The following is a 57,671-nucleotide window of genomic DNA, read 5'->3' on the forward strand; positions in this document are numbered from 1 at the left end:
GGGCCCACCCGGTGGTTTTTTACCCCGCCCCGGGGCGGGGGCAGGCCGCGGGGCGCGCCCTGCAGGTGGGGGGGGGGCCCCCCGGGGGGGCCCCCCCCCACCTGGTGGCGCCCCGGCCTACCGGGCCGGGGCGGCCTGGACCTCCTGCAGCGCGGACACCAGGGCGTCGACGTCCTGCACGGTGTTGTAGAGGGCCAGCGAGGCCCGTACCGCGCTCTGCAGGCCGAACGCGGCGAGGGCCGGCTGCGCGCAGTGGTGCCCGGCGCGCACCGCGATGCCCTCCTGGTCGAGCGCCCCGGCGAGGGCGGTCGGGTCGGTGCCCGGGAGCAGGAAGGTCAGCACGCCGATCTTCCCCGGCGCGTCGCCGATCAGCTGCAGCCCGGGCACGGTCGCCAGCGCGCCCATGGCGTACGCGGTGAGCTGCTCCTCGTACGCGGCCGCGGCCGGACGGTCCAGCCCGGACAGGTACCGCAGGGCCGCCCGCAGCCCGGCGACCCCGGCGATGTGGCCGGTGCCCGCCTCCAGCCGGTGCGGGACGGGGGCGTAGGTGGTCTCCTCGAAGCCCACCGAGTCGATCATGTTGCCGCCGCCCTGCCACGGGGGCATGGCCTCCAGCAGCTCGCGCTTGCCGAAGAGCACGCCGATACCGGTCGGGGCGAAGACCTTGTGCCCCGAGAAGGCGTAGAAGTCGGCGTCCAACGCGGCGACGTCCACCGGGAAGTGGCTCACCGCCTGCGCGCCGTCCACCAGGACCCGGGCGCCGTACCGGTGCGCCAGCGCGGTCATCTCGGCCACCGGTGGGACCGTCCCCAGCACGTTCGAGGCGTGGGTGAGCGCGACGAGCTTCGTCCGCGAGCCGAGCAGGTCCCGGTAGGCGTCCTGGTCCAGTCGGCCGTCGGGGAGCAGCGGGATCGGCCGGATCCGCGCCCGGCGCTCCTTGGCGATCAGCTGCCAGGGCACCAGGTTGGAGTGGTGCTCGGCCGCCGAGACCAGGATCTCGTCGCCCACGCCGAGGTTGGCGCGGCCCCAGGACTGCGCCACCAGGTTGACGGCCTCGGTGGTGCCCCGGACGAAGACGATCTCGCCGGCGTCCTGCGTGCCGAGCAGCTTGGCGGCCTCCTCGCGGCCCTCCTCGTAGACCTGGGTGGCCTGCCTGGCGAGGGTGTGCGCACCGCGGTGGACGTTGGAGGTGCCGGTCGAGTAGTGCTCGGCGACCGCCTCGACCACCTGGCGCGGTTTGAGCGTGGTGGCGCCGTTGTCGAGCCAGACCAGCGGGCGGCCGTTCACCTCCCGGTGCAGCTGGGGGAAGTCCCGCCGGACGGCCTCGACGTCGAACCCGCCCGCGGAAGCGTGTGGTGGGGCTGCCGGTGGGGCGGCAGCTGGTGTGGAGAGCGGGGCGGCGGGCGCGGTCCCGGCCGCCGCGTCCGGCTGCGGGGGGATCCAGTACCGGGGACCGCCCGCCGCGTGGGCGAGCGCTTCGGGCACCGGGACCTGTCCCGCCACCGGGCCGGTCGAGTACCGGGCGCCGGGCGGTGGTTGGGCGCCGGGCGGGGGTTGGGCCACCCCGGCGACCCCGGTGCCGCGCCCGAATCCGTCAGGAGTAGTCATGGTAGTTCGACACCTCGACGTTCTGGAGCACGGCGATGGCGTCGTCCACCAGCGCGGCGGCCGAGAAGTAACTGGTCACCAGGTACGAGGTGATGGCCTGCCGGTCGACGCCCATCGCCCGCACCGAGAGGCCCGGCTCGACCTCGTCCGGGACCTTCGACGGGCGCAGGCCCACCACGCCCTGGCGGTCCTCGCCGACCCGCATCAGCAGCACGTTGGTGGTGCCGGGCGCCGAGTTCGCCGAGCCCTTCAGGTCGAGCTTGTCGGAGGGCAGCAGGGGCACGCCGCGCCAGGTCAGGAACGGGCTGCCGAAGAGCTCCACGATCTGCGGCGGCACCCCGCGCCGGGTGCACTCGCGACCGAACGCGGCGATCGCCTTCGGGTGGGCGAGGAAGAAGGCCGGCTGCTTCCAGACCCGGGCGAGCAGCTCGTCCATGTCGTCCGGGGTCGGCGCGCCGTTGCGGGTGCGCACGCGCTGGCCCGGCACGACGTTGTTGAGCAGCCCGTACTCGGGGTGGTTGAGCATCTCCCACTCCTGGCGCTCGCGGAGCGCCTCGGTGGTCAGCCGCAGCTGCGCCTGGACCTGGTCGATCGAGGAGTTGTAGACGTCGGAGACCCGGGTGTGCACCTTGAGGACGGTCTGCGCGATGCTCAACTCGTACTCGCGGGGGCCCTCCTCGTAGTCCACGAAGGTCTCCGGCAGGTAGGGCTCGCCGCTGTGGCCCGAGGTGAGGTCGATCGGGTGCTCGCGGTCGGCGGGCTGCCGGCCGTCGACGTGGAAGGCGTCCAGCTGGGCGCGCAGCGACGGCTCGCGGTCGGCGAGTTCGACGAGCATCCGGCGGTCGAGGGAGAGCACGGTACACGTGCTGACCGCCCTGACCCGGTAGGGCATCGGGGTGCCGCCGGCCCACGCGGTGGCATCGAAGTAGTCGCCGTCGCCGAGGACGGCGAGCAGGGCGTCCGCGCCGTACTCCCCGGTGGCGCGCTTCTCGGCGCGACCGGACGCGAGGATGTGCAGCTGCTCGCCGGGGGCGTCGGCGTCGACGATCATCTCGCCGGGCGCCACCTCGCGCACGACGAAGCCGTCGGCGAGCGCGGTGAGCAGCGGGCTGTCGACCTGGCTGAGGAAGGGCAGTTCGCGCAGGTCCTCGGCGACCACCCGGGAGGTGCTGTCGCCGTCGACGTAGGTGCCGATCAGCCCGTCGCCGAGGATGAACCCCCGGCGCCGGTTGACCCGGTAGACGCCGGCCTCCAGGTCCACCCAGGGCAGGGCGCGCAGCAGGTAGCGGGGGGTGATCCCGAGCATCTGCGGCGCGGTCTTGGTGGTGGTGGCGAGGTTCCTGGCGGCGGAGGTGCTGAGACTCTGCCGGTTCTGCTGACTCTGCTGGACGGACTCGGTCGTCATGGCTGGTCCCTGTTCTGGTCGGGAGAACTGAGTGGACGTCAAATCCACTACGGGGGAGGGGAGATCGGCCTTCACCGATTCACCGGCGACGATTGTTCCGGCCGTTTCGAGGCGGCGTGAGCATGTTCGAAGAGGGGCCATTGGTTCCTGTGCAGAACATCGGTGGTGGGCCCTCATCAAACTCACTCGAACGAATGAACCTATCCATAAGCTGCTGTGAGATGTTCGAAAGTCGGGCTTGGGAAGCGACGGGTCCGGGGCGATTCTGCCGGGCGGGTCGACCACTGTGCGGGGACCGTCCGGACCCTGCCCGGTCATCTGGTCCGCTCGTTGACCTGGGACCAGGGCTCCGACCTGTCCGTCCACGGCCCGGAACACCTGACCGCCGTCGCCGCCGAAGTCAACGGCCGCCCACGCAAAACGCTCGGCTGGGAAACCCCAGCCGAGCGTCTGGCTAAACTCCTCGCAGCCTGAACAACCAACCACGTGTTGCCGCGACCACTGGAAACCGACCTCTCGCTGGGACAGGGCGGGGCCTTTTTCGCGCTATCAGTCGCTCGACGGTGCTATCTGTAGGCGCATTCCCTCATAGACCTCTCTGAGGTCCCGCGCATCGGAAATCTTTCGCACTTCTACTGCTTCGACGACTTCGAGGGCGCGCCAATGGTTAGACGGCGCGACTCGACCGGACAGCATGGCGCGCTGTGCCGAATCACATGCTTCGTCCAATCGATTAGTGGCCACCAGCGAGAGTGCCAGGTCGATATTGGCCGATGCCACCCGGCGAGGCCATTTGCTCACGTCCGCCGAGGGCGAGAGCCGCGAAATTACTTCTCGCGCAAATGCTTCGGCCGCCGGGTCGCCGAGCCATGCAAGTGTGGTCGCCGCGTAGGCGAGTGACTTGGCTGGATCGTATTGGAAATGATGTTCCGGCCGGATCGGAGTGCCCATCGCCGCGGAAAGCTCCTGCACTCGATCTATTGCGGCATAGGTCTCGGTGGAATAGCCCAGGCGTGCAAACGCTCGCCCTTGCTGTGCCAGGGACTGGATTTCGACCGAGCTTCCGGTAGGCGCCAACTGATGGGAGGTCGCACTGAGTTCCACTGCCCTGGAGTAGTCGCCGTCACTGAGAACCCGCCAGGTCAGTTTCAAAGCACCAAGCCTGAATTTCTGAATTATCAGAATGCTGGGCCAGAGTCATCGCCGTTCGCAGCCTCGCCGTTGCTGCGTCTTGCTGATTAAGGTCAATGTGCAGCGTTGCGCCGAGGAGAGAGAACCAGCCACCTATCACGAGTAGCTGCCGGTGCTCGGTGAGAGTCTTTTTTGCATCCATGAGCCTGGCTATATAGAGTCCATATCTCCGCACCTGTCCCAAGAGTTCCTGGGGGGCTACGGTTGGATATTTGGTCGCCAGATCATGAAAAGTCAGCTCAAGCCGTTCAAGCGTTTCCTTGCCTACGTCGCTGGCGGAGACTCTGCGTGCAAGCTCCAACGCTTCGATCTCATCGTCATATTCCAGCGTAACGACGGCGACATTTTCGTCTCGTGAGGGCTTCGGGGCCGCTGGGGCTCGCAGGAGCGAGCCGAGCTCAATCAGCGTTACTCGCAAGACCTTGGCCAGGGCCGGGCGCTGCCAGTCCTGGGGGTCTACCTTTCCGCTCTCCCATCGCGCCACGGTTGAGCGATCCACACCCAGATCCCGGGCCAAGGACTCCTGAGTGAATCCAAGGTCCTTTCGCCTTTCGACAAGGGCCCTGCGCCGCTCTGCCATGCCGCCTCCCGGTGCTTCCGCTTCGGGCCTCGGCCCCGAGGGGCAGCGGCTCACCTTGGAGTAGTCGCTCCGCGGTAAGGTCCGCCCCGGGTGCGGGCCGTCGACTTCAACCGACGATCCAATGCCTTCCCGCACCCCGCCTCGCCTCGCTGGTGAACTCCGGCAGGGCGGGGCCTACTGCCCCCCGCGCTCGCTCGGGTGGGTCACGAAGCTGCCCATGCCGGTACGGGTGATTACCAGGCGGTCAGCCCGGAGCGCAGCAACCGCCTTCCGAACCGTCTTTCGGTCTACGCCGAATTCCTCGGTCAACTCGACCTCGGACAGTTTGTCGTCCGGGTGAAACTCACCGGACTTGACCCGCTCGGCGACGGTCTCGGCGATCTGTTCCCACTTTGAGCGGGTTGGGCTGAACTCGAACACCTCCTGACCGGAGTAATTGTCAAATCCTGTGGATCAGTCGGGTAGTTGTCCGTCGTGATGCCGGGTGGATTCCTTGGATTCCTTGTAGATGCATCCAGGACGCGGCCATCTTGCGCGGATTGCGGATGCGGCTACTCGGAGTTGCCTCTGGTCTGGGCGGGAAGCCACCGCTCGACTTCCGACCAGGCAGGAGGTCCTCCCATCACCCAGTCAAGAGGCCCCTGCGAGCTGTCGAGAGAGCGCCTTGCGGCGTTCACGAATGCGATCTGGCCATGACTTAGAGCTTCATGGACCAGCTGGTACTCGCGGGCGATCTTCGGCTCACGGACGATCAAGACGCATAGTTCTCCGAGTGCTTCGAGGATCGGCCGGACGGCCGCGCTGACCTCCTGGGGGGCGACGAGGCTGAGGGCTACCAGCGCTCCGTTGAACGAGTCCCAGTCGACAGTGTTGGGCCGATTGGCCGTGTACGCCTCCCGGAGGTCGATCTCGGCTTTGGCGTATTCCCGCAGAAACGTGGCGTAGGCCGCCGACCGTGTGTCCAGAACCCTCTGCCGGTCCTGACTCCGCCGCCCCACAAACCCGCCGATCACGATGCCGAGCACCGTGGTGGCCGCACCCAGACCAGTTGTCGCCAAGGTGTCCCAGTCGACCGCCACCCCACACCCTCCTCGATCAACGCCCCCACCCGCAGCTAACCCTACGGGCCTGCCTCCGTTCACCGCCTCGGGATTACTGACCTCGCATAGCCTGCGAGGGCTCGGCCACCTCAGCATTCGAGGACGCCAGCGCCCCGGTGGGTGTTCAGGCTGCGGCGACTTCGTCGCGTTCGACCAGGAGTCCACGCTCGAATCGGGCGCCGGAGCGGACCAGGGCGACGAGGGAGGCTCCAGTGATCGCGCGCCATCGGTCCTGGGCGGACTCGACGAGCTTGAACACCATCGCGAGGGCCGCGGCGGGGCTGTCGGCTCCGCGGGTGACCTTGGTCCGCAGTTTGACCGTGGAGAACGTGGACTCGATGGGGTTCGTGGTCCGCAGGTGGATCCAGTGCTCGGCGGGGAAGTCGTAGAACGCCAGCAGTTCCTCCCGGTCCTCGGTGATCTTCGCGACGGCCTTGGGCCACTTGGCGCCACAAGTCTTCGCGAACGCCTCGATCGCCTTCTCGGCGTGCGCGCGGTCCTCGGCGTTGTAGATCTCCTGCATCGCCTTCGTCGCGCCCGGCTGGGCGGACTTCGGCAGGGTGTTCGTGACATTTCGCGCCTTGTGGACCCAGCAGCGCTGGTGTCGGGCGGCCGGGAACACCTCAGCCAGGGCCTTCCACAACCCCATCGCGCCGTCGCCGATGACCAGCTCGGGGTCGCGCATGCCCCGGCGGCGGCAGTCGCGCAGCAGGTCCGCCCAGGACTCGGTGGACTCCCGCAGCCCCTCGGCCAGCGCGATCAGCTCCTTGGTGCCGTCCAGTCGCACCCCGAGCAGCACCAACACGCAGGAGTGGGCCTGCCCGAGCCGCACCTTGGGGTGAACGCCGTCGGCCTACACGTAGACGAAGTCGCGGTCCGCGAGGTCGCGCTGCTGGAAGGCAGCGTGGTCGTCGTTCCACTGCTTCGTCAGTCGGGTCACCGTGGCCGGCGACAGCCCGGCCGCCGAGCCGAGGAACTGCTCCAGCTCGGGCACGAAGTCCCCCGAGGATAGGCCGTGCAGGTAGAGCAGCGGCAGGACCTCGGAGATCTTCGGGGACTTGCGGCACCACGGGGCCAGGATCTTCGAGGAGAAGCGCTTGCGCTCGCCGGTCTCGTCGTCTACGCGGCGGTCGTTCACCCGGGGCGCGGTGACCTCGACGGACCCTGCCGCGGTCACGACGGTGCGGGGCCGGTGGTGGCCGTTTCGGGCCACCTGGCGGTACCCGAACTCGTCCCGCTAGGCCGCCAACTCGGCTATGTACTGGTTGACTTCCGCCTCCAGCGCGGCGGCGAGCATCCGGCGGGCGCCCTCGCGGACGATCTCGTCGATCAGGGAACCAGTCTCGGTGGAACCGTCGGCATTCACTACGCTGAGCATGGGCGTGCCTTCCCGACCCGCGCTGCAATGCGGGCCTACTCGGTGACCATCACAGGATCAGTCGGGAAGGTACGCCCTCCGCGTCCCCGCCGGGGCTGATCCACAAGTCTTGAGCATTGCGCCCTGACCGTAGCCGTAGGGGCCTACCTACCAGACATAGCCAGGGATGGCCATGGATAGGTATGACAGGTTGAGTGCCGTCGTCAACGAAATGTGCTCTTCGATCACGCGGGCGGCTCCTGCCGCAGTGGGCGGGCCCGTCCGGTGGTGGTTCGGACGGGCCCGCCCGGGTCAGTTGACGTGGACCGCGGGGTTGCCGGGCAGGGTGGTGTCGGTGACGGGGCCGTAGGTGGCGGAGAAGTAGCCGTCGGCGGGGCAGAGGGACGAGCCGCCGCTCCTGGCGAAGTGCTCGGTGCGGAAGGCCAGGCTGTGGGCGGCGTTGTCGGCGTTGCCGGTGAACGCGCCGCTGAGCTGGTAGGTACAGGTGATGGTGTCGAACCAGCTGTTGAGTACGGCGGTGGCCTGGATCGGCCCGGCGGCTGCGCCGGTGAGGGTGACGGGGAGGCCGGGGCCGTCGTCGACGGCGAGGCCGTAGGGGAGGTTGCCGACGGTCAGGCTGCGGACCGAGGTGACGCCGGTGATGTTGCTGGTGCACGAGCCGAAGGTGAGCCCGGTCAGGGACTCGGTCGCCGTGCCGGGCGCCGCCGGGTTGCCCAGCACCTTGGCCGAGAGCTGGGAGGCGGCGCAGGTGACGCCGGTCGTGCTGGTCGCGGTCGAGTAGAAGGTGGCACGGGTGTTCGCGGCGAGCGGTGCGGCGAGCGCGTCGCCCGCCGCGACGGGGGCGCCGCCCGCGCTGCCGGCGGTCAGTACCGGGGTGGCGACGGGCCCCGGCGCCGCGGACGCGGGGACGGCGCCCAGTGCGAGGGCGGCGAGGGTGATGGCGGCGGAGGCGACGGCGGTGAGGCGGTTCAGACGCATGGGAAAGCCTCTTCCTCGGTGAGGGGGGATCGAGAAGGCGAACTTCCACTGCTCCCGGGGGTGGGGGATCGGGGAGCTGACTACGTTGTAGAACCGTGTCCGTGTACCGTCAATACACAGGGCGGAACTTGCTGACTTTTCGTCAGCAGGGCGACGGGGGTGGCGGGGTGTCCGTCCCCGCCGTGCGCGATGCCGTCGCCGGCCCGTCGTCGGTCTGCCGCCGGCTCACCGGGAGGTGACGGCCTGCTCCAGCAGTCCGCGGAGGACGCCCTGCTCCTGCGGGGTGAGGCCGGACAGCGGGGAGCCCAGGGCGAGCAGTTCGAGCAGGCGCTCGCGCAGGGCGGCGCCCTCGGCGGTGAGGACGAGGTGCTTGGCGCGGCGGTCGGTGGGGTGCGGGTGGCGCTCGACCAGGCTCTGCTTCTCCAGCTTGTCGACGACGAAGGTGGTGTTGGAGGGCTCGCAGCTCATGCGCTCGGAGAGCTCCCGCATGGTCATCGGCTCGCTCATCTCCCGCAGTGCGGTCGCCTGGGGCGCGGTGAGGCCCAGGGAGGCGGCGCGCTCGCGGACGTGCTCGGCGATCCGCTGGGCCAGTCCGTTCACCAGACCGCACAGCTGTCGCTCGGCGATGGCCTGCGGCTCGGGGGACGTCGTCATGCCATCACTCTAGCAAATCCGTCAAGACAAAATAATTGCAGCTTGAATGATTCGAACTTGATGCTTATGGTTGGCGTCGTCGCCGGGGGAAGCGCCCGGCGGCGACCGGATGACGACTCACAGGAGAGATCTCATGGCTGACTTGACGGTGGTTCAGGACGGACGACTGCGCCGGCCGGCGGGAATCCGCTCGATACGGCTGGGCGAAACGAAGGTGTCGTACGTGCCGGACGGCGATGTCCGGATGCGGCCGCTGCCGCTGCTCCAGGACACCACCGACGAGGTGTGGGCCGCGCATCCGGAGTACCTGGACGCCACGGGGCACCTGGTGGGGAGCGTCGGCGGTCTGCTGGTCGAGCACGGCGGCCGCGCGCTGCTGATCGACGCGGGCTTCGGCCCGCAGAGGCTGGCGGCCGAGGAGGGACCCCTCGGCGTGATCCACGGCGGTGCGCTCCTGCAGAGCCTGGCCGAACTCGGCCGCCGCCCCGAGGACATCGAGGCCGTGGCCTTCACCCACCTCCACTCCGACCACCTCGGCTGGGCCTGCGATCCCGCCCCCGGCAGCGACCGGCCCGCGTTCGCGCACGCCGACTACCTGGTCGCCGAGCCGGAGTGGGAGCGGCGCGACATCCTGGTGGACCAGGGCATGACCGCGCAGGTCGCGGCCCTCGAACCGCGCGTACGCACGATCACGGACGGCCAGGAGGTCTTCCCCGGTGTGCACGTGCGGATCACCCCCGGCCACACCGTCGGGCACGCCGAGTACGTCATCACCGGGGGCGGACGGCGGCTGATCGCCTTCGGCGACGCCGTCCACTCGCCGATCCAGATCGACCACCCCGAGTGGTCCTCGGCCTTCGACCGCGACCTCGTCCGGACCGCCGAGCACCGCCGCCGCCTCGTCGCCGAGCTGGCGGAGCCCGGCACGATCGGCTTCGGCGTCCACTTCGCCGACGTGGTGTTCGGACACGTCCGGCAGGACGGCGACGGCCCGGCCTGGAAGCCCCTGGACGCCTGACCCCCGGGCCGTGCCGGGCGGCTGTGCCGTGCCACGCGGGCTGCGCCCGGCACGACACCGCCCGGCACGACACCGCCCGGCACGAAGCCGCCCGGCACGAAACCGCCCGGCTGTCCTCAGTCCATCAGCTCGGGCGCGAAGTAGTCGCGCAGCCGAGCGATCCTCCCGTCGCGGATGCGGAAGATCTGCACCAGCGAGACGGTCACGTCGTCCGCGTCCCCGTCCCCGTCGAAGACCGTGTCGATCTCGGCGATGAACACGTCGGGGTCCGAGGTGGTGTGCAGCACGAATCCGGTCTTCTCGAGGTTCGGCGGGCGGGCGCCCTCCGCCGGTCGCGCGTAGTACGCCGCCATCGCCTTGCGGATCTCCTCCCGGCCCACCAGCCTCCGGGGGAAGGCGGCACCGTCGGACAGGAGCGGCATCTCGATGACACCGTCCTCGGTGAAGTTCTCGGCCAGCGCGTCGGCGTTCCGGGACAGGGAACCGGCGTGGACGTAGCTCTGGAAGATCTCCTGCGGCGTTCGGGACACGGCGGCCTCCCTGGACTCGGACACGGGAAACCACCCAATCACGGCGGCGACCGCGGGGAGGCGGCTTCCGGGACAACGCCTCGCCCGGCCGTGCCCCGGGCGGCGGCCAGACGGGTCCGGTCGGCGTGGCCTCGCGACGGCCGGGGAAGGTGGGCAGGATGGGAGGGACGGGGGCCGCCCGCGGTCGATGCGAGGTGCAGACAGCCGATGCCCGAGGACGCCCCGCCGCCCGCGCCGCCACCCCGCGGCCCGGTCGAGGCGCTGCGCCGGGCCGCCGGCGGGCTGCGCGGCGGAAGCGGGACGGCGGCCGTCACCGCCCGGCGGGCCCTGCGGGTCACGCTGGCCGCCTCCACCGGGTTCCTCGTCTGCCTCTACGGCCTCGACCAGCCGGTCGCCGCGCTCTACGCACTGTTCTCCTCGGTCGCGATGGCGGCGCTGTCGCGCATCCCCGGGACCGGCCGGCAGCGGGCCGAGGTGCTGGCCCGGGTGCTGCCGGCCGCCTGGGTGCTGGTGGCCGCCGGCACCGCCCTCGCGGTCCGGACCTGGACGGCCGTCGCGGGCATGCTGGTGGTCGGCTTCGTCCTGGCCTTCGCCGCCGTGGCCGGACCGCGCCTCGGCGGCGCCGCCCCCGGTCTGCAACTGATGTACATCCTCCCGTGCTTCCCCCCGTACGCGCCGGACGACCTGGCGGCCCGGCTGGCCGGGACGGCGGTCGGGTTCGTGCTGCTCATCGCCGCCGAGGCGGCGCTGCTGCCCGACCCGCGGGCCCGGCCGTACCGGCTGCTCACCGCGGACGCCGCCGCCACCGCCGCCCGGACGGCGGCCGAGCTGGCCCGCACCCCGGGCCCGGTGTCCGGCGCGCTGGCGCGGACGGCGGCCGGGGCCGGTGACTCGCTGCGCGCCAGGAGGGTCCCCGCGGCGGAGCGCCCGGCCGGTCCGGGCCTGCGGGACCGCGCCCAGGCCCACGCCGGCTGGGCGGCCCGCGCCCTGCTCGCGCGGCTCACCGCCGCGCCCCGGCTGCCGGCCGGAGCCGGACCGGTACCGGCGGCCGAGGCCCGGCTGCTGGCGGAGGTCGGCCGGAGCGCCGGGCGGACGGCACGCCTGCTGGCCACCGGCGAGGAGCCGGCCCCGCAGCGCCTGGAGGGCCTGCTCCGGGAGTTCCGAAGCGCGCCGGCGGACCTGTCGGCCGGAGACGCCGGGGCCGTCGGCGGCGCGGACGGCGTGACCGCCGCGCTGCGCCGTCGCGCGGCCCTCGCGGAGGCCGGCGAGGCGGCGGTGGTGCTGTCGACGGCGGCCCGCCTCGCCGTGGGCGGCCGGGAGGCGGTGCGGGCCGGGTGGGTCCGGGGGACGGCCTTCGACTACGCGGGGCTGAGCGCCGGCCGGCTGTACTGGCGCCGGATCGTCGGGCATGTCAGCCCCCGGTCGGTGTACTTCCAGAACGCGCTGCGGATCAGCCTGGCCCTGGCGGTGGCCCGGGCGGTCGCGGGCGTGGTCTCGCTCCCGCACGGCTTCTGGGCGATGCTGGCCGCGCTCAGCCTGACCCGGACCACGGTCGTGCAGACCGGGCGGACCATCCGCCTCGCGCTCACCGGGACCCTGGTCGGGGCCTTCGCGGCCGCGGTGCTGCTGGAGGCGGTCGGCCGCCACGGCGTGGTGTACGCGGCGCTGCTGCCGCCCCTGATGGCGCTGACCTTCTTCTTCGGGCCGCTGCTCGGGGTCGGCTGGGCGCAGGCGCTGTTCACGGTGGTGGTGGCCACGGTCTTCGCCCAGCTGGCCCCGGCCGACTGGCAGCTCGCGGAGATCCGTCTACTCGACGTCCTCACCGGCAGCCTGATCGGCCTGGTGTGCGGCCTGTTCGCCTGGCCGCACGGGGCGCGGACGGCGCTGCGGCGGGACGCGGCGATGCTGCTCGACGCCATCGCGGGGACGGTGTCGGCCACCACCGAGGCCCTCGCGTGGCCCGCTGCCTCCGCGTCGTACGGCGAACCGCGCCCGCCCGGAGCGGCGGCCCCGAGCGCGGCGCTGGCCCGCGCCCTGCCGGTCGTGGAGTCGGCGTACGCGCAGTTCCAGGAGGAGCCGCAACCGGCGGCCGACCTGCCCGGGGAGGACTGGCAGGCGGCCCTGATCGCCGGCCACCACGCCAGACGTGGCAGCGCCCGCCTGCTGGACCGGCCGCCGCCGCCCCGGCTGGACCCGGTCGAGCGGGCGTGGCTGCTGCGGTCCGGCGAGCGACTGGCCGGGGCGTACACGGCGATGGCGGCGTGGCTGGCGGACGGCCGCGGGCCGCGGCCGGTGCCGCAGCCGGTGCCGGTGCGGACGCCGCCGGGGACGTCACCACCGGGAGCGGGCGCCGCCGCGTGGTTCGGCCGCCCGGAGCCGCCGCCCGGGCGCCGGCCGGTCCTGTACGACGTGGCGGCCTGGCTCGAAGGCCTGGCCCACGACCTCGCGCGCCTGGACCCGGCCCCCGACCCGGGCCCGGACCCGGATTCTGGCCCTGGCACCGGCCCTGGCACCGGCCCTGGCACCGGCCCGGATTCGGGCCCCGACCCGGCCGGGCCGCCGCCGTCGCCGCTGCCGACGACCTGAGCGTTCGGGCGATCCGCCGGACGGATGACATCCCGCCACCGCCACGCGGCGTTGCGCCACGCCGGGGCACCACCCGGGCAGGGTCGACGGGTGGACCGGGCGGAGCCCGGCGGGCCCGGTCGGACGGCCGGGGCACCGCGCGTGGAGCCCGGTCCGACCACCAGGCGCGCGGCCCCGGGTGCCGGGACGCCCGAAGGACGGAAGGACGGAACGGATGGCAAGCCAGCAGCCCGATCGCACCCCGGAGGGCGCCGCGCCCGTCGCGGCCAGCCAGTCGCTGACGCTCGCGGCCATGCTGTTCGCGGTCTCGATGACCTTCATCGACCAGACGATCGTCTCGATCGCCGCGCCCGACATCATTCGCGAGCTGGGCCTGTCGGCCGTCGGCATGCAGTGGGTGGTCAACGCCTACCTGCTGTCGCTCGCCGCGTTCTTCGCCCTCGGCGGCCGGCTCGCGGACGTCCTCGGCCACAAGCGGATGATGCTGGTCGGGACGCTCACCTTCGTGATCTCCTCCGCGCTGTGCGGCGCGGTGCCGTCCGGCGGGGCCGCCGAGGCCTGGCTGATCTGCTTCCGGGCGGTGCAGGGCCTCGGTGCGGCACTGATGTTCCCGGCGGCGCTCGCGGTGGTGGTGGAGGTGTTCCCGGTCGAGCGGCGCGGCCGGGCGCTGGCGCTGTTCTTCGGGGTGGCCGGCGGCCTGACGGCGCTCGGCCCGATCCTCGGCGGCTGGCTGACCACGTGGACCTGGCGGGCGATCTTCTGGGTCAACGTGCCGGTGGCGGTCGTCGCGGTGGTGCTGACGGTGCTGGCCCGGATCCGCAACACCCCCCGCCGCGAGCCGGTCGACTGGACGGGCGCGGTCCTGGTGGCCGTCGGCATGGGACTGAGCGTGCTCGGCCTGCAGCAGGCGGCGGCCTGGGGCTGGGGCAGCTGGGCGACCTGGCTGTGCATCATCGGCGGGCTGGCGGTGCTGGCGGTGTTCGTCATGGTCGAGCTGCGCACCGAGCACCCGCTGATCAAGATGCGGGTCTTCGCCGACCGCGCCTTCGCGGTGGACAACGCCGTGCTGTTCTTCGCCATGATCGCCTTCGTCCCGGTGTTCTTCTTCGCCTCCGTCTACGCCCAGGTGGCACTGGACCAGTCGCCCAACGAGGCGGCCCTCTACCTGCTGGTCTTCTTCCTCGGCTTCGCCCCCGGCTCGCAGCTCGGCGGGCGGATGCTGGACCGGCGCGGGGCGCGCCCGCCGATGGTGCTGGGCACGGCGCTGTCCGCGGTCGGCTTCGCGCTCTGGGCCTCGAAGATCACCGACCTGTCGCTCAACGCCCAGTGGCCGTACATCGTGATGGCGGGCGCGGGGATCGGGCTCCTGCTGACGCCCGCCTCGACGGACGCCGTCAACCGCTCGATCAACGCCTCCTACGGCGAGGTCACCGGGATCACCCAGACCGTGCGCAACTACTCGGCGAGCCTGGGCCTGGCCGTGCTGGGCACCGTCCTGCTGCACAACACGACCAGGAACGTGCAGAACACCCTGATCGCCAACGGCGTCCCCGAGGACGCCGCGCCCGGCGTCGCCGACACCGTCACCCAGGGCATCACCGGCCACGGCGCGGGCGGCCAGACCCCCACCGGCATCGGGTCCAACCTGCTGGACGCGATCCGGCAGGACTTCGCGGAGGCGAACGGGCCCGTGCTGTACGGCATGGCGGCGGCCCTCGCGGTCGCCTTCCTGTGCGCCCTGCGGCACCCCGGGACGCGGGTCACCGCGGAGGCCGCCCCGGCCGCGGACACCACCAGCCGCCAGGTCGACGGGCCGGCCTGACCGGTCCGGGGCGCTGCCCGCCCGCCCCGCTGTTCCGGCGCTGCCCGGCGACCGCGGGTGCGCCGCCCCCGAGCGGGGTGGCGCACCCGCGGAGGGCCCGGGGTCAGGGGGTGGTGCGGCGGAGCAGGTAGGTGTCCATGATCCAGCCCTTGCGGGCGCGGGCCTCGTCCCGGAGGTCGCGGATGCGGGGGGCGGCCTCGGAGAGGGGGCCGGCGGTGAGGATCTCGTCGGGGGTCCCGAGGTAGGCGCCGTAGAGGATCTCCACGCCGTCGGGGTCGATCCCGGCGAAGGCGGCCTGGCCGTCGAGCATCACCACCACGTCGTCGACGCCCTCGGGCAGGCCCTCGGCGAGACGGCGGCCGGTGGTGATCTGCAGGGGGCGGCCGACCCGGGTCAGGGTGGTGCGGTGGCGGGCGGCGAGTGCGGAGACGCTGCTGATGCCCGGGATGACCTCGTACCCGAAGGACGTGTCGCCGCGCGCCAGCACCTCGTCCACCACGGCGATCACGCTGTCGTAGAGGCTCGGGTCGCCCCAGACCAGGAAGGCGCCGGTCTCGTCGGGGCCGAGGTGCTCGGCGATCAGCTGCTCGACCAGGTCCGCCCGGCGGTGGCGCCAGTCGTCCACGGCCGCCGTGTAGGCGGGGGTGGTGCGGTCCCGCTCGGCGTCGGGGACCCCGACCACCCGGTGGCCGGGGCGGCCGTGCTCGGTCAGGATCTGCCGGCGGAGCCGGATCATGTCCTGGCGTTCCTCGGTCTTGTCGAGGATGAAGAAGACGTCGGTGCGGGCGAGGGCCTTGGCCGCCTGCAGGGTCAGGTGGTCGGGGTCGCCGGCCCCGATGCCGATGACGAGGATGTGCTGCATGGCAGTGATTGTGCCGTCTGTCCGGATCACGTGTCGCAGCGCCCCTCAGCCGGGCGGCAGGGCGCGCCGGCCGGGGCCGGTGTAGGCGCCGAGCGGGCGGATCAGCACGTTGGTCCCGAGCTGCTCGGTGATGTGGGCGGTCCAGCCGGTGATCCGGCTCGGCACGCCGGTGCCCCGGCCCTCCGCGACGGAGGCCGGGGCACCGGTGGATCAGGGCCGGGCTACCCGGCCCGGTGGGGGTGGAAGCCGCGTCCGGTCTTGCGGCCGAGCAGCCCCGCCTCGACCATCCGGGACAGCAGCGGCGGCGGCGCGTAGAGCGGCTCCTTGTACTCCTCGTACAGGGACTGCGCGATCGCCAGCACGGTGTCCAGTCCGATCAGGTCGGCGAGTTGCAGCGGTCCCATCGGGTGGGCGCAGCCGTGGACCATGCCGTCGTCGATGTCGGCGGCGGTGGCGTGGCCGGCCTCGGCCATCCGGATTGCCGACAGCAGGTACGGCACCAGCAGGGCGTTGACGACGAACCCCGCCCGGTCGCGGGAGCGGATGACGTGCTTGCCGAGGGTGTCCCCGGCGAAGCCCTCCACCCGGTCGAGGACGGCCGGGTCGGTGTGCAGCGAGGACACCAGCTCCACCAGCGGCATGACCGGCGCGGGGTTGAAGAAGTGCAGGCCCAGCACGTGCGAGGCGCGCGAGGTGGCGATGGCGAGGCGGGTGACGGGGATCGCGGAGGTGTTGGTGGCGAGGACGGCCTGCTCGTCGGCGAGGACCTTGTCCAGGGTGGCGAGCACGTCCGTCTTGACCCGCTCGTCCTCGACCACCGCCTCCACCACCAGCTGACGGTCGGCCAGCGCCTCCAGGTCGTCGGCGAACAGCAGGTGGGCCCACGCGTCCTCGCGCCCGCCCGGGCTGAGCCGGTCCCGGTCGACCGCGTGGTGCAGCGAGCGGTCGATCCGGGCGCGGGCCGCGCGCAGCGCGTCCGGGCTCCGCTCGCAGACGACGGTGTCCAGCCCGGCGCGGGCGAAGACCTCGGCGATGCCGGAGCCCATCTGCCCCGCGCCGACCACCGCCACCCGACGGATCTCGTTCATGGCACTCTTCTCCTTGCTGGGGGTCGGCCGGGGCCGGATCTCCGGCGTGCGGCTCAGGCCGCTGTGGTGCGGACGCGGACCAGGTGGCGGGCGTAGGCGTCGACGGTGAGGAAGGCCGGGAGCCGGTCGCCGAGCGCGGTCTCCTCCAGGATGCGGACGGCGGCGTCGACGGTCTGCGGGTCGTTGCCCTGCTGCTGCAGGACCGTGCGCTCCTGGGTGATCAGCGCCCGGACCAGCTCGGGGGTGACGGCGTCGCCGCCGACCAGGCGGGAACGGTGGTGCAGCCACTGCCAGATCTGGCAGCGGGCGATCTCCGCGGTGGCGACGTCCTCCATCAGCCCGAAGACGGCGACCGCCCCGGAGCCGTTCAGCCAGGCGACCAGGTAGCGCAGCGCTACGGCGATGTTGGAGCGCAGACCGGTCGGGGTCGGGTTGCCGAAGGTGCGGTGGACGGCGAGCAGGTCGGCGGCGGTCACCGCGACATCCTCGCGGGTCCGGTCGAGCTGGTGCGGACGCGAGCCGAGCGCCTGGTCGAAGACCTCGCGGCAGGTGGCGACCAGGCCGGGGTGGGCGACCCAGGAGCCGTCGAAGCCGTCGCCGGCCTCGCGCTCCTTGTCCAGGCGGACCTTGGCGAGGGCCGCGGCGGTGGCCTCCGGGTCCTTGCCGGGGACGGCCGCGGCCATCCCGCCGATGGCGTGGGCGCCGCGCCGGTGGCAGGTGCGCACCAGCAGCTCGGTGTAGGCGCGCAGGAACGGCTGCGTCATGGTGACCTGCGCGCGGTCCGGCAGCACGTAGTTGCGCCCGTGCGCGGCGAAGTTCTTGATCAGGCTGAAGAGGTAGTCCCAGCGGCCGGCGTTGAGCCCGGCGGCGTGCTCGCGCAGCTCGTAGAGGATCTCGTCCATCTCGAACGCGGCGGTGACGGTCTCGATCAGCACCGTCGCCCGGACGGTGCCGTGCGCAATGCCCAACTCGCCCTGGGCGAAGGTGAAGACGTCGTTCCACAGGCGCGCTTCGAGGTGGTTCTCCAGCTTGGGCAGGTAGAAGTACGGTCCGCCGCCCCGCTCGATCTGCCGCCGCCCGCAGTGGAACAGGTAGAGGCCGAAGTCGACCAGGGCGGCGGCCATCGGGCGGCCGTCGACCAGCAGGTGCTGCTCGGGCAGGTGCCAGCCGCGCGGGCGGACCACGATGGTGGCGGGGGAGTCGCCGACCCGGTAGCGCCGTCCCTGCGGGGTGGTCTCGTCGATCCGGCCCTCGATCGCGTCGAGCAGGTTGAGCTGGCCGGAGACGATGTTGTGCCAGGTGGGGGAGGTGGCGTCCTCGAAGTCGGCGAGCCAGACCCGGGCACCGGAGTTGAGCGCGTTGACGGTCATCCGGCGCTCCGGCGGGCCGGTGATCTCCACCCGGCGGTCGTGCAGGCCGGGGCCGGCGCCGGCCACCCGCCAGCTGTCGTCCGCCCGGACGGCGCGGGTCTCCGGGAGGAAGTCCAGGGTGCCGGTGGCGGCGAGGACGGCGGCCCGGCGCTCGCGTTCGGCGAGGAGCCCGGTGCGGCGGCCCTCGAAGGCGGCGTCCAGACGGGCGAGGAAGTCCAGGGCCTCGGGGGTCAGGATCTCCTCGAAGCGGTCCTCGTGGCCGCCGAGGACGGTGATGCGGCTGGTCGGGGTCATCTGCGGTCTCCAGGAGGCGGGGCCCGGGGCTGAGGGCTTGTCTGACAATTCGCGTCGCATCAGCGCGCGGCGTTGGGCGCCCGGCTGGGCGTGCCGCCGAATCGGCCTCGTACTGGCCGTACTTGGACGATTCGGCGGTGCGTCCAGCCGGGATGCCCGGCGTCGTGCGCGCGGCGGGAATTGTCAGACAAGCCCTCGGTCCCTCAACGAGGCCCCGGGCGGGTGGGTCGGCGGCCGGGAGCTTCCCTCGCTCCGGTGGGTCGGCCGCCGGGGGGTGGCTCAGTGGAACTGCTCGGCCTCGGTGGAGCCGGTCAGGGCGAGCGTCTCGGCGTTCGGGTTGAGCGCGGTGGAGACCTGGTCGAAGTAGCCGGTGCCGACCTCGCGCTGGTGCTTCACCGCGGTGTAGCCGTCCGGCACGGCGGCGAACTCGGCCTCCTGGAGGTCGACGTAGGCGGTCATGCCGTGCTCGGCGTAGCCCCGGGCGAGCTGGAACATCGAGTGGTTGAGGGCGTGGAAGCCGGCCAGGGTGATGAACTGGAAGCGGTAGCCCATCGCGCCGAGCTCCCGCTGGAACTTGGCGATCTGGTCGTCGTCCAGCGCGGCCTTCCAGTTGAAGGACGGCGAGCAGTTGTAGGCGAGCATCTTGTCCGGGTACCGCGCCTTGACGGCCTCGGCGAACTCCCGGGCCTGGGCGAGGTCCGGGGTGCCGGTCTCGACCCAGATCAGGTCGGCGTACGGGGCGAAGGCCAGACCGCGGGAGATCACCGGGGCCATCCCGGGCTCGACGCGGTAGAAGCCCTCGGCGGTGCGCTCGCCGGTGCAGAACCGGGCGTCGCGCTCGTCCACGTCGGTGGTCAGCAGGTTGGCGGCGAGCGCGTCGGTGCGGGCCACGACCAGCGTGGGCACGTCGGCGAGGTCGGCCGCCAGCCGGGCGGCGTTGAGGGTGCGGATGTGCTGGGCGGTGGGCACGAGCACCTTGCCGCCGAGGTGGCCGCACTTCTTCTCGGAGGCGAGCTGGTCCTCGTAGTGGATGCCCGCCGCGCCGGCCGCGATCATGCCCTTGGTGAGCTCGAAGGCGTTCAGCGGGCCGCCGAACCCGGCCTCGGCGTCGGCGACGATCGGCACCAGCCAGTCCGGGCCGCCGTCCGTCCCCTCGGCGGCGTCGATCTCGTCGGCGCGCAGCAGCGCGTTGTTGATCCGCCGCACCACCTGGGGAACCGAGTTGGCCGGGTACAGGCTCTGGTCGGGGTAGGTCTGCCCGGCCTGGTTGGCGTCGGCGGCCACCTGCCAGCCCGACAGGTAGATCGCCTTCAGCCCGGCCTTGACCATCTGCACGGCCTGACCGCCGGTCAGCGCGCCGAGGGCGTGGACGTAGTCCTGCTCGTGCAGCTGCCGCCACAGCCGCTCGGCACCCCGGCGGGCCAGCGTGTGCTCCTCGCGGACGGTGCCGGACAGCCGCACCACGTCCGCGGCGGTGTAGGTCCGCTCGATGCCCGCCCAACGGGGGTCGGACGCCCACCGGGCGGCCAGCTCCGCCGCCTGCTGCTCCTGCTGCTGCCGAACCGACTGGGTCATGATCCGCTCCCGGGGTGCTCGTCGCTCGTTGCTCGTTGCGAAGGGTGTGATGATGCTCACCTCGTGAGGTGAAGGTGCGGCCGGGGCGCCGGGCGGGCGGCTCGGGCCGCCGGGACGTCGGTGCCCCCATGGCCCCGTCGAAAGGCCGAACACGCCTGACCGACGGGGTTGTTCGTGGTGCGCCTTCCGGCCGCAGCACCGACTCTGGCACCTTCGGCGACCGGCGTCGCCGGTGGATGGCGGCTAACTTCTGCGAAGCCGATCCTGCGAATCCGCGAAGGTTGCGAAGATCCGGGCCCGTGCGGCCCGGCTATGCTGCCCGGCACCCGAACGGTCAGCGGCGAACGGAGACGGCTCGATGGGCAGGACCTTCGCCGGCGCGCGGTTGCGCCGGCTCCGCGAGGACCGCGGCCTCAGTCAGGCGGCGCTGGCCCGGCTGATCGAGCTCTCGCCCAGCTACCTCAACCAACTGGAGCACGACGCCCGCCCGTTGACCGTCCCGGTGCTGCTGCGGCTGACCGAGGCCTTCGGTGTGGACGCCGGCTACTTCGCCCCGCCGGACACCGCCCGGCTCACCGCCGAGCTGCGCGACTCCCTCGGCGAGGAGCTCGCCGCCGGCCGCGTCACCCCCGGCGACCTGGACGACCTCGCCGCCCGGCTGCCCGCCGTGGCCCGGCTGCTGATGGACCTCGGCCGCAGCCGGCGCGCCGTCGCCGAGCAGCTCGCCGTCCTCGCCGGCGACCGGGGGCCGGCGGTCGACACCGCCCGTACCCCGCACGAACAGGTCCGCGAGTTCTTCTACCGGCGCCGGAACTACGTCCATGAACTCGACCTGGCGGCGGAGGAGTCGGCCGCCGCGATCGGCCTGCGGCGGGGAGGGGTCCGGGCGGTGCTCGCCGAGCGGCTCGCCTCCGTGCACGGGGTCCAGCTGGCCACCGAGGGCGAGCACCTGCACGCGTACGACCCGCACACCCGGGTGCTGCGGCTCTCGGACCGGCTGCGCCCCGGGCAGCAGGCCTTCCGGATGGCCACCCAGCTGGCGTACCTGGAGCACGACGCGCTGCTGTCCGAACTCGCCGCCGAGGAGAGCCCGCAGGGGTCCACCGCGTGGTCGCTGACCCGGATCGGGCTGGCCAACTACTTCGCCGCCGCCCTCGTCCTGCCGTACCGCGTCTTCCACGCCGAGGCCGAGGCGGTCCGCTACGACATCGAGCGGCTCGCCGACCACTTCGGCGTCGGGTACGAGACGGTCTGCCACCGGCTGAGCACGCTGCAGCGGCCCCGGCTGCGCGGGGTGCCGTTCTCCTTCGTCCGGGTCGACCGGGCGGGGAACGTCTCCAAGCGGCAGTCCGCGACCGACTTCCACTTCTCCCGCACCGGCGGCACCTGCCCGCTCTGGAACGTCTACGAGGCCTTCGCCGCGCCGGGCCGGGTGCACGTCCAGGTGGCCGCGATGCCCGACGGGCGGCGCTACCTGTGGACGGCCCGCGCCGCGACCCGCTCGCCCGGGGGCTGGGGCCGGCCGGGCAAGACCTTCGCCATCGGGCTCGGCTGCGAACTGCGGCACGCCGCGCGGCTGGTGTACTCCACCGGCCTCGACCTCGGGGACGAGGGCGCGGCCACCCCGATCGGCCTCGGCTGCAAGGTGTGCGAGCGGCCCGCCTGCCCCCAGCGCGCCGCGCCCGCGATCGGCCGGCCGCTGGCCGTGGACGAGCACACCAGCACCTTCGTCCCGTACCCCGTCCGCGCCGATCCGGCGGGGTAGCGCCAGCCCCGCCCACCGGCGGCCCGGGCCCGCCGGGGCTCGCTGGGGCCCGCCGGGGCGGGTGCGGACCGGCCCCGCGCGGCCGGGACGCTCACGGCCGGCCGCGGGCGGTGTGCGGCAGTGTTAACCACTGATGATCAGCCCGCGTGACGCGGCGGTAACCCGCGCTTCCTAGGCTTCCGACGGTGGGGATCCCCCCACGGCCGCCCGGGTAGGCCGCAGGGCCCGCGGGCGGCGGCGAGGACTTCTACCAGCGGGAGCCCCTGTGACGGCGTCGGGCCCGAAAGCCACCGGTACCGTGAAGACGGTCTGCTCGTACTGCGGTGTCGGCTGCGGGATGCTCCTCGACGTCACGACGGACGACGCCACCGGGCGGCGCACCGTGGCCAGGGCGTCCGGTGACCGGACGCACCCGGCCAACCTCGGCCGGCTCTGCACCAAGGGCGCCACCAGCGGCGACCTGCTCGCCGTCGCCGGCCGGCTGGAGACGGCCCTGGTCCGGGCGGAGCGCGGCGCCGAGCCGGTCGCGACGGACGTGGACGCGGCGATCGCCTCGACCGCGCGGCGGCTGCGCGGCATCCTGGACGAGCACGGCCCGGACGCGCTGGCCTTCTACGTGTCGGGCCAGCTGAGCCTGGAGGCGCAGTACCTGGTCAACAAGCTGGCCAAGGGCTTCGTCGGCACCTCCCGGATCGAGTCCAACTCCCGCCTGTGCATGGCCGGCGCCGGGACGGGCTACAAGCTCTCGCTGGGCGCCGACGGCCCGCCCGGCTCGTACCAGGACTTCGAGCACGCGGACGTCTTCCTGGTCATCGGCGCCAACATGGCGGACTGCCACCCGATCCTCTTCCTGCGTCTGATGGACCGGGTCAAGGCCGGTGCCAAGCTCATCGTCGTCGACCCGCGCCGCACCGCGACCGCCGACAAGGCCGACCTCTTCCTGCAGGTCGCACCCGGTACGGACCTCGCCCTGCTCAACGGACTGCTGCACCTGCTGGTGGAAAACGGGCACACCGACCCGGACTTCATCCGCGAGTTCACCGAGGGCTGGGAGGCGATGCCCGACCTCCTCGCCGACTACCCGCCCGCCCGGGTCGCCGAGATCACCGGCATCCCGGAGGCCGACCTCCGGCAGGCGGCGCGGCTCATCGGGGAGGCCGGGGAGTGGATGAGCTGCTGGACGATGGGCCTCAACCAGTCCGTCCACGGCACCTGGAACACCAACGCGCTGGTCAACCTGCACCTCGCGACGGGCGCCGTCTGCCGCCCCGGCAGCGGTCCCTTCTCCCTCACCGGCCAGCCGAATGCCATGGGCGGGCGCGAGATGGGGTACATGGGGCCGGGCCTGCCCGGACAGCGCTCGGCGCTCGACCCGGCCGACCGCGCGTTCACCGAGGAGCTGTGGGGCCTCGCCCCGGGCACCCTGCGCGCGGAGGGCGGAACGGGCACGATCGACATGTTCGCGCAGATGGCGGAGGGCGCGATCAAGGCCTGCTGGATCATCTGCACCAACCCGGTCGCGACGGTCGCCAACCGCAAGACCGTCATCGCCGGTCTGGAGGCCGCCGAACTGGTCATCACCCAGGACGTCTTCGCCGCCACCGAGACCAACGCCTACGCCGACGTGGTGCTGCCCGCCGCGCTGTGGGCCGAGGCCGAGGGCGTGATGATCAACTCCGAGCGCAACCTCACCCTCGCCCGGCCGGCCGCGGACCCGGTGGGCCAGGCCCTGCCGGACTGGCAGATCATCGCGCGGGTGGCCTGCGCGATGGGCTTCGCCGAGGGCTTCACCTACCGCGACGCCGAGGAGGTCTTCGAGGAGATCAAGCGGGCGTGGAACCCGAGGACGGGCTACGACCTGCGGGGCGTGACGTACGAGCGCCTGCGGGAGACCTCGGTGCAGTGGCCCAGCGCCTCCGTGGACGGGCCGGACCGCAACCCGATCCGCTACCTCAACGACGGCGTCAGCCAGACCCTGCTGGAGCGGCCCGACGGCACCCGCCCCCGGCTGGCCTTCCCCACGGCGAGCGGGCGCGCCTCGTTCTTCCCCCGTCCGCATCTGCCCGCCGCCGAACTGCCCGACGACGACTTCCCGTTCGTGCTCAACACCGGCCGCCTGCAGCACCAGTGGCACACCCTGACCAAGACCGGGAAGGTCGCCAAGCTGACCAGGCTCAACCCCGGGCCCTTCGTCGAGATCCACCCGCAGGACGCCGAGGCGCAGGGCATCGCCGCGGGGGACCACCTGGAGATCGCCTCCCGGCGCGGCCGGGCGGTGCTCCCGGCGGTCGTCACCGACCGGGTGCGGCCGGGGAACTGCTTCGCGCCGTTCCACTGGAACGACCTCTTCGGCGAGTACCTCAGCATCAACGCCGTCACCAACGACGCCGTGGACCCGATCTCCCTCCAACCCGGGTTCAAGGTCTGCGCGGTGTCGCTGCGGGTGGTGCCGGCCCCGGAGCGCGCGGAGGCCGTCGCCGCGCCCGCGCCCGCCCCGCCGGTGCACCGGACGCAGCCGGTGGCCGCCCCGGCGCAGGGTGCGGAGCCCGCCGCCCTGAGCGGTCTGTTCGGCCTCGGGGACCTCGCCCCGCCCGCCTTCGCCACCGGGGAGCGGCAGTTCCTGGCCGGGTTCCTGGCCGGACTGGACGCCGCCCCGCCGCAGTCGGCCACCGTGCCGGTGCTGCCGGCCCACGCCCCCATCGACCCGGACCGGGCCCGGTGGGTCAACGGGGTGCTGGCCGGCCGCTACTCCCGGATCGGCTCCGAGGCCCCGGAGCCGCGCCGTGCCGAGCAGCCGTCGCCGCGCACCGCCGAGGGGCCGGAGCGCGAGGTGCTCGTCCTGTGGGCCTCGCAGACCGGCACCGCGGAGGAGGCCGCCGCCGCCGCCGTCGGCCGACTGGCCGAGGCCGGCTGGCGGCCGAGACTCCTCGGCATGGACGAGGCCGGCCCGGCCGTGCTGGCGGCGGGCGTCCCGGTCCTGTTCGTCACCAGCACCTTCGGCGACGGCGAGGCGCCGGACAACGGCGCCGGCTTCTGGGCGGCCCTGTGTGCCGCGGAGCCCGCCCCGGCCGGCGGCCTGCGCTACTCCGTCCTGGCCCTGGGCGACTCGGGCTTCGACGACTTCTGCGGCCACGGCCGCCGCCTGGACCAGCGCCTCGGCGAGCTGGGCGGTACCCGGCTGGCCCCCCGCGCCGACTGCGAACCGGACTTCGCCGAGGCCGCCGGGAGGTGGCTCGACGAGGTCCTCCAGGGCCTGGCCGAGCACCCGGCGCAGCCGGAACAGCCGGAACAGCCGGACCGCACCGAGCACCCGGACCGCACGGAGCTCCCGGAGCGCAGGCCGGCGCCCGCGGCGCGAGGAGCGTCCGTAGCCCGGCCCGCCCGGGCGGACGGCTCCGGCTACTCGAAGGCCGCACCCTTCGCCACGCTGCTGGTCGGCAACCGGCTGCTCAGCCTGCCGGGCTCCGCCAAGGAGGTCCGGCAGTACGCCTTCGACACCCGTGGCGGCGACCACGGCGACCTCGACTACGAGGCCGGTGACGCACTCGGCGTCTGGCCCGCCAACCACGCGGAGCTCGTCGCGGAGTGGCTCGCCGTCACCGGCCTCGACCCCCGGGAGGAGGTGCAGCTGGCCGACGCGGCGGACATCCCGCTCGGCGAGGCGCTGCGGACCAGGCTGGAGATCGCCCGGATCACCCCCGACCTGCTGCGCTTCGTGGCCGAGCGCACCGGGGACGGCGGCCTGAGACGGCTGCTGCGGGCGGACAACAAGGGCGAGCTGGCGAAGTGGAGCTGGGGCCGCCAGGCCGTCGACATCGTCGGCGGCTACCCCGTCCGGGCCACCGCCCAGGAGTGGGCCGGCGTCCTGAAGCGCCTGCAGCCCCGGCTGTACTCGATATCGTCCAGCCCGCTGGTCCACCCCGACGAGGTGCGCCTGACGGTGTCCGTCGTCCGCTACAGCAACGACCTGGGCAGGAGCCGCAAGGGGGTGTGCTCCAGCTACCTCGCCGACGCGGCCGACGACGGACCCGTCCCGGTGTTCGTCCAGCGCTCGGCGCACTTCCGCCCGCCCGCCGACCCCGCCGCGCCGATGATCATGGTGGGCCCGGGCACCGGGGTGGCACCGTTCATCGGCTTTCTGGAGGAGCGGCAGGCCCGCGGCCACCGGGGCCCGAACTGGCTGTTCTTCGGCGAGCAGCGCGAGGCGACCGACTTCTACTACCGCGAGGAGCTCGCGGCGTTCCGGGCCGCGGGCCACCTGGACCGCCTCGACCTCGCCTTCTCCCGCGACCAGCGGGCCAAGGTCTACGTGCAGGACCGGATGCGCGAACACGGCCCCCGGCTGTGGGACTGGCTGCAGAACGGCGCCCACCTCTACGTCTGCGGGGACGCCGGCCGGATGGCGAAGGACGTCGACCGGGCGCTGCGCGACATCGTCTGCGCGCACGGCGGCCTGGACGAGGACGAGGCCGCCGCCTACGTCGCGCGGCTCGCGACGGACAAGCGCTACGTCCGTGACGTCTACTGATCCACCGCACCCGCTCGGCCCCCCGCAACTGCGAGGCTACCGACGGTGATCTCCTGGCATGTGCAAGCCTGTGGGTCGATGCACCCGCTGGCTGATCATCCAGTCCGCAGCACGGCCGCTGGTGTGAGGAACCACTCGTTTCGGCTGCCGGGCGTTGCTTCAATCGCCGTAGTCGAACGGTCGAGAACGGTGGAGCGGCGTGGATCTGAACACGGTGGCGGAGATGTGCGACGCACGCCGTCGCGATACCTGGCGGCCGGGTGACGCCTGGCTGGGCGGCGGCACCTACCTGTTCTCCGAGCCCCAGCCGCACATCCGCCGGCTGGTCGACCTGAGCCGGATGGGCTGGGAGCCGCTGACGGTGACCCCCGACGGCGGCCTGGAGATCGCCGCGACCTGCACGATCGCCGAGCTCTCCCGCCTCCCCAAACCGGCCGGCTGGACGGCGGCGCCGCTGTTCGAGCAGTGCTGCCGGGCGTTCCTCGCCTCCTGGAAGATCTGGAACATGGCCACCGTCGGCGGCAACCTGTGCAACGGGCTGCCCGCCGGGCCGATGATCTCGCTGACCGCCGCGCTCGACGGCGTCTGCCGCCTGCTGTCCCGGACGGGCGCCGCCCGCGAGGTCCCGGTCGCGGACTTCGTCATCGGCGCCGGGGTCAAGGTGCTCGAACCCGGCGAGCTGCTCCGCTCGATCACCCTGCCCGCCCGCGCGCTCGCCGCCCGCACGGCCTTCCGGCAGGCCTCGCTCTACGGCCTGGGCCGGTCCGGCGCCCTGGTGATCGGGACGCTCGACCCGGTCGACGGGATGCTCACCATCACCGTCACGGCCTCCACCGTGCGGCCGATCCGGCTGCGGTTCGCGCTGCCGCCCAACGCGGAGGCCCTGCGCGAGGCGATCGAGTACGCGATCGACCCGGAGGAGTACTACGACGACATCCACGGACTGCCGGCCTGGCGAAGGCACATGACCTTCCGCTTCGCCGAGGAGATCCGCCGCGAACTGACCGAGGAGGGCGGACGATGAGCTTCCGGATCCGCGTCAACGACCAGGACTTCGACGCCGAACCCCGCCCGGGCCAGTGCCTGCGCACCTATCTGCGCGACCGCGGCTGGTTCGGCGTGAAGAAGGGCTGCGACGCCGGCGACTGCGGTGCCTGCACCGTGCAGGTCGACGGCCGGCCCGTGCACAGCTGCATCTACCCCGCGCTGCGCGCCGAGGGCCGCGCGGTGACCACCGTCGAGGGCCTGGCCAAGGACGGCGAACTGCACCCGATGCAGCAGCGGTTCCTGGACGCCCAGGGCTTCCAGTGCGGGTTCTGCACCGCGGGGTTCCTGATGACCGCCTCGGCCCTCGACGAGGAGCAGCTCACCGACCTGCCCCGCTCCCTGAAGGGCAACCTGTGCCGCTGCACCGGCTACCGGGCGATCGAGGACGCCGTCCGCGGGGTCAGGCACACCGAACGGCCGTGCGCCGGGCAGGCCGTCGGCCGCAGCCTCGGCGCGCCGGCCGGACCGCAGGTGGTCACCGGCACCGCCCGCTACACCTTCGACGTCGAGGTGGAGGGGCTGCTGCACATGAAGCTGCTGCGCTCCCCGCACCCGCACGCCCGGATCGTCTCCATCGACACCTCGCGCGCCGCCCGGGTGCCCGGCGTGCACCTCGTGCTGACCCACCACGACGCGCCGGACCGGCTGTACTCCTCCGCCCGGCACGAGCACCCCACCGAGGACCCGGACGACACCCGGGTGCTGGACGACGTGGTCCGGTTCGCCGGGCAGCGGGTGGCGGCCGTGGTCGCCGAGAGCGAGGGGGCGGCCGAGGAGGCCTGCCGGCGGATCGAGGTGGAGTACGAGGTGCTGCCCTTCGTCCTCGACCCCGAGCTGGCGATGGCCCCCGGCGCGCCGGTGCTCCACCCCAAGGGCCCCGAGTCGCGGATCGCCCGGCCGCTGGACAACGTCTGCGGCGAGGTGCACGGCGAGATCGGCAGCGTCGAGCAGGGCTTCGCCGAGGCCGACCTGGTGTACGAGGAGACCTTCCGGACCCAGCGGGTGCAGCACGCCAGCCTGGAGACGCACGGCTGCGTCGCCTGGTTCGAGGAGAACGAGGAGACCGGCGAGGAGCGGATCGCGGTCCGCTCCTCCACCCAGGTGCCCTTCCTCACGCGGCGGGCGCTGTGCGCGCTGTACGACCTGCCGCAGGAGAAGGTCCGGGTGGTCGCCGGCCGGGTCGGCGGCGGGTTCGGCGGCAAGCAGGAGATGCTGACCGAGGACATCGTGGTGCTGGCCGCGCTGCGCCTGCACCGCCCGGTGAAGCTGGAGTTCACCCGCGCCGAGCAGTTCTACGGCGCCACCACCCGGCACCCGTTCACGATCACCGTGCAGGTCGGCGCCCGGCGGGACGGCGTCCTGACGGCCCTGCGGTTCCGGGTGGTCTCCAACACCGGCGCGTACGGCAACCACGGCCCGGCGGTGATGTTCCACAGCGTCGGCGAGTCGATGGGCGTCTACCGGGTGCCGAACAAGAAGGTCGACGCGTACTCCGTCTACACCAACTGCGTGCCGGCCGGGGCGTTCCGCGGCTACGGGCTGGGCCAGGTCACCTTCGCGGTGGAGTCCGCGATGGACGAGCTGGCCCGGCGGCTGGGCATCGATCCGCTGGAGTTCCGGGAGCGCAACGTCATCGGCCCCGGCGAGCACATGCTGAGCCCCGGCGGCGAGGAGGAGGACCTGCACATCGCCAGCTACGGCCTCGACCAGTGCCTCCAGGTGGTCCGCCGGGCCCTCGCCGAGGACCGCAGCGCCGAACTCGCCCCCGAGGGCTGGCTGGTCGGCCAGGGCTTCGCCATGTCGATGATCGCGACCGGCCCGCCCGGCGGCCACTTCGCCGACGCCGCCGTGAAGCTGCTGGAGGACGGCAGCTACGACATCGCGGTCGGCACGGCCGAGTTCGGCAACGGCACCACCACCGTGCACAAGCAGATCACCGCGGGGGCGCTCGGGACCACGGTCGACCGGATCGCCATCCGGCAGTCCGACACCGACGTCGTGGGGCACGACACCGGCGCCTTCGGCTCCGCGGGCACGGTGGTGGCCGGCAAGGCCGTCATGAAGGCCGCCAACGCCCTGGCCGAACAGCTGCTCTCGTTCGCCGCCGAGTACGCCAGGACACCGCGCAGCCTGGTGCGGCTGACCGCGGACGCGGTGGACTGCGACGGCCGGGCGGTGGCGCTCAAGGAGCTCTTCGAGGCCGCACGGGGCCGCGGCGTCGAGCTGGCGGGCATCGGCCACTGGGGCGGCTCGCCGCGCTCGGTGGCCTTCAACGCGCAGTGGTTCCGGCTGGCCGTCGACCCGGACACCGGCGAGATCCGGATCCTGCGCAGTGTCCACGGCGCCGACGCGGGCAAGGTGATGAACCCCCTGCAGTGCCGCGGGCAGGTCGAGGGCGGTGTCGCCCAGGCCCTCGGGGCGACCCTCTTCGAACAGGTCCTGGTGGACGACGCGGGCCAGGTCACCACCGCCGCGTTCCGCCGCTACCGGCTGCCGGCCTATGCCGACGTGCCGCGCACCGAGGTGCACTTCATGGAGACCTCCGACGCGATCGGCCCGCTGGGCGCGAAGTCGATGAGCGAGAGCCCGTTCAACCCGGTGCCCCCGGCCTTCGCCAACGCGCTGCGCGACGCCACCGGCATCCGTTTCACGGAAGCGCCGTTCCTGCGCGACAAGGTCTGGCAGGCCATCGCGGAGCACCGCGCCGGGGCGCGGGCGGAGCGCGGGTAGCGGCGCCGCGGCCCCGCTGAACCCGCCGGCGGGTCGGATCCGGACGACCGGACCCGACCCGCCGGCGTGGCCGCTCGGCGGCTGCTCGGCGACCACCTGGCGACCGTCCGGGGGTTGGTCGGCCGGTGCCGGGTGGCTGCCAGGCGGCTACCCGGCGGTCGTGGGGGCGCGGTGGGCGCCGGGGGAGGGGAGGGCGGTGAAGGTGCGCGGGAGCGTGTACCCGGCCCGGGCGAAGGCCTGCCCGACGGCGGCGGCGACGGTTTCGGCGGCCTCGGTGCGGACCAGGGCGATGACGGAGCCACCGAACCCGCCGCCGGTCATCCGGGCACCGAGCGCGCCGGCGGCTACGGCGGCCTCGACGGCGAGGTCGGTCTCGGGGCAGGAGGTGCCGAAGTCGTCGCGGAGCGAGGCGTGGCCGGCGGTGAGGATCGGGCCGAGGCCGTCCAGGTCGCCGGTCTCCAGGAGCGCCACGGCCTGTTCCACCCGGGTCTGCTCGGTGACCACGTGCCGCACCAGCGGGCGCAGTCGGTCCGGCAGCCGGTCGAGGGCTTCGGGCAGCCGGGCCGGGGCGAGCTCGCGCAGGGCCGGCAGGCCGAGTGCGGCGGCGGCCTCCTCGCAGCCGGCGCGCAGCCGGGCGTAGGCGCCGTCGGCGAGGTCGTGCTTGACCCGGGTGTCGGCGACCAGCAGGCTCAGGCCGGCGCGTCCGAGGTCGAACGGGACCTGGCGCATGGTGAGGTCCCGGCTGTCGAGCAGCAGGGCGTGGCCCTCGCGGCAGCACATCGAGGCCATCTGGTCCATGATCCCGCAGGGCACGCCGACGAACCGGTTCTCGGCCCGCTGGGCGGTCAGGGCGAGTTCGGCGGGGGTGAGCCCGAGGCCGTGGAGGTCGTTGTAGGCGGCCGCGACGGCGCACTCCAGGGCGGCCGAGGAGGAGAGCCCGGCGCCGGTGGGGACGGTGCTGTCGATGTGGAGGTCGGCGCCCGAGACCGGGTGGCCGGCCTCGCGCAGGGCCCAGACCACGGCGGCCGGGTAGCCGGCCCAGCCCTTGACGGAGCCCGGGGCGAGTTCGTCCACGCGCAGGACGACCGGCGCGTCGTCGCCGCCCTTGGAGCTGAACAGCCGCAGCACCTGGTCCTCGCGCCGGCGGGCCTGCACCACGGTGGTGTGCGGCAGGGCGATCGGCAGGACGAAGCCGTCGTTGTAGTCGGTGTGCTCCCCGATCAGGTTGACCCGGCCGGGCGCCGCCCACGTCCCGTCGGGGGCGGCGTCGTAGAGGGTGTGGAAGCTGGTCATCCGTGGTTCTCCAGGGTGGATGTCGAAGCCCGGGTGCCCCGGGGCCGGGTGGTCGGTCACGAGCCGACCTCGCGCAGGCGCTCGGCGGCGGCCTCGGGCGACACGTCGTTGATGAAGGCGTCCATGCCGGACTCCACCCCCGCCAGGTACTTGAGCTTGTCGGCGGTGCGGCGGATGGTGAACAGCTCCAGGTGCAGGGCCAGTTCGCCGCCGCCGGTGCGGGGGGCCTGGTGCCAGGCGGAGATGTAGGGGGTGCGGGCGGGTGCGGCGCCGGCCGCCGTGCCGGTGAAGAGCCGGTCGAAGCGGCGCAGCAGCTCCAGGTAGAGCGCGGGGAACTCGGCCCGCTCGGGCTCGGTGAGGCCGGTGAGGTCCGCCACCCGGCGGTTCGGGTAGAGGTGCACCTCGTAGGGCCAGCGGGCGGCGAAGGGGACGAACGCGGTCCAGTGCTCGCCGGCCAGCACGACCCGCTGCCCGTCGGCCCGTTCGGCGGCCAGCAGGTCCTCGAAGAGGTTGCGGCCGGTGACGGTGCGGTGCCGGTCGGCCTGGTCGGTCATCCGGGCGGTGCGCGGGGTGGCGAAGGGGAACGCGTAGATCTGGCCGTGCGGGTGGGCGAGGGTGACGCCGATCTCCGCGCCGCGGTTCTCGAAGCAGTAGACCTGTTCCACGCCGGGCAGGGCGGACAGGTGGGCGGTGCGGTCGGTCCAGGCGTCCAGGACGAGGCGGGCGCGGTCCTCGTCCAGGTCGGCGAAGGACGCGTCGTGGTCGGAGGTGAAGCAGACCACCTCGCACCGGCCCGTCCCGGGCAGCCGCCCGCGCAGGGCGTCCACGGGGGCGTCGTCGCCGGGGGCCGCGCCGGGCGGGGTCATCGCGAGGGAGGGGAAGCGGTTCTCGAAGACCGCCACCTGGTAGTCCTCGTCCGGGATCTCGCTGAGCCGCCCGTCGCGCGAGGGGCAGAGCGGGCACTCGTCGGCCGGCGGGTGGTAGGTCCGGGCCTGGCGGTGTGCGGCGATGGTCACCCAGGCCCCGGTCGCCGGGTCGCGGCGGACCTGGGACAGGTTGACGGGCGGCTCCAGCGGGCGCCGGTCGCTGGAGCCGCGGCCCCGGCTGACGTCGGCGTCGAAGTAGATGAGCTCCCGCCCGTCGGCGAGCTTGCTGGTCGTCCTGATCACGGCTTCCTCTCGGTGGAGGCCCGGTCGGCGAAGCCGCACTCGATCGACGACCTCCAGAGGCAACATAATCAAACAAAAAAACCCACAAGGCAACAATGAGAAGGGGGGGCGGGTGAAATATCAGTGCCTGGCCGTGGATGTCCGTTATCTCCCCCGCCGAACGGCCGGTGGGCCGACTCGTCGCCCGGCCCCGCGGCCTGCTGCGCTACGTTGGGCCGGTGAGGTACGGCCGCACGGCGGCCGTCCCGCGGAACGGACCGCACGGGCGGTACGACGCGGAACGATCGGGAGCGAGGAGCGTCGGTGGCGGATCAGGGGATGCTGGCCCAGCAGCGCCGGGCGCTGATTCTTGAGCAGGTGCGCCGGGACGGTGCGGTGCGGGTCACCGAACTGGTCGAGCTCTTCGGCGTCTCGGACATGACCATCCGTCGCGACCTCGACTCGCTGGCCCGTGGCGGCGGCGTCGAGAAGGTCCACGGCGGTGCCGTGGCGGTCGGCGTGGCCACCGCCGACGAGCCGGGTTTCGAGGCCAAGTCCACCCGGGAGTCGGCCGCCAAGGCCGCGGTCGCGGACGCCGCCGCGGCACTGGTCGAACCCGGCAGCGTGGTGGCGGTCTCCGCCGGGACGACGGCGTTCGCGGTCGCCTCCCGGCTGCTGACCGTCCCCCAGCTGACCGTGGTCACCAACTCGCTGCCGGTCGCCGAACTGCTGCGCGCCGCGGGCCGCGAACTCGGCGAGACGGCGCCGACCCTGCTGCTCACCGGCGGCAGCCCGACCCGCTCCGCGGCACTGGTCGGGCCGCTGGCCGACCAGGCGATCCGCACCCTGCACGTGGACCTGCTGATCCTCGGCGCGCACGGCGTGTCCGAGCAGGCCGGCCTCACCACCCCCAACCTCGGCGAGGCCGAGACCAACCGCGCCCTGGTGGCCGGCGCCCGCCGGGTCGTCGTGGTCGCGGACCACACCAAGTGGGGCGTGGTCGCGCTCAGCAGCTTCGCCCGCCTCACCGACGTGGATGTCCTCGTCACCGACGACGGCCTTCCCGCCCAGGCCCGGACCGTGCTCGCCGAAGCGGTCGGCGAACTGGTGGTGGCGACCCGCCCCGGCGGCTGACCGCCGTACCGGGGGCCCGCCGGCGGGGGAGCGTGCCGGGTGCGCCCGCCGCCCGGCGTGCGCTCGGGTGCGCACGCGGGTGTACGCGTGGGTGGGCGCGCGGGTGTGCGCTGATTCACGTTCAGGCCGACAGGCCTTCCCATCATCGACACAGACGCTAGGGTGACAGGCCGTGACAGCAACCAACGGGGACCTGATCGGAGGCCGGTACCGGCTCCTTGAGCTGATCGGTCAGGGCGGCATGGGCCGCGTGTGGCGGGGCCGGGACGAGACGCTCGGGCGGGACGTCGCGGTCAAGGAGGTGCTGCTGCCTCCCGGCGTCACCGACGAGCAGCGCAACGAGCTCGTCCAGCGCGTGCTGCGCGAGGCCCGTGCCGCCGCACGGCTCAACCACCCGGGGATCATCACCGTCCACGACGTGGTCGAGCACGAGGGCGCGCCGCTCATCGTCATGGAGTACGTGGTCGGCACCTCCCTCGCCGCCGAGATCGCCCGGGACGGCGCACTGCCGGTGCGCCGGGTGGCCGAGATCGGCGTGGCGATGCTGAAGGCGCTGCAGCGCGCCCACGCGGTCGGCATCGTCCACCGCGACCTCAAGCCGGACAACGTCCTGCTGATGGACGATCGGGTGATCATCACCGACTTCGGCATCGCGCACATGACCGATGCGACCACGGCGCTCACCCGCACCGGCGCGGTCATCGGCACCCCGGCGTACATGGCCCCCGAACAGCTGGAGGGCCGGCCGCCGGCCGCCGCCAACGACCTGTGGTCGCTCGGGGCGACGCTCTACTCCGCCGTCGAGGGCGAAGCACCGTTCAGCGCGACGACGTTCAGTGCCCTGTGCATCGCGGTGGTGACCCAGGCCCCGCGCACGCCGTTGCGGGCGGGCGCCCTGATACCGGTCCTGGCCGCACTGCTGACCAAGGACCCGGCCCAACGCGCCACGGCCGAGCAGGCACTGGCGGCCCTGGAGCACCTGGTGCACACGGGGGAGGCGGCGGTCCTCCCCACCCCCACCGAGGTCTCCCGGCCCGCCCCGCCGGCGGCGCCCCCCGCCGGATACCAGGCCTACCCGTCCTACCCGTCGACCGCGCCCGCCCACCTCGCGGCCCCCGCCGCCTGGCCCCCGGCTCCCGCGCCGGCTCCGGGGCCGGTCCCGGGAGCGGTCTTCGGCGCGGCGCCCACCGCGGTGCCCGTCGCTGCGGCCGGCGCGGCGGCCGTCTCGGCCACGAGCGCGGTGCTGGCCGTGCTCGTGCGCTTCATCGGCTGCATGGCGCTGATCTGGATCACCGGAACGACCCTGCCGTGGAACTACTGGGCCCACATCGGCAGCGACTTCCTCCCGACCGCCATCGGCATCACGGCCGTCCTCTCCCTCCTGAACGCCGTCCCCCGGCCCGGCTGGCACCCGGCCGCGGCCTGGGCGGCCGTCGTCGGCTTCGACGTCCTGCTCTACTTCGCCACCAAGCAGGTGCTGCTCCAGACGATGGGGATCGGCGACATCGGCTTCGGCGAGGCGCCGGTGGAGATCACCGTCAACATGCTGATCGTGGGCACCGGGGCCTGGCTCCTGTGGTGGACCGTCCCCGGCAGCCGCCCCGCCACCCGCGGCTGACCCCGGCCGCCGCCTCCGGGCCGGCCGTGCGGACGGCGCGGCAGGCTCGGGGCGGCGCCGCGTCAGGTGGCGTCGCGTCAGGTGGCACCGCCCGGGGAGCGGGGGTCAGGCGCCGCTGTGGCGGAGCATCTCCTCGCGGTCGACGACCTTGACGCGGTCGCGTCCTTCGGCGGCGCCGAGGGCGCGCTCGTGCGCGTCGAGGAGGTACCAGTCCTCCCAGGTGGTGAAGCGGACGGCCTGGGCGCGCAGATGGGCCGGCACGGCGTCGGGGTCGGGCTCGGCGGCGCCGGGGAGGCGGCCCGCGGAGTGGTCGGCGAGCAGGCAGGCGACGGTCTCGTTGGCGTCGCCCTTGGTGTGGCCGATGAGGCCGACGGGGCCGCGCTTGATCCAGCCGGTCACGTAGGTGGCGCACTGGTGGGAGCCGTCGGCGGCCAGGACGCGGCCGGCCTCGTTGGGCACGGTGCCGGAGAGCGGGTCGAAGGGCAGCTTGGGCAGCTCGTCGGAGAGGTAGCCGACGGCCCGGTAGACGGCCTGCACGTCCCAGTCGGTGAAGCGGTCGGTGCCCCGGACGTTGCCGGTGCCGTCGAGTTCGGTGCGCTCGGTGCGCAGGCCGACCACCCGGCCGTCCTCGCCGAGCACCTCGACGGGGGATTCGAAGAAGTGCAGGTGGATCCGGTGCGGCCGGGTGCCGACGTCGCGGATGGCCCAGTTCTCCAGGGTGGACGAGACCATGTCGGCGAGCTTGTTGCTGCGGCGCTCGGCGATGGACCCGTCGTCGTACTCGATGTCCTCGGGGTCGACGATGACCTCGATGGTCGGCGAGTGGTCGAGCTCGCGCAGCTCCATCGGGCTGAACTTGGCCTGGGCGGGCCCGCGGCGGCCGAAGACGTGCACCTCGACGGCCCTGTTGCGCTGCAGCCCGGCGTGGACGTTCGGGGGGATCTCGGTGGGCAGCAGTTCGTCGGCGGTCTTGGCGAGGATGCGGGCCACGTCCAGGGCGACGTTGCCCACGCCGAGCACCGCGACCTTCTCGGCGTCCAGCGGCCAGGTGCGCGGGACGTCGGGGTGGCCGTCGTACCAGGAGACGAAGTCGGCGGCGCCGTAGGAGCCGTCCAGGCGTATGCCGGGGATGTCGAGCGAGCGGTCGGCGATCGCGCCGGTGGAGAAGACGGCGGCGTCGTAGAAGCGGTGCAGGTCGTCCAGGGTGAGGTCGCCGGGGTAGTCGACGTTGCCGAACAGGCGCACCTGCGGCTTGTCGAGCACCTGGTGCAGCGCGGTGACGATGCCCTTGATCCGAGGGTGGTCGGGGGCCACGCCGTAGCGGATCAGCCCGAACGGGGCGGGCATCCGCTCGAACAGGTCGATGGACACCCCGGGGTCCCTGGCGGCGTCGGACTTCAGCAGGGCGTCTGCGGCGTAGATGCCGGCGGGGCCGGCGCCGACGATCGCGATACGGATCGGACGGGACATGTCGGGGTGTTCCTCCAGGCGGGCGGGCAGACACACGGGCGGGCGGACGGCCGGAGAGGCGCGCGGACGGGCGCGGGACGGGCGGATCGGCGACGGGCGGGTGCTTGAAGCAAACCCGGGCCGCCCGTCCGGGTGTAGGGGCTATGGACCTATGACCTCATAGAGTGAATCTATGACCGGCGCCCGAACCCGGCGCCCGAACCCGGTGGCCGGTGACGCCCGCCCGGCGCGGCGCCTCGGACCGCGCCCGCCCGGGCCGTCCCGCGCCCCGGCGCCTCAGGCCGGGTCGCCCCCGCTCGCGGTCCGCCGCGCGCGGGCGCGGCCGCCGACCGCGGTGGCGATCGCGAGGAGGATCAGCAGCGCCGCGACGCCGAACGTGGTCCGCATCCCGGTGGCGACGGCCTCGGGGAGCGCGGTGCTGATGTCGACGGTCGCCGAGGCGGCGGCGAACACGGCGCCCATGACCGATGCGCCGGTGATCAGCCCGAGGTTGCGCGACAGGTTGAGCATGCCGGAGACGACACCGCGCTGATCGGGGCCGACGTCCGCCATGACGGTGGTGTTGTTGGCCGTCTGGAACACCGCGTAGCCGACGGTGATGACGACGATGGGGGCGAGGTAGCCGGCGATGCCGAGCGTCTCCGGCAGCACGGCCAGCACGAGCGACCCGGCCGCGATGCCGACGAGCCCGAGGACGGTCATCCGCGGGGCGCCGAAGCGGTCCGCGACCCGGCCGGCCGGCACCCCGGTCAGTGCGGCCACCAGCGGGCCGACCGAGAGGGCGAGTCCGACCGGGGCCTCGTCCAGCCCGAGCGTGCGGGCGAGGTAGAACGGCCCGACCACCAGGGTCGCCATCATCACCGTCGAGACGAGCGCGCTCATGACCAGGCTCGCGCTCAGCGCCGCGTCACGGAACATCCCCAGCTGGATCAGCGGCGAGGCGGCCCTGGCCTCCGTCCGCAGGAAGAGGCCCACGCCGAGCACGGCGGCCGCCAGCAGCGTCAGGTTGAGCGCGCCGAACCGGCCGCGTCCGAGGGTCATGGCCAGGGCGTAGGCCGCGAGGGTCAGGGCGAGCAGCAGCGTGCCCGTCCGGTCGAAGCCCGCCCGGCCGGTGCGCGGCCGCGGCCGGTCGACCGGCAGGTGGCGGTGCGCGAGGACCAGCGTCACGACCCCCAGCGGTGCGTTGACCAGGAAGATCGCCCGCCAGCCGAGGCCGGAGATCAGCGCGCCGCCGAGCGAGGGGCCGAGGGCGGTGCCGATGGCGGACATCGTGCCGAGCAGGCCCATGGCGCTGCCGGTCCTGGCCTTCGGCACCGTCTCGCCGACGAAGGCCATGGTGAGCGCCATCATGACGGCCGCGCCGAGGCCCTGCACGGCACGGGCGGCGATCAGCAGCTCCAGCGTGGGTGCGGCGCCGCACAGGACGGAGGCCGCGGTGAACAGGGCGATCCCGCCGAGCAGCAGCCGCCGGCGGCCGGTGAGGTCACCGAGCCGTCCGACGCTGACGATCAGGGTGGTGATGGCGAGGAGGTAGGCGAGGACGATCCACTGGACCTGCTGGAACGAGGCGTCGAAGGTCTCGGCCAGGGTCGGCAGGGCGACGTTGGCGATGCTGGTGCCGAGCGAGGACAGCAGCATCGAGAGCGAGAGGCCGGCGAGCACCCACCCCACCGCGGGTGTCCGCTCCGCACCCGGGGCCGCTGCCGTGTCCGGGGCCGCACTGACGGGTTTCACCATGCACTCCTGAGCTTCTTGGTCCCAACATGGACTCCGTTCGCCGGCCGCCCCGGAGCCGGGCCGTCGGGTGACGGCCCGGCTCGGGCGACCGGGTGGTGGCGGAGGGTGGTGCAGGCGGGGGCCGGGGCGGCGCACTGCCGGCGGCGGCGCCGTACCCCGGTCCGGTCCGGCCGTCAGGCGGGGCGTACGCCCGTGAAGACGGTGGTGGCGGAGAGCAGGAAGGCGTCCGGCCGGTGCAGGATGCCCTCCGGCGCCGCCGGGTCGATCAGCACGTCGAGGGTCTTGCGGTCCTCGTCGTCCAGGACCTCGCCCATCGACTCCCGCAGCCGGGTCAGATGGGCGTGCAGGTAGCCGCGGGCCGGGCCGCCCAGCGGCGCCGGCAGGTCCAGGAGGGTGGTGAAGCCCCCGACGGGGCTGAGACCGGCGCGGCCGAGCATCGCCGGCCAGTCCTCGACCACGGTGGTGCTGTCGGGCAGCTCGGCCCGCATGGCCTCGAACCAGTACTCCTGGACGCTGTCGAGCCGGGCCTGGAGGCCCGGGCGGCCGATGCCGATCTCGCGCGGGAGGTAGCGCATCGGCAGGCCGCCCTCCGCCACGGCGAGCAGCCCGCCCGGCCTCAGCGCACCGGCGAGCGCGTTCAACGCGCCCTGCTGGTCGCCGAGGTGGTGCACGGCCCGGCTGCTCCAGATCAGGTCGGCCGCGCCGAGCCCGTCGTCCAGGCCGTCCGGCAGCTCCGCGTGCCGGACGGTCACCCGGCCGCCGAGGCCGAGCCGCTCGGCGCGGGCCAGGGCGCGGTCCAGCAGGCCGGGGGCGCCGTCCACGGCGACCGCCTCGGCCTGCTCGAAGGCCTCGGCGAGGACGCCGGTCATCACGCCCGGCCCGCTGCCGATGTCGAGGACGCGCCGGACCTCGTGCTCCGGGCCGAGCAGCTCCCGCAGCCGGGCCGCCACCTGGCGCAGGGCGGGGAGCTGCAGCTCGCCGTTGGTCTCCAGCTGAGTGGCCATGACCTCCCAGTCGATGTCGGTGCGGTGGTTGCCGTGGCCGCCGCCGTGGCTGTGGCCGTGCCTGTGCCCGTGACCCTGTCGGTCACCGGACCCGTCGCGGTGTCCGCCGCGGTGGGTGGAATCGCTGTGTGCGCTCATGCCGGGGAGCATGCTCCGGCCGCCGGGACGCCGGCAACTCCTGTTGCCATTTCCGGGACAGCGGGGTGGAATGCCCGGATGGACACCCCACCGACCTACCAGACGGTCCTCGACGAGGTCGCCCCGAGACTGCGGCGGCTGCGCGCCAAGAGCGGCCTCACCCTGGCCGCGCTGTCCGAGACGACCGGCATCTCGAAGAGCACCCTCTCCCGGCTGGAGTCCGGCCAGCGCCGCCCGAGCCTGGAGCTGCTGCTGCCGCTCGCCGGGGCCTACCGGGTACCGCTGGACGATCTGGTCGGGGCCCCCGAAGTGGGGGACCCCCGGGTCCGGTTGAAGCCCCGGCCGATGGCGAACGGTGGCACGTTCGTCCCGCTGACCCGGGGCCCGGGCCCGCTTCAGGCCTACAAGATGATCATCTCTGATCGGGGAACCGAGCCGGACCTCCGCACCCACGAGGGCTACGAGTGGCTGTACGTGCTGGACGGCCGGCTGCGGCTGGTCCTGGCCGAGCACGACCTGGTCCTCGGCCCGGGCGAGGTCGCCGAGTTCGACACCCGGCTGCCGCACTGGTTCAGCAGCGCGAACGGACGGCCGGTCGAGATCCTCAGCCTCTTCGGACGGCAGGGCGAGCGGATGCACGTCCGCGCCAAGCCCCACGCCTGACGACGCGAGCCCGGCCTCGCCTGCCGGATGCCGGATGCCGGATGCCGCCCGTCGGCCGACCGAGTCACCGGCCGGTCGGCTGCCGCCCCTTGCCACCGGACCGCCGCCGCCGCCCGCCGGCCCGCCGGACGTCCGTGTCGCAGACCTGCGCCGCGGAGGGCGTCCGGGTCCGCTCCGCCATCGCCGTCCAGAACCGGCCGAGCTCGCGGTCGGTCATGCCCTGCCAGCCCGCCCTGGACCGCCGGAGGGCGTGCCTCCCCAGCAGTGCCTGCTGCTGGCGGCAGAAGGGCTCGCGCAGTTCGGCGCCCGGCTGCGCCCCCTTCGAGGGGTAGGGGCACAGCTCGAAGGGGCAGCCGCGCAGACAGCTCGTCCCGGGCTCGGCCGTCCCGGGACTGCCCACCGTGCGCTCGGGGTGGAGCGCGGTGCGGTCCTTCGTCAGACAGGGCGGCAGGACCGTCCGGTTGGTTCGCTGCAGCCGGGCGTCGACCAACTGCCCGTCGCGTTCGGTGAGGTTGAGCAGGAGCAGCATGTCGGCGAGGAGCTGCTGGGCGCGCGGATTCAGGGTGCTCCACCCCACCGACGGCGGAATCCAGAGGTTGTGCTTGCGGTAGACCGTGGGATCGGCGGGCCGCGAGCCGATGTTGACCATGGCCCCCTTCTCGTCGATCCAGATGAACCGCTCGGGGTGCCTGGTCTCCAGGGCGAGGGCCGCGAGGTCCCCCGCCTCGGCGACGAAGGGGTGCAGCCGGGTCCCTCCCCGGGCCGCCGCCTCGTCCGCGAGCCGGTCGCCGGGGGCCTGCTCGCTGCCCGCCATGCCGAGCCAGCGCTCGACGGCCTGCACCGGGTCGGTTCCGGCCCGGCTGCCGCCCGCCGTCCCCTCCAGCACGTCGTCGGTGGTGTCCGGAAGCTCCCACAGGCACAGCGCGTGGATCAGGGTGACCTGGGAGTACCAGAAACGTGCCTGGGTGAGCATGTGCTCCGCCCGCTCGATCAGGTACTCCCGGGCCTCGTTGGAGGTCGCCGGATGCCGTTTGCGGCGGTTCGCCGCGCCCTTGAAGCCCTGGGCGAGGGCGATCTCCAGGGAGATGGGCAGGTCCGCGCGCCCCGTCGCGGGGTTCGGTGCGAGGTGCTGCAGCCAGAGGTCCATGCGCTCGCGCGCCTGGTCGCGCCGCTCGCTCCCGACCGAGCCCACCACCATCGGGACCAGCCAGGCCCGGGTGACGAACTCGCGCCAGATCTCCACGGCGGTCCGAGACCCCGGCTCGACCACGGCCGGCTCACCGGGCGAGCCGATCCGCTTCTCGCGCTCCGCGGTCTCGTTGTACTTCTGGTCCTCCATGGCCTTCTTGTACTGCTCCCAGGGGTCGTACCGCAGGGTGTCGGGGTCCTTCTTCCGCTTCGGCCACGGGAACAGCCAGCGCAGGGCGTCGAACGCGTTGTCGCCGCCCGCGCCGATCTCCTGGGCGATGGCCAGCCGGACGGGGTAGCTGGCCTCGATCCAACTGATCCTCATCATGTCCCCGTAGGCGGGCTTGATCCACTTGTCGGGCTCCTCCGCGTTCAGGCGGTCGAGCCGGCGGGCCACCTCGCCGAAGCAGTGCACCAGCCGCAGCTTCGCCTCGTCGAGCGTCCTCGGGTCCGCGTCGGTGATCGTCCGCCACCGCTGCCGGATCACGCCGGTGAGGACGGTGTGGGCCGAGTCGTCGGCCTCGCCGGTGTCGATCTCCAGCGCCGCGGCGAACAGGTCGAGGGCCTTGTCGTCCTGCCGGGCCTCGGCCGCCGTGCGGAGCAGCTCGACCGTGGCGCGCCGGGAGTTGTCCCGCTTGCGGCGGGAACGCAGGACCAGGGCGATGAGGAGTTCGCGGCCGGGGTCGACGAGCGCCGTTTCGAGGTCGGCGACGGATCTCCGCTGGACGGTGTCCAGGAACGCGGACCCGAGGTAGGCCTGCAGGATGCTGTGCGGGAACCTCACCTTGTAGCTCTGGGCCTCCACCAGCCCGAGCTGCTCGCCGCGCGCCGCGTAGCGCGACAGGGCGGTGCGCCAGCAGGACTCCTCGCTCTCCCTCGGCAGGTCCGCCACGTGTTTGCGCAGCGCGCCGAGGATCTCCGGATAGCGGACCACCGGGTCGCCCCGCTTCCCGTCGTCCATGACGGGCCAGCTGATCAGTTCGTCGAACCTGACCTCCAGCCGGTCGTTGAGCAGCCCGATGCAGGCCAGCGCCGAGACCACCCAGACCGTTCGCTTCCGCTGCTCCGGGGAGATGTCGAACTGGGCCCGGAGATGGCCGTTGACGAGCGCCTTCTGCCAGGACTGCAGAAGGCTCAGCCGGATGCTCGACCGGTCGCCTCCCCGGGTGTCGATCTGGTCCCACTCCTTGGTGTTCTCGAAATGCTCCAGGAGCTGGTGCTGGCGCAGCTGGCGGGCGATCTGGAGGTACAGCGGCGACTCCGCTACCGCGGCCGTCTCGACGATCCAGTCCAGCCTCCGGCTGTCCGCGCCCGGTTCGTGCTGGGCCAGGTAGTCGAGCGCGGCCTCCTCGCTGAGCGGTTCGAGGTCGATGACGGCCGCCTGGGTGCCTTCGAGTGCCGCGTGCGGACGGGAGGCGATCACCAGCGGCAGCCGCTGCTTCTGGGCCCGGCCGATCGCGCGGCGGATCACGCTGTCCCGGTTCGACTGCCGGTCGTCGTCGCAGAACGCCTCCTCCAGCCCGTCGGCGATGACCACGGCCTTGTCCTCCATGCAGAGCTGGCGCCAGACCCGTTCGGCCTGGGCCCTGGACACCACGCCCGGGTCCACCTCGTCGCAGAAGCGCTTCTTGGCCAGCTCGCTGAAGTTGAGGTCGGCGCCTTCGAGGTCGGCGCGCCGAAGGTGGATCGGGACGGGAACGGCGCCGTTCTCCGCCAGTACCTGGGTCAGCTGGACGAGCACGGCCGTCTTCCCGCTGCCGATCCCGCCCACGAGCACGTACGGCCGGCGGTGGCGGCGGTCCCGCAGGGCCTGCGCGATGACCGAGCACAGCTCCTGCCGGCCGACCACCTCGTCGATGATCGTGCCGGCCGTGGGCACCAGCTGCCGGGGGTTCCTCCGCGCGGTGCGCCCGAGCGGCCGGATCGTCTTCCAGTGCCGCACGCCCAGGAAGACGGCCGTGCTCAGCGAGAGCACCAGGAACGGCGTGGTGAAGCCGACGACCACGCTGCAGGACTGGCTGGTGCTGCGGCAGGTCCGCTCGACGAATCCGGGCTTTCCACCGACGATCACGGTGACGGCGAGGGTAAGCCAGCCCAGGAACACTAAGGTCCCGATCCGCGACAGCACCTTGACGTAGGTCCCGGGTGTCCAGCGCCCGCGCCACTTCTGCGGAGTGGCGACCCGCCGATGGGCCTCGGAGTGGACGCGCCGCATCCGCCAGGCCCGGCTGACCCGGGATTTCACCCAGGACCGGAGGCGCTTCCCGCGGACGAGGCGCGGCTCGCTCGGCGGCCGGAACCTACCCTCGGGATGCCGGATGACCTGACTCATCGTGGTCTTCCCTCACTGGCATCGGATGGAATGTGCCACCACCCGCACCAATCAGCCTACGCGCGCCGGGGCGGGGCTGCGCAGCTGCTTGTGAGGGGCCTGCCGGGAAGTGACAGTCGGTCACCGGATCCGGGTTTTCGGCGGATTGTCCGGCATTTCGGCGACGGACGGTAGCGGCGGGCGGGCGGGTGGGCGGGCGCCGCGGCCCGGCGGGCGGGCCGACCGTGCCGATGGCCGTGCCGGGCTGTGCGGGCCGGCGCCGCGGGCCGGTGGCTGCGCGGGGTCGCTGGTTACACGGGGTCGTGACGGCGTCGGGGCCCGGCTACGCAGGGTCGGTGACGGCTTCGAGCAGCCGGGGCAGTGGGCCGTCGAAGCCCGGCAGGCGCTCGGCCAGCGCGCTCCAGAAGCCCGGGCCCGCGCCGGCGGCGGCCCGGGCGACCGACTCGGCGCAGACCGCGGTCCAGGCGTCGCGCGAGGCGGTCTCCACGGGGAGGGAGTGCACGTAGCGCAGGGCCTCCTGGGCGGGTCGGGCCGCCGCCAGCACCGCCCGGTCGTCGAGTACGCCGACCCTGCGGATGCGGTCGATCAGGTACGAGGAGGTGGAGGTTTCGGCCAGCTGCGCCAGCACCGCCCGGGCCGTCGCCGGAGCGTGGGCGGCCAGCCGGGACAGCCGCTCGAACGGCAGTGCGCCGGCCAGGGCGTCGGGGAAGCCGGTGCGGTCGGCGAGCACGCACAGGACGGACTCGGGCAGCGGTGCCGTGGCGTGGGCCCGGAGCAGTTCGGGCCAGGGCGGCGGCCCGGCGGGGCCGTAGGTGCCGTCGAGGACCGCCTGCGCCTCGACCGGTCCGTCGCACCGCCGCAGCTCGGCCACCGGATCGGCGGCGGGCCGGCGCGGTGGTCGGCGCAGCGCCAGCAGGCGCCGCAGCCCCAGGTCGTAGTGGGCCTCGCGGTCGGTGGACCGGTCGAGCCCCTCGTCCAGGCCGTACAGCCAGGCGAGCGTCGTGGTGGTGCGCAGGTAGGTGCCGCGGGCCCAGTCGGCGAACGGTGCCCGCGGCGGGACGCCCGCCCCGTGCAGCCGGCCGAGGACCAGCTCGGTGAGGCAGGGCGCCGTCCAGAGGCGGCGCAGCGGGCGCTCGGCCATCCGGTTCAGCTCGGCGTCGGTGAGCCGGGCCAGGATGTCGCCCAGGATCTCGGCCGGTGCCTGGGCGAGGACCCGCAGGTCGGGGAGCGCGTCGCCGTCGAGGACCTGGGCGGTCGGCCGCCCGAGGCCCCGCAGCAGCCCGCGCAGGCTGCCGCGGTGGCCGGGCAGCCGGGTCGCGGCGGTGAGCCAGGCCTGCCGGTCGGGGCCGAGCTCCGCCCGCAGTGCGGTGCCGAGGGCCGTCCAGAAGACGCGGACCTGCGCGTTGTGGTTGCGGTCGGTGCCGTCGACGATCCGGACCAGCAGGTCCAGGCGCGGGGTGGCGGACAGCACGTCGGCCGCGTTCTCCCCGGTCAGCACGTGGCGCAGCAGGGCGGGCCGCAGCTCGCCGATCCGGAGCAGTCCCGGCCGCCAGGACCAGTCGGGCAGCTCCTGCTGACGGGCGACCAGGCGGTTCGCGACCCGCGGGTCCCAGGGGGTGAGCAGCGCTGCGGTGAACTCGTCGGGGCAGTCCCGGCGCGCGATCAGGGCCCGCCGCTGGGCGGGTTCGAAGGGCTGCCTGCGGTGGGCGGCGGCGAGGGCGGGCCAGGGTGCGGGTGCGGCGGCGAGCAGCGCGTCGCACTCCAGCACCGTGCGGGCCGCGCGCAGTTCGTCGATCCGGTGCCCCGGGTCGCCGGGCCGCCCGTCGGCGGGGCGGGCCCGGTGGCGGGAGCGGCCCGGCCAGGGGAGTTGGTCGACCGTGGTGTCGAGGGCGGCGTCGCCCAGCTCCAGGAGCGCCCGGTCGCGCAGGTCCGGCGGCATCAGCGAGGCGAGCCACGCGACGATGCGGACGGCCTGCGCGGCGCGGTGGCGCGGGTACCTGTCGTCCGGCGGCCCGGCTGTCATCCCCCACCCCCGTGGTGTGCCCGGACCCGGGTCGGTGCCGGGTCACGGGCCACTGTGGCACAGCGGTCGGCGGACGGTCCGGGGTGGGGTCAGCGCGTCACCTCCCAGGACAGGGTGTCCGTCAGGTCGCGGCGCAGTGCGGGGTCGATCACGGCGGTGGTCGGGTCCGTCGCCACGGCGGTGAGCCGGTGGCGCAGGTGCTTCGGGCCGGTGAGGTGCAGCGCGCCGACCGGGAGGTCCGTGCGGTCGCGCAGGGCGGTCAGCTCGCGGCCGTCGAGGTACCAGCGCAGCCGGGTGCCGGGGGCGGGCAGTTCGACGGCGAGGCGGTCGGCCGGGGTGAGCAGGGTGGTGGTGGGGGTCGGGCTGGCGAGGGTGGCGGCGTAGCGGTAGAAGCCGGAGATCATGGCCTCGCGTCCGGGGAGGTTGAACTCGCGGCCGAGCGATCGCATGATCGAGTTGTCGGTGGGCCGGTACAGGCCGGTGGGGTAGTAGCCGCCGCCCTCGTACGCCCCGACGGTGCCGCCGTCGGGCGAGGTCCGGCCGAGCCAGCGGTACCACTTGGTGCGGGTACGGCGCAGCTGGTCGGCGGTCAGGGTGGTGGAGTTGGCCTCCGAGGGCTCGTCGCCCTGGTAGGCGCCCTGGCCGTCGTAGAAGTACTCGTCGGCGAGCAGGCCCAGGGAGTGGCCGGTCTCGTGCACGGCCACCTGGCCGGAGCGGTCGTTTCCGCCGGACACGGTGGCTATCCCGGAGTACCCGAGCGGGGAGACGACGTCGTTGTAGCCCGCGCCGCCGTACTTGGCGCTGTTGGCGACGACGACCACCAGGTCCGCCTGGGGGGCCTTGGCGGCGTAGCGGTCGACGGCGGCGGTGTCGACGCACAGCAGGCGCTCGGTGTCCTCGCACCAGAAGTAGGAGCCGAGGGCGGTCTCCCGCTTGGTGGCGCGGTCCGGATCGCCGGAGACGCCGGACTGGGCGGAGACCGCCTGCACGGCCCAGACGTTGAAGAGCGCGCGGTAGGTCGTGTAGGGCTCGACGGCGGTGATCTCCTGCCACTTCCTGGCGGCGTCGGCGAGGAACTTCCCCTGTTCGGCGGCCGTGTAGCCGTCCCCGATCACCACCACGTCGAGCTTTGCGGCGGTGGTGCCGTTGTGGACGACCTGGGTGACGGTGCCGTCGCCCTCGGCCGGTCCGGCCAGGGACTGCGGGGCGGTGAACGGGGAAGCCGCCGGTACCTGGGCGCGGCTGATGGTGCCGTCCTCGGCGAAGGCCTCGACCTGGTGGCCGGCGCCCGGGCGGGCCTTGGCGCCGGGGGCGGCGGCCGGGGTGGGAACGGACGTGGGGGTCAGGGCGGGGGCGGACGCGGGGGCGGACGTGGGGGCCGGACCGGCGGTGGGCCGGGGCGGCTCCCCGGCGTCGAGCGCCGTGGCCGGTCCGGCGCAGAAGCACAGGGCCGCCAGGGCGGTGACCCCGGCCAGGGCGGTGGTGGTGAATCCGCGGTGACGCACGATGATCCTCCGAAGCCATGTAAGTTGAGGGTTAATCAGACTTAATTGACGAGTTAATGTAGAACACTGCCGCGTCCACGACAATGGGGTGGACGGAAACGGCGGGGACCCGACGGAAGGGGCGGCCATGACCGCGGAAAGCGAACCGGACGGCGTCGGCCGGCGCGTCCAACGGCTGCGCAGGGAGCGGCGGCTGACCCAGCGGATGCTCGCCGAGCCGGCCTACACCGCGGCCTACGTCTCCACGGTCGAGGCGGGCCGTGTCCACCCCTCCGAGACCGCGCTGCGCCACCTCGCCGACCGCCTCGGCGTCACCTACGACGAACTGGCCACCGGCCGGCCGGCCCACCTGGTGGCCGAGCTCAAGCTCGCCCTGACGGAGGCCCAGAGCACCCTCGCGGACGGCGACACCGCCGAGGCGGCCCGGCGCTTCGCCGCCGTCCTGGACCGCGCCGCCCACCACGGGGTCGACGCCGTCCGCCCCGCCGCGGTCCTCGGCCTCGGCGACTGCGCACTGGAGGCCGGCCGCCTCGACGAGGCCAGGGAGCGCTTCGAGGAGGCGGAGCACCTACTGGCCGCCGAGCCGCTGCCGCGCCGCGCCGCCGCGATCCGGGGCCGCGCCGTGGCGCACCTGCTGGCGGGCGAACTGCGGTACGCCTGCTACCTGTTGGAGACCGCCATCGACCAGCTCAACCGGAGCGGACTGCACGACCCCGACGCACTGCTCCTGCTGTACTCCGCGGCCATCGGCCCGTACATGGACATGGGCGCGCACGCCCGGGCCGCCCAGGCCGCCGAACTGGCCCTCGCGCTGGCCCCCGGCGCCACCGATCCCGCACTGGTCGCCGGGCTGCACCGGAGCGTGGCCCGCACCCTGATCGCGGACGGCCGCGCGGCCGAGGCCGACGCCTCCCTGGCCAAGGCGCAGGAGCTCTACCAGCGCCTGCGCCTCACCTCCGACCTCGCCAAGTGCCACTGGATGCGCGGCTACGTCCACGCCCAGGCCGGGGACCTCGCCGAGGCCGAACGCGAACTGCACACCGCCCGCGGCATGCTGGCCTCCCAGCAGGCGGAGCTCTTCACCCACCAGGTGGACGTCGAGCTCGCGGACGTGCTGCGCCGCCGCGGCCGGCGCCGCGAGGCCGAGGACCTGCTGCGCAGCCTGCTCGACCGGATCGGCCCGGACCGCGGGGCCGTGCACGCCGCCGGGGCGCACCGGCTGCTCGGGCTCATCGCCGAGGACCGGGGCGCGCCGACGGCCGCCGAGGAGCACTACACCACCGCCCTCGACCTGCTCGAACGGGCGGGCGCGGCCGGCGACCTGGCGGACCTCTGCCGACTCCTGGGCGACCTGCTGCGCCGCACCGGCCGGACCGAACGCGCCCTGGACGTCTACCGGGCCGGGCTCGGGCACCGCGCGGCCCCGGGGACGACGACGCTGGGCCCCGCACCCGCGGGCCCGCCCATCGCGGCCGCCACCGGGCGTTGACCTCCGGTCGGACCGGCCTCCCCTCCCGTACCCCCATCCGGGGGTGGCCGATCCCGGGCGCGGCGTGGATCATGGTCTTCCGCAGTGCCACTGCCGACCGGCCCCTGCGGGTGGAGCCGCAGCTCCACGGGTAGGAGCAGGGCCGGCCCGTCACCCATCACCCCGCCGCATCCAGGAGGCCAACCGTGTCGACACCGCCGTCCGCCCGAAGCTACTCGTCGGGTACCTCGGACGTGCCGCTGCTCGGTGACACCATCGGCGAGAACCTCGACCGCACGGTGCGGGCCTTCCCCGACCGGGACGCGCTGGTCGACCGCGCCGCCGGCCGTCGGTGGAGCTACCGGGAGTTCGCCGCCGACGTCGACGCGCTGGCGCTCGGCCTGCTGGCCCGGGGCATCGCCAAGGGCGACCGGGTGGGCATCTGGGCCCCCAACTGCGCGGAGTGGACGCTCACCCAGTACGCCACCGCGAAGCTCGGCGCCATCCTGGTCACCGTCAACCCGGCGTACCGCTCGCACGAGTTGGAGTACGTGCTGAACCAGGCCGGAGTCCGGCTGCTGGTCGCCGCGGAGCGGTTCAAGACCTCCGACTACGCCGCGATGATCGACGAAGTCCGGCCGAACTGCCCGGAGCTGGAGCAGGTGGTACTGCTCGGCGGACCGGACTGGGAGGACCTGCTGGTACAGGGGAGGGCGGGCGACCCGGCCGTCCTGGCGGAGCGGCAGGCCTCGCTCAGCCCGGACGACCCGATCAACATCCAGTACACCTCGGGGACGACCGGCTTCCCGAAGGGCGCGACGCTGTCGCACCACAACATCCTCAACAACGGCTTCTTCGTCGGCGAGTTGTGCACCTACACCGAGCTCGACCGGATCTGCATCCCGGTCCCGTTCTACCACTGCTTCGGCATGGTGATGGGGAATCTGGCGGCGACCTCGCACGGCGCCTGCATGGTCATCCCGGGCCCGTCCTTCGACCCCGCGGCCACCCTGGCCGCGGTGGCGGCGGAGGCCTGCACCTCGCTGTACGGCGTGCCCACCATGTTCATCGCGGAGCTGGCCGATCCCGGGTTCGCGGGCTACGACCTCTCCTCGCTGCGCACCGGCATCATGGCGGGCGCGCCCTGCCCGATCGAGGTGATGAAGGACGTCATCGAGCGGATGGGCATGGCCGAGGTGTCCATCTGCTACGGGATGACGGAGACCTCCCCGGTGTCGACCCAGACCCGGGCGGACGACTCGGTGGACCGCCGGGTGTCGACCGTCGGCCGGGTGGGGCCGCACCTGGAGGTCAAGGTGGTCGACCCGGAGACCGGCCGCACGCTGCCCCGGGGCGAGCCCGGCGAGCTCTGCACCCGCGGCTACTCGGTCATGCTCGGCTACTGGGGGGAGCCGGAGCGGACGGCCGAGGCCGTTGACGCCGCCCGCTGGATGCACACGGGCGACCTGGCGGTCATGGACGAGGACGGGTACCTCGGCATCACCGGCCGGATCAAGGACATGGTGATCCGCGGCGGGGAGAACCTCTACCCGCGTGAGATCGAGGAGTTCCTCTACACCCACCCGGACGTCCTGGACGTCCAGGTGGTCGGCGTGCCGGATCCCAAGTACGGCGAGGAGCTGATGGCCTGGGTCCGGATGCGGGAGGGCGCCGACCCGCTCACCGCGGAGGCGGTGCGCGCGTTCTGCAAGGGTCGGCTCGCCCACGTCAAGATCCCGCGCTACGTGCACGTGGTGGACGAGTTCCCGATGACGGTCACCGGCAAGGTCCGCAAGGTGGAGATGCGGGAGATGGCCGTGGCCCTCCTGGGCGGGCCTTCCTAGTGCTATGACCGAGGACGTTCGTCGGGTTGGCGGTGGTGACGCCTGAACCGGTTGGATGTGGGCCACCCCGACGTCCTGGAGGCACAACGTCGCGAACGCGCCCGCACCCGCAGCGAGAAACGCCTCCGCTGGGGCGGACGCCCACTCACCACCGCAGCCTGACTCGTCCCGACGACGGACAGCCAGGCCGTCGATCACTTGAGATGTGCGGCAATGGCTCGCGCGCACTCCATCGACTCGGCATGCGCGGTGTCCACCTCCAGGTCATAGGCCACGCCCTGGTGGACCACATCCGCCTGGGAGGCTGCCATCCCAGTGATCCGATCGCCTCGTGCGATCTCACGGCCTGCGGCGACCGTACCGTCACACCTGACGCCGACCCACAGCACCCGCAGTTCGCCCAAAACCTTCTGCCATCGCTGCTGTGAGTCCGCTCCGCCGAGGAAGACCTCATCGACGATGATCCGAGCGCCCGCGCGAGCCATCGCGGCGATTCCCTCGATCCATGCCGCTTCCAGCGTTCGGAACTCCGGTCCGACGATCACCTCTCCGTCCGGAGCGAACTCGATCCCGCCATCTGACGCCTGCATGGATGCCGGCATGGCCTCAACCAGCGTGTCTGTCCCAATGGCCAGCCACGGATCCGGCAGGACTGCCTGCAGACACCGAACGATCCCGGACTTCCCCGAGCTGGAACCACCGTTGAGAACGATCACCTGAGTCATCACCGCGCCACAGTAGAGGCACCAGGGCAACGCTCGAAACGGAATTCCGCGAGCTCCGCACCCTCTGCCACAACCCGGTGAACGTTGCCGGTCACAGCACCAGGGCGGGTCCGTGGGGCCGCCCTCCGGCTTGCGCGGCCACTGCCGATGGGCACGGGGGCCGGGTCGGACGGGATCAGCTGGGGAACACCTCAGGCGATAGGCCGCCCGCGCTCCCACAGCTCTTCGGCATGGTCCGAGAATCGGTCGAAGAGGCCACCGGGCTCACCCCGCCGAAGGTGCATGAGGGGCGAGTCATGGCCTACTACCGATGCGAGGTGAGGTGTCACCATTGCGTCAGAGTCGAATCGGAACACCGAGAGGCTCACGTGGTTAGGGCCGTCCTCCGGAGCGCTGTAGCGAGCCTCCAGCCCTGGGAGGGGACCGAGCTTGGCCAACTCTTCCAGGGTCATACGGACTCGCGTCGACACTGTCAGGGCGACGCCCTCCACCTGTTCGCGATGCCTGGTTGTCTCGGACTCCGGGTCACCCAGCAGAAAGCGGATGCGACAGCCCTGATCCGACTTGCGCCGGAGAATCCCGTTGAAATCCGGCTGTTGAGGCCAGAAGAAGTAATTCGTGTAGCCACTGAAGATCAGGTCCGACGTGGAGTCGTCAATTAGCTTGCCCCACACAGCTGTTGGGCAAGCGGAGCGATAGGGGTAGACGGCATAGACCTGCTTGTCGTACCCGGTCTTCACCCTTGAACGGATTCCCGCCGGCCATAGCATCGCGTCATCCACCCCTAGCACTCTCGCTACGTCTTCCCTGTTCCGCTGATGCGGCACTTCGGACTCATCTCGTAGCCAGCGTGCCACAGTCTTAGGTGTGACCCGGACGGCGCGTGCCAGTCCTGCCTGGCCAAGCCCCGCCCTGGCCATAGCATCACGCAGCGTAGTGTTCAAGGTCGAACTCCCCCGGAGGACCCGCCGAAGTAGGCCGGATCAAGGACATGGTGATCCGCGGCGGGGAGAACCTTTACCCGCGCGAGATCGAGGAGTTCCTCTACACCCACCCGGACGTCCTGGATGTCCAGGTGGTCGGCGTGCCGGATCCCAAGTACGGCGAGGAGCTGATGGCCGTGGCCCTCCTGGGCGGGCCTTCCTAGCGCTCTCTCCTGGGGCGGGTCCGTGGCGGCCTCTCCTGGTGACGGCACCCCTGCCGATGGGCAGGGGTGCCGGGCCCGGAGGGATCAAGAACCTGCCGAACGGCACATGGACCGGGCTGCGGGCCGGGCGGGAGGCTTGACCCTGTCAGCAGGAAGAAGCCCCGGCCTCCGGTCGACGGGCTGTCCAGGCAGGGGAGTTCACCATGTCCGTCATCATCACCAGCGCCCGCACCAAGACCGTCGGGGCGATCGCGGTCGCCGTACTGCTGGCCGCCGTCGGCGGCTGCGCGGGGTCGTCCTCGTCCAGTGCCGCCGCAGGTGCCACCGGCACCGCCACCGCTGGTGCCGGTGCCGCGCCCGCCGCGACGGGGAGCACGGGTCCGGCGGAGGTCGGCGGATCGGCGCGGATCGCCTACGCCTACTCTCCCGACGACGACATACGCTTCACCTTCGAGGTGGTGGCCGAGCCGTTCAGCCGGCCGTTGCCGGAGGCGCCACAGGGCCTGCCGACGGATGCGCGCGGCACGGTGCGGATCTCGCACCACGTCGCGGCGCTGAACCGCACCGTGACCTCGGAGGCCGCCGTGGACTGCCTGGTGACGGGTGACCGGACGGCCTCGTTCACCGCCGTCATCACGCGGGCGGACGAGGAGGTCGCCGACTCCGTCGGGCAGCGCCGGGGCTTCAGCGTCCTCGACGGCGGCTCGCCCGAGCACCCCGACCGGGTCGGCTTCTCCTGGGGCGTGGCGAATCTCGACATCGACGCGAACGGCAAGGCGGTCGAGGGCCGGGTCGGCACCTGCATGGCGCCCGCGCCGTTCGCCCCCGTCGTGACGGGCGACCTGACCGTCCGCCCCGCCGACCTGCCCCCGATACCGACCCCGCCCACCACCCCGGCGGCCGCACCCACCACCACCCCGGTCGGTTAGGGTCCGTCTTCAAGCTCCCGTCGTAGGGGCTGAGTGCCGAGGCCCCAGGGCCCCGGGCTCGTCCGGGGAGTGGTGTGCGAGCGGACCGGGGTCGGTCAGGTCTGGCGCTGGAGGCCCAGTGTCCGGGTGAGCTGTGTCAGTTCCTCGTCGAAGAGCTTGTCGGGGCTGGTGAGCTGGCTGCGCAGGTGGCCGTAGACCTCCAGGGACACCAGGCCGTGGAGGTGCCCCCAAAGGCGCAGGGCCAGGGCGACGCCGGCCGGGGGCAGGTCGGGGAAGGCCGGGCGGACCTTGGCGAGCAGGCCGGGGTCGAAGTCGGACCAGGTGAACCGGCTTTCGCCGTAGTGCTCTTGGGCCTGGGGCCAGGCGGCCGCCGCCAGGGCGGCGAGGCCGGTGCAGGTCCGGAGGGCGGCGGCCGGCGCGGGGCCGCCGTCGGGGGCCTGGTAGCCGGGGACGGGATCGCCGTAGACGAGCCGGAAGCCCTCGGGGTTGGTCAGGGCCCAGCTCCGGAACGCGTGGGCCCAGGCCTTGATCCGGGCGGCCGGGGCGGCGGAGGCGGAGGACCCCCAGGCGGCGTCCACGGCGTCGGCGAGCGCGGTGTACACGTCGTTGATGAGCGTGGTGACCAGGTCGTCGCGGGTGGGGAAGTAGCCGTAGATGGCGTTGGCCGTCATGCCCATCTCGCGGGCGATGGCCCGGAGGGTGATGGCGTCGGGGCCGCCCGTGGCCATCAGCGCCAGCGCGACGCTCTTGATCTCGGCCGTCGTCTCGGCCCGCAGCCGCTCGCGCCTGCCGGTGCTTGCCCTGCCGGCCACTGCTTTCCCAGTCACCTGGGCACTCTACAGCGTCACCGGCATGGGTGCCGTATCAAAACTTCACGGCGTATAGTTTTGACACGGCGTCACCGAACGGACGGTGCGCCCGTATCCGCATGCAGGGGAACAGGGGAGAGCCATGCACATCGGAGTCATCGGTGCCACGGGGACCATCGGCAGCAGGGTCGTCACCGAGGCCCTCGGCCGGGGGCACCGCGTCACCGCCTTCAGCCGCGACGCATCGAGCGCGGGGCTCGGCGAGCGTCGGGAGAACGTCACCTGGGCCGAGGTCGACGTCCTGGACGCGGCGAGCATCGCCGCCGTCCTGCCCGGCCTCGACGTACTGATCAGCGGCTACCAGCCCGGCAACGCCGCCCGGGACTTCACCGACACCGTCGAACGCTCGATCGCCGACCCCACCGTCCACGTCACCGCGGCGCGGGCGCTGCTGGCAGCGCTCGACCGCCACCCCCGAACGCGGCTCATCGTGATCGGTGGCGCGGGCAGTCTGGAGGTCGAACCGGGGGTGGTGCTGGCCGACTCGGAGGAGCTCCTGCACAAGACCCTCGACGAACTCGGTCTGCCCCGCGGGTACGCCGCATCGGTGCGCGGCGCCCGGGACGGGCTGAACGTCCTGCGCACCTCGAACCGGCTGTGGACGTACTTCAGCCCCGCCGAGTACATCGCTCCCGGCGAGCGTACGGGTCGTTTCCGGATCGGTGGAGACCAGCCCGTCCGGGACGCCGACGGACGCTCCCGCATCTCGGCGGAGGACGCCGCGGTCGCCCTGGTCGACGAGGTGGAGCTGCCGCGCTTCGTGCAGCGCCGGTTCACGATCGGCTACTGAGTACTGGGAGGGAGGGCGCTCCGCGTACTCCGGCCCGGGACCGGCCCCGGGCCCGGCCCCGGGCCCGGCTTCGGGCGCGCGGGGCGCCCGGAGCCGGGGCGGACAGTCGGGGAGGGCGGTCGCGGACGGTCGGTGCGGACAGCCGGGGCCGCGCTGTCAGGCGACGGCGGGAAGGCCGTACCGGACATCGGTCAGCTCCTCCGACAACTCCCAGAGCCGGCGACCGGTTTCGGGGTCGGCGGCCGCGGGCGACAGCTGCACCCGGGTGGGCCCGCCGCGCAGCTCGGCGAACCCGTCCGGGCCGATGAACTCGCCGCCGGGTACGTCCGGTTCGGTCGCCGCGTAGAGCTGCGGCAGGGCGCCCCGGGCGGGGGCCTGGGCGAGCGGGCGGGCGAGGCGGCCGAAGAGCAGCCGGTACGGGGCGGTCGGGGTGCCGGTCGCGATGCCGGTGGCGCTGTAGCCGGGGTGGGCGAGCAGGCTCCGCACCGGACTGCCCGCGCCGGTGAGCCGGAGGTGAAGCTGACGGCCGAAGACCGCGTTGGCGAGTTTGGACTGGTTGTAGAAGGCCATCGGTGCGTACCGGTGGCGGCCGTCGAGGTCGTCGAAGCGGATCCGGCCGCGCCGGTGGTTGATCGAGGTCACCGTGACCACCCGGGGGTCGCTCCCCTCGGCCAGCAGGTCGAGCAGCAGGCCGGTGAGCGCGAAGTGGCCGAGGTGGTGGGCGGCGAACTGGAGCTCGTGTCCCTGGGCGCTCAGGGTCCGCGGCGGCGCCATCACGCCGGCGTTGTTGACCAGCACGTCCAGTCGGCCGTGGTCGGCGTGGAGGCCGTGGGCGAAGGTGCGGACCGAGTCGAGATCGGCCAGGTCGAGGCGGCGCACCTCCAGTCGGGCGGCCGGCTGCCGGGTGGTCGACGGCCGGGCGGTCAGCTCCGCGACTGCCCGGCGCCCCTTCTCCTCGTCGCGGACGGCGAGGACCACGTGTGCACCCCGGCGGGCCAGGGCCCGGGTGGTGGCCAGGCCGAGGCCGCTGTTGGCCCCGGTGACGACGAAGATCCGCCCGGTCTGGTCCGGGATCTGCTCGGCGGTCCAGTGCTGATGCTCTGTCATGCGGCACATGCTGTCCTTCGTGTCACTTGGTGTCAAGGCGCTCCTGAGTGTCACTCAAGGCATCGCGGTACCATGGCCCGGTGACCACCCGCCCCGAACTGTCCATGGCCGAACGCAAGCGGCGGCTCGTCTCCGGCGAGCTGGCCGAAGCGGCACTGCAACTGCTGGCGGAGAACGGGTTCGACGCCGTCACCATCGACGAGATCGCGGCTGCCGCCGGGGTCTCGAAACGGACGTTCTTCCGGTACTTCGCCTCCAAGGAGGACGTGGTCGTCCAGGTCCTGGCCGACCTGGGCCCCGAGATGCGCGCGGCACTGGCCGGCCGGCCCGGCGGGGAGCGGCCCTCCGTCGCGCTGCGACACGCAGTCTGGGCCTCGCTCGCGGCCTGCGCCGCACACCCGGACGGCGCCGGCCACGACGGCCGCGCCGGCCGGTCCGCTCGCCCCGGCGACTCCGGTCACTCCGGGCACCCCGGTCACTCCGGGCACCCCAGACGCCCCGGGCACTCCGGTCACGACGACCGGGCGCTGCGTGTGGTGCAGTTGGTTCTGCGCACGCCCGCCCTGCTGGGGCGGTTCCTGGAGCGCCAGGCCCAGTGGCGCGACGAGCTGGCGGCGGAGCTGGCCCACCGCCTGGGGCTCGACCCCGCCACCGCGATGTACCCGCGGCTGGCCGCCGGGATCGCGCTGACCGCGTTCGACGCCGTGCTGCGCCGGTGGAGCGACAGCGACGGCGCCGAGGACCCGGCCGCACTGCTCGACCGGGCCTTCGCCGTCGTCGCACCAGCGCTGGACACCGTCGAGGCCCCGGGAGCCTGACGAGGTGCCCCTTGCGCGTCAGTCCGGCAGCCAGTGCAGCTCGTGCGCCAGGGCCTTGGCGGCGGCACGGATGCGGCGGTGGAGCGGCGACTGCTCGCGTGGGAGGACCAGGTGGATCGTCAGACTGGGCGCGCCTCGCAGCGGTCGCCAGGTGAGACCGGCCGGTTGTACCGAGACCGCGGCTTCTCCGGCGGGGGCGAGGGTGACCCCGTCGCGCAGGTCGCGCTGGGACATGTCGAAGGAGACCGCGGGCGTGTGGAATCGGGGGTGTGGCCGGGCGTCCCGGAACAGTGCGGACAGCTGATCGTGGATCACGGGGTTGGTCGCACGGTCCGGGAGTCGCAGCGGATACGCGGCCGCGTCGGCGATCTCGATCTCCGGGTGTTCGGCCAGCGGATGGTGCTGCGCCAGCTGGACCCCGATGCGCGCACGCCGCAGCAGGAACCGGCGCACGCCACGGCCCGGTTGTTCACCGCGGGTGATCCCGGCGTCGATGCGGCCGTCGGCGACCGCGGGGGAGATCTCCGGTGTCGCCATCGGGACCGCGCCGACCTCGAGTCCGCTGGTGCCGCGCATCAGCCTGTCCACCAGGGCCGGTGTCGTCTCGGCCCC

General features: G+C 73.2%; 42 protein-coding genes and 3 pseudogenes (1 of these 45 running past the window's edge). 18 read left to right on the top strand and 27 right to left on the bottom strand.

Features of this window, described 5'->3' with window-relative positions:
• Positions 1-117: 117 nt before the first annotated feature.
• Together ACFVVX_RS32270 and ACFVVX_RS32275 are read right to left on the bottom strand one after the other, a co-directional pair.
• The gene (locus tag ACFVVX_RS32270) at positions 118-1,608 is read right to left on the bottom strand and encodes a SufS family cysteine desulfurase (RefSeq protein ID WP_387950847.1); all 1,491 of its coding nucleotides are present in this window, start codon (positions 1,606-1,608) and stop codon (positions 118-120) included.
• Positions 1,595-3,013: a family 2B encapsulin nanocompartment shell protein gene (locus tag ACFVVX_RS32275; RefSeq protein ID WP_387950849.1), complete on the bottom strand. Its 1,419-nt coding sequence runs from the start codon at positions 3,011-3,013 to the stop codon at positions 1,595-1,597. The genes ACFVVX_RS32270 and ACFVVX_RS32275 overlap by 14 nt, the downstream gene beginning before the upstream one ends.
• Positions 3,014-3,343: 330 nt before the next feature.
• On the opposite strand from ACFVVX_RS32275, the gene ACFVVX_RS32280 reads away from it, so the two are divergent.
• A complete protein-coding gene (locus ACFVVX_RS32280; RefSeq protein ID WP_387950961.1) occupies positions 3,344-3,487 on the top strand; it encodes a hypothetical protein in 144 nt (47 codons plus the stop codon).
• Positions 3,488-3,562: 75 nt separating this feature from the next.
• On the opposite strand, the gene ACFVVX_RS32285 is transcribed toward ACFVVX_RS32280, so the two are convergent.
• From ACFVVX_RS32285 to ACFVVX_RS32315, 7 genes and pseudogenes are all read right to left on the bottom strand, one after another.
• The gene (locus tag ACFVVX_RS32285) at positions 3,563-4,165 is read right to left on the bottom strand and encodes a hypothetical protein (RefSeq protein ID WP_387950851.1); all 603 of its coding nucleotides are present in this window, start codon (positions 4,163-4,165) and stop codon (positions 3,563-3,565) included.
• The gene (locus ACFVVX_RS32290; protein ID WP_387950853.1) at positions 4,137-4,703 is read right to left on the bottom strand and encodes a hypothetical protein; all 567 of its coding nucleotides are present in this window, start codon (positions 4,701-4,703) and stop codon (positions 4,137-4,139) included. Before ACFVVX_RS32290 ends, ACFVVX_RS32285 begins: the two co-directional genes overlap by 29 nt.
• Positions 4,704-4,958: 255 nt before the next feature.
• Positions 4,959-5,204 carry a winged helix-turn-helix domain-containing protein gene (locus ACFVVX_RS32295; RefSeq protein WP_387950854.1) on the bottom strand — a complete coding sequence of 82 codons (246 nt, stop codon included), beginning with the start codon at positions 5,202-5,204 and terminating at the stop codon, positions 4,959-4,961.
• Between the two features lie 131 nt (positions 5,205-5,335).
• Positions 5,336-5,863: a hypothetical protein gene (locus ACFVVX_RS32300; protein ID WP_387950856.1), complete on the bottom strand. Its 528-nt coding sequence runs from the start codon at positions 5,861-5,863 to the stop codon at positions 5,336-5,338.
• A 145-nt stretch (positions 5,864-6,008) separates the two neighbouring features.
• A pseudogene (locus ACFVVX_RS32305) lies at positions 6,009-7,262 on the bottom strand (IS256 family transposase).
• Between the two features lie 291 nt (positions 7,263-7,553).
• A complete protein-coding gene (locus ACFVVX_RS32310) occupies positions 7,554-8,240 on the bottom strand; it encodes a Tat pathway signal sequence domain protein (RefSeq protein ID WP_387950857.1) in 687 nt (228 codons plus the stop codon).
• Positions 8,241-8,465: 225 nt separating this feature from the next.
• Complete coding sequence (locus ACFVVX_RS32315) at positions 8,466-8,894, bottom strand: MarR family winged helix-turn-helix transcriptional regulator (protein WP_387950859.1); 429 nt, start codon at positions 8,892-8,894, stop codon at positions 8,466-8,468.
• A 133-nt stretch (positions 8,895-9,027) separates the two neighbouring features.
• Between ACFVVX_RS32315 and ACFVVX_RS32320 the strand changes: the two genes are divergently transcribed.
• Positions 9,028-9,912: an MBL fold metallo-hydrolase gene (locus ACFVVX_RS32320; protein ID WP_387950861.1), complete on the top strand. Its 885-nt coding sequence runs from the start codon at positions 9,028-9,030 to the stop codon at positions 9,910-9,912.
• Positions 9,913-10,028: 116 nt separating this feature from the next.
• Here ACFVVX_RS32320 and ACFVVX_RS32325 read toward each other — a convergent pair whose 3' ends face one another.
• Positions 10,029-10,442 carry a nuclear transport factor 2 family protein gene (locus ACFVVX_RS32325; RefSeq protein WP_387950863.1) on the bottom strand — a complete coding sequence of 138 codons (414 nt, stop codon included), beginning with the start codon at positions 10,440-10,442 and terminating at the stop codon, positions 10,029-10,031.
• 207 nt (positions 10,443-10,649) lie between these two features.
• Here ACFVVX_RS32325 and ACFVVX_RS32330 point away from each other — a divergent pair, with 207 nt between their 5' ends.
• Both ACFVVX_RS32330 and ACFVVX_RS32335 read left to right on the top strand, forming a co-directional pair.
• Positions 10,650-13,028, top strand: coding sequence for an FUSC family protein (locus ACFVVX_RS32330; protein ID WP_387950865.1), 2,379 nt, complete (start codon positions 10,650-10,652; stop codon positions 13,026-13,028).
• A gap of 214 nt (positions 13,029-13,242) precedes the next feature.
• The gene (locus tag ACFVVX_RS32335) at positions 13,243-14,850 is read left to right on the top strand and encodes an MFS transporter (RefSeq protein ID WP_387950866.1); all 1,608 of its coding nucleotides are present in this window, start codon (positions 13,243-13,245) and stop codon (positions 14,848-14,850) included.
• A 103-nt stretch (positions 14,851-14,953) separates the two neighbouring features.
• Here ACFVVX_RS32335 and cobF read toward each other — a convergent pair whose 3' ends face one another.
• The 4 genes from cobF to aceA all read right to left on the bottom strand — a co-directional run bounded on the left by cobF (position 14,954) and on the right by aceA (position 20,039).
• A complete protein-coding gene (cobF, locus tag ACFVVX_RS32340) occupies positions 14,954-15,712 on the bottom strand; it encodes a precorrin-6A synthase (deacetylating) (protein ID WP_387950868.1) in 759 nt (252 codons plus the stop codon).
• 221 nt (positions 15,713-15,933) lie between these two features.
• Positions 15,934-16,800, bottom strand: a complete 867-nt coding sequence (locus ACFVVX_RS32345) for a 3-hydroxybutyryl-CoA dehydrogenase (RefSeq protein WP_387950870.1) — start codon at positions 16,798-16,800, stop codon at positions 15,934-15,936.
• 53 nt (positions 16,801-16,853) lie between these two features.
• A complete protein-coding gene (aceB, locus tag ACFVVX_RS32350; RefSeq protein ID WP_387950871.1) occupies positions 16,854-18,464 on the bottom strand; it encodes a malate synthase A in 1,611 nt (536 codons plus the stop codon).
• Between the two features lie 279 nt (positions 18,465-18,743).
• Positions 18,744-20,039, bottom strand: a complete 1,296-nt coding sequence (gene aceA, locus ACFVVX_RS32355; protein WP_387950873.1) for an isocitrate lyase — start codon at positions 20,037-20,039, stop codon at positions 18,744-18,746.
• Between the two features lie 358 nt (positions 20,040-20,397).
• On the opposite strand from aceA, the gene ACFVVX_RS32360 reads away from it, so the two are divergent.
• The 4 genes from ACFVVX_RS32360 (at position 20,398) to ACFVVX_RS32375 (ending at position 30,109) form a co-directional block, all read left to right on the top strand.
• On the top strand, positions 20,398-21,804 hold the full coding sequence (locus ACFVVX_RS32360) for a short-chain fatty acyl-CoA regulator family protein (RefSeq protein WP_387950874.1): 1,407 nt from the start codon (positions 20,398-20,400) through the stop codon (positions 21,802-21,804).
• Between the two features lie 337 nt (positions 21,805-22,141).
• Positions 22,142-26,332: a molybdopterin-dependent oxidoreductase gene (locus tag ACFVVX_RS32365; protein ID WP_387950954.1), complete on the top strand. Its 4,191-nt coding sequence runs from the start codon at positions 22,142-22,144 to the stop codon at positions 26,330-26,332.
• Between the two features lie 199 nt (positions 26,333-26,531).
• Positions 26,532-27,356 carry an FAD binding domain-containing protein gene (locus tag ACFVVX_RS32370; RefSeq protein ID WP_387950876.1) on the top strand — a complete coding sequence of 275 codons (825 nt, stop codon included), beginning with the start codon at positions 26,532-26,534 and terminating at the stop codon, positions 27,354-27,356.
• Positions 27,353-30,109, top strand: coding sequence for a molybdopterin-dependent oxidoreductase (locus ACFVVX_RS32375; RefSeq protein ID WP_387950877.1), 2,757 nt, complete (start codon positions 27,353-27,355; stop codon positions 30,107-30,109). Before ACFVVX_RS32370 ends, ACFVVX_RS32375 begins: the two co-directional genes overlap by 4 nt.
• 147 nt (positions 30,110-30,256) lie before the next feature.
• Here ACFVVX_RS32375 and galK read toward each other — a convergent pair whose 3' ends face one another.
• Positions 30,257-31,402: a galactokinase gene (gene galK, locus ACFVVX_RS32380; protein ID WP_387950879.1), complete on the bottom strand. Its 1,146-nt coding sequence runs from the start codon at positions 31,400-31,402 to the stop codon at positions 30,257-30,259.
• A gap of 56 nt (positions 31,403-31,458) precedes the next feature.
• Positions 31,459-32,571, bottom strand: coding sequence for a galactose-1-phosphate uridylyltransferase (gene galT / locus ACFVVX_RS32385; RefSeq protein WP_387950881.1), 1,113 nt, complete (start codon positions 32,569-32,571; stop codon positions 31,459-31,461).
• A 318-nt stretch (positions 32,572-32,889) separates the two neighbouring features.
• Between galT and ACFVVX_RS32390 the strand changes: the two genes are divergently transcribed.
• Both ACFVVX_RS32390 and ACFVVX_RS32395 read left to right on the top strand, forming a co-directional pair.
• On the top strand, positions 32,890-33,684 hold the full coding sequence (locus tag ACFVVX_RS32390; RefSeq protein ID WP_387950956.1) for a DeoR/GlpR family DNA-binding transcription regulator: 795 nt from the start codon (positions 32,890-32,892) through the stop codon (positions 33,682-33,684).
• A 172-nt stretch (positions 33,685-33,856) separates the two neighbouring features.
• Entirely contained in the window at positions 33,857-35,302 is a 1,446-nt protein-coding gene (locus ACFVVX_RS32395; protein WP_387950882.1) for a serine/threonine-protein kinase, read from the top strand.
• A 105-nt stretch (positions 35,303-35,407) separates the two neighbouring features.
• Here the strand turns inward: ACFVVX_RS32395 and ACFVVX_RS32400 are convergent, their stop codons facing one another.
• The 3 genes from ACFVVX_RS32400 to ACFVVX_RS32410 form a co-directional block, all read right to left on the bottom strand.
• Entirely contained in the window at positions 35,408-36,772 is a 1,365-nt protein-coding gene (locus ACFVVX_RS32400; RefSeq protein WP_387950883.1) for an FAD-dependent oxidoreductase, read from the bottom strand.
• Between the two features lie 276 nt (positions 36,773-37,048).
• Positions 37,049-38,509 carry an MFS transporter gene (locus ACFVVX_RS32405; protein ID WP_387950885.1) on the bottom strand — a complete coding sequence of 487 codons (1,461 nt, stop codon included), beginning with the start codon at positions 38,507-38,509 and terminating at the stop codon, positions 37,049-37,051.
• Between the two features lie 173 nt (positions 38,510-38,682).
• On the bottom strand, positions 38,683-39,651 hold the full coding sequence (locus tag ACFVVX_RS32410; protein WP_387950887.1) for a class I SAM-dependent methyltransferase: 969 nt from the start codon (positions 39,649-39,651) through the stop codon (positions 38,683-38,685).
• 78 nt (positions 39,652-39,729) lie between these two features.
• Here ACFVVX_RS32410 and ACFVVX_RS32415 point away from each other — a divergent pair, with 78 nt between their 5' ends.
• Positions 39,730-40,314: a helix-turn-helix domain-containing protein gene (locus ACFVVX_RS32415; RefSeq protein ID WP_387950889.1), complete on the top strand. Its 585-nt coding sequence runs from the start codon at positions 39,730-39,732 to the stop codon at positions 40,312-40,314.
• 64 nt (positions 40,315-40,378) lie between these two features.
• Here the strand turns inward: ACFVVX_RS32415 and ACFVVX_RS32420 are convergent, their stop codons facing one another.
• From ACFVVX_RS32420 to ACFVVX_RS32430, 3 genes are all read right to left on the bottom strand, one after another.
• Positions 40,379-43,717, bottom strand: coding sequence for an ATP-binding protein (locus ACFVVX_RS32420; protein ID WP_387950890.1), 3,339 nt, complete (start codon positions 43,715-43,717; stop codon positions 40,379-40,381).
• Positions 43,718-44,156: 439 nt separating this feature from the next.
• Entirely contained in the window at positions 44,157-45,857 is a 1,701-nt protein-coding gene (locus ACFVVX_RS32425; RefSeq protein WP_387950892.1) for a hypothetical protein, read from the bottom strand.
• Between the two features lie 89 nt (positions 45,858-45,946).
• A complete protein-coding gene (locus ACFVVX_RS32430; RefSeq protein WP_387950894.1) occupies positions 45,947-47,362 on the bottom strand; it encodes a M64 family metallopeptidase in 1,416 nt (471 codons plus the stop codon).
• Positions 47,363-47,489: 127 nt separating this feature from the next.
• Here ACFVVX_RS32430 and ACFVVX_RS32435 point away from each other — a divergent pair, with 127 nt between their 5' ends.
• The 3 genes and pseudogenes from ACFVVX_RS32435 to ACFVVX_RS32445 all read left to right on the top strand — a co-directional run.
• On the top strand, positions 47,490-48,851 hold the full coding sequence (locus ACFVVX_RS32435) for a tetratricopeptide repeat protein (protein WP_387950896.1): 1,362 nt from the start codon (positions 47,490-47,492) through the stop codon (positions 48,849-48,851).
• Between the two features lie 185 nt (positions 48,852-49,036).
• A complete protein-coding gene (locus ACFVVX_RS32440) occupies positions 49,037-50,674 on the top strand; it encodes an AMP-binding protein (protein WP_387950898.1) in 1,638 nt (545 codons plus the stop codon).
• A 63-nt stretch (positions 50,675-50,737) separates the two neighbouring features.
• A pseudogene (locus ACFVVX_RS32445) lies at positions 50,738-50,836 on the top strand (IS630 family transposase); the annotation flags it as partial.
• A 32-nt stretch (positions 50,837-50,868) separates the two neighbouring features.
• Here the strand turns inward: ACFVVX_RS32445 and cpt are convergent.
• Complete coding sequence (gene cpt, locus ACFVVX_RS32450) at positions 50,869-51,399, bottom strand: chloramphenicol phosphotransferase CPT (RefSeq protein ID WP_387950957.1); 531 nt, start codon at positions 51,397-51,399, stop codon at positions 50,869-50,871.
• Between the two features lie 191 nt (positions 51,400-51,590).
• Positions 51,591-52,343 carry a helix-turn-helix domain-containing protein gene (locus ACFVVX_RS32455; RefSeq protein WP_387950900.1) on the bottom strand — a complete coding sequence of 251 codons (753 nt, stop codon included), beginning with the start codon at positions 52,341-52,343 and terminating at the stop codon, positions 51,591-51,593.
• A gap of 32 nt (positions 52,344-52,375) precedes the next feature.
• Here ACFVVX_RS32455 and ACFVVX_RS32460 point away from each other — a divergent pair.
• Positions 52,376-52,519, top strand: a pseudogene (locus ACFVVX_RS32460) (hypothetical protein); the annotation flags it as partial.
• A gap of 230 nt (positions 52,520-52,749) precedes the next feature.
• On the top strand, positions 52,750-53,475 hold the full coding sequence (locus ACFVVX_RS32465; RefSeq protein WP_387950902.1) for a hypothetical protein: 726 nt from the start codon (positions 52,750-52,752) through the stop codon (positions 53,473-53,475).
• A 95-nt stretch (positions 53,476-53,570) separates the two neighbouring features.
• On the opposite strand, the gene ACFVVX_RS32470 is transcribed toward ACFVVX_RS32465, so the two are convergent.
• Positions 53,571-54,302, bottom strand: a complete 732-nt coding sequence (locus ACFVVX_RS32470; protein ID WP_387950903.1) for a TetR/AcrR family transcriptional regulator — start codon at positions 54,300-54,302, stop codon at positions 53,571-53,573.
• 124 nt (positions 54,303-54,426) lie between these two features.
• Here ACFVVX_RS32470 and ACFVVX_RS32475 point away from each other — a divergent pair, with 124 nt between their 5' ends.
• A complete protein-coding gene (locus ACFVVX_RS32475) occupies positions 54,427-55,134 on the top strand; it encodes an NAD(P)-dependent oxidoreductase (protein ID WP_387950904.1) in 708 nt (235 codons plus the stop codon).
• Between the two features lie 156 nt (positions 55,135-55,290).
• Here the strand turns inward: ACFVVX_RS32475 and ACFVVX_RS32480 are convergent, their stop codons facing one another.
• Complete coding sequence (locus ACFVVX_RS32480) at positions 55,291-56,241, bottom strand: oxidoreductase (RefSeq protein WP_387950905.1); 951 nt, start codon at positions 56,239-56,241, stop codon at positions 55,291-55,293.
• Between the two features lie 104 nt (positions 56,242-56,345).
• Between ACFVVX_RS32480 and ACFVVX_RS32485 the strand changes: the two genes are divergently transcribed.
• A complete protein-coding gene (locus ACFVVX_RS32485) occupies positions 56,346-57,059 on the top strand; it encodes a TetR family transcriptional regulator (protein WP_387950959.1) in 714 nt (237 codons plus the stop codon).
• Between the two features lie 18 nt (positions 57,060-57,077).
• Here ACFVVX_RS32485 and ACFVVX_RS32490 read toward each other — a convergent pair whose 3' ends face one another.
• Positions 57,078-57,671: the 3' portion of a LysR substrate-binding domain-containing protein gene (locus ACFVVX_RS32490; protein ID WP_387950906.1), read on the bottom strand. Its footprint extends 309 nt past the window's final position; the window shows 594 of its 903 coding nt (coding positions 310-903); the start codon falls outside the window, past its right edge — the gene reads right to left on this strand; it ends in the stop codon at positions 57,078-57,080.

Origin of the sequence: Kitasatospora sp. NPDC058170 (assembly GCF_042883905.1) — a bacterium.
Taxonomy (GTDB): Bacteria; Actinomycetota; Actinomycetes; order Streptomycetales; family Streptomycetaceae; genus Kitasatospora.

What these genes read in the sequence shown, in the direction of transcription:
- ACFVVX_RS32425 (WP_387950892.1), bottom strand. Translation starts at nt 45,857, where the DNA reads ATGACAGCCGGGCCGCCGGACGACAGGTACCCGCGCCACCGCGCCGCG.
- ACFVVX_RS32420 (WP_387950890.1), bottom strand. Translation starts at nt 43,717, where the DNA reads ATGCGGCGCGTCCACTCCGAGGCCCATCGGCGGGTCGCCACTCCGCAG.
- ACFVVX_RS32480 (WP_387950905.1), bottom strand. Translation starts at nt 56,241, where the DNA reads ATGACAGAGCATCAGCACTGGACCGCCGAGCAGATCCCGGACCAGACC.
- ACFVVX_RS32435 (WP_387950896.1), top strand. Translation starts at nt 47,490, where the DNA reads ATGACCGCGGAAAGCGAACCGGACGGCGTCGGCCGGCGCGTCCAACGG.
- ACFVVX_RS32320 (WP_387950861.1), top strand. Translation starts at nt 9,028, where the DNA reads ATGGCTGACTTGACGGTGGTTCAGGACGGACGACTGCGCCGGCCGGCG.
- aceB (WP_387950871.1), bottom strand. Translation starts at nt 18,464, where the DNA reads ATGACCCCGACCAGCCGCATCACCGTCCTCGGCGGCCACGAGGACCGC.
- ACFVVX_RS32400 (WP_387950883.1), bottom strand. Translation starts at nt 36,772, where the DNA reads ATGTCCCGTCCGATCCGTATCGCGATCGTCGGCGCCGGCCCCGCCGGC.
- ACFVVX_RS32465 (WP_387950902.1), top strand. Translation starts at nt 52,750, where the DNA reads ATGTCCGTCATCATCACCAGCGCCCGCACCAAGACCGTCGGGGCGATC.
- ACFVVX_RS32330 (WP_387950865.1), top strand. Translation starts at nt 10,650, where the DNA reads ATGCCCGAGGACGCCCCGCCGCCCGCGCCGCCACCCCGCGGCCCGGTC.
- aceA (WP_387950873.1), bottom strand. Translation starts at nt 20,039, where the DNA reads ATGACCCAGTCGGTTCGGCAGCAGCAGGAGCAGCAGGCGGCGGAGCTG.
- ACFVVX_RS32375 (WP_387950877.1), top strand. Translation starts at nt 27,353, where the DNA reads ATGAGCTTCCGGATCCGCGTCAACGACCAGGACTTCGACGCCGAACCC.
- ACFVVX_RS32365 (WP_387950954.1), top strand. Translation starts at nt 22,142, where the DNA reads ATGCTCCTCGACGTCACGACGGACGACGCCACCGGGCGGCGCACCGTG.
- ACFVVX_RS32310 (WP_387950857.1), bottom strand. Translation starts at nt 8,240, where the DNA reads ATGCGTCTGAACCGCCTCACCGCCGTCGCCTCCGCCGCCATCACCCTC.
- ACFVVX_RS32475 (WP_387950904.1), top strand. Translation starts at nt 54,427, where the DNA reads ATGCACATCGGAGTCATCGGTGCCACGGGGACCATCGGCAGCAGGGTC.
- ACFVVX_RS32345 (WP_387950870.1), bottom strand. Translation starts at nt 16,800, where the DNA reads ATGAACGAGATCCGTCGGGTGGCGGTGGTCGGCGCGGGGCAGATGGGC.
- ACFVVX_RS32315 (WP_387950859.1), bottom strand. Translation starts at nt 8,894, where the DNA reads ATGACGACGTCCCCCGAGCCGCAGGCCATCGCCGAGCGACAGCTGTGC.
- ACFVVX_RS32410 (WP_387950887.1), bottom strand. Translation starts at nt 39,651, where the DNA reads ATGAGCGCACACAGCGATTCCACCCACCGCGGCGGACACCGCGACGGG.
- ACFVVX_RS32360 (WP_387950874.1), top strand. Translation starts at nt 20,398, where the DNA reads ATGGGCAGGACCTTCGCCGGCGCGCGGTTGCGCCGGCTCCGCGAGGAC.
- cpt (WP_387950957.1), bottom strand. Translation starts at nt 51,399, where the DNA reads ATGACTCAGGTGATCGTTCTCAACGGTGGTTCCAGCTCGGGGAAGTCC.
- ACFVVX_RS32270 (WP_387950847.1), bottom strand. Translation starts at nt 1,608, where the DNA reads ATGACTACTCCTGACGGATTCGGGCGCGGCACCGGGGTCGCCGGGGTG.
- galK (WP_387950879.1), bottom strand. Translation starts at nt 31,402, where the DNA reads ATGACCAGCTTCCACACCCTCTACGACGCCGCCCCCGACGGGACGTGG.
- ACFVVX_RS32335 (WP_387950866.1), top strand. Translation starts at nt 13,243, where the DNA reads ATGGCAAGCCAGCAGCCCGATCGCACCCCGGAGGGCGCCGCGCCCGTC.
- ACFVVX_RS32275 (WP_387950849.1), bottom strand. Translation starts at nt 3,013, where the DNA reads ATGACGACCGAGTCCGTCCAGCAGAGTCAGCAGAACCGGCAGAGTCTC.
- ACFVVX_RS32485 (WP_387950959.1), top strand. Translation starts at nt 56,346, where the DNA reads ATGGCCGAACGCAAGCGGCGGCTCGTCTCCGGCGAGCTGGCCGAAGCG.
- ACFVVX_RS32390 (WP_387950956.1), top strand. Translation starts at nt 32,890, where the DNA reads ATGCTGGCCCAGCAGCGCCGGGCGCTGATTCTTGAGCAGGTGCGCCGG.
- ACFVVX_RS32405 (WP_387950885.1), bottom strand. Translation starts at nt 38,509, where the DNA reads ATGGTGAAACCCGTCAGTGCGGCCCCGGACACGGCAGCGGCCCCGGGT.
- ACFVVX_RS32415 (WP_387950889.1), top strand. Translation starts at nt 39,730, where the DNA reads ATGGACACCCCACCGACCTACCAGACGGTCCTCGACGAGGTCGCCCCG.
- cobF (WP_387950868.1), bottom strand. Translation starts at nt 15,712, where the DNA reads ATGCAGCACATCCTCGTCATCGGCATCGGGGCCGGCGACCCCGACCAC.